Genomic DNA, 57,671 nt, shown 5'->3' on the forward strand with positions numbered 1-57,671 from the left:
AAGTTCGTGTTCCTCAGACCGGAGATTTGCTACTGGCTTCCTTCAGATTCGACCTAGCGGTAGATACCCTTACCTTAAGCTAATCGCTTATTGCTACTACTGCCTTTGCCATTCAGGACTTCAACCCTATAGATAGCGCCCATGCTGGGCGCACATAATAAAAGACCTAGGAGATTGCCTCCAAAGTCATTGAGTTCACTAATTCCTCAATTCATCAAACAATGCTTTTCCACAATGCATAGGCTTTACCCAATTGTCCAATGGAAAATTATACATCTTATAAAATCTTACTCTTTTTTCTTCAAATGCTTTCTTGTTTTTGCTAATACCAATCATTCGCCAAATGTACATATGTCTCCTGATTTTACACATTCATTCCTTTGTTTGGACGATAGCTCTCAATAGCTTTAATCAGGTCGATTATGCCGATGGAGATCAGATCCTCCATGTCTTCTCCGATATTATCGAATTTTTTGAGGTTGCGGACATGATATGATGTCAAAAAAATAAACCAATTACAGCTTTACTATTATCAATAACAATTAATGATCAATCAACTCTAAGTGAGATATCAGATTATTCACACTTGTTAAATTGCGTCTAACAATATCCTCGGTTTCAATATGATAGCCACCGTTTTTCACACGTAGAGCAATACATTCAATATTTAGCCGAACATCTGCTAGCCCCACATAAAACACAATAATTTCAAAGCCTTATTCCTTTGCATCCCTCATCTGCCTTATAACGTTACCACCCGCTAAAGTGGTTTCCACAATGAAATCCCACTTATTCCAGATATACTACCTGGCTATTCTTATGGCTTCTTTCCCAGCAGATACTTTACTCTTTTCAGGATGCCCATTATTGATCTTGCGGGCTAGTGCATCTGGAATCATCAGTGATTCTGCTTTATGCCATTCTCCCATATAGAAATCTTCCACTTTCATGAAATGAAAAACATAATATTCTCTGTTAATTATTAGCTGTTCCTCTTCTTTTTGAACTCGTGAAATTCAAGGTTTTTGATGATGCAGCCGGATGATAATACTCAATATCCTACAACCCCTCAAAATCTATCATATAACGTTATCTATTTAACATTTTAGTTAACATATACATTACACATAATAATTAAAAAAGCCTTTTTTTCCTTTTTTTAAACTCAAAATATATTAAATCCATAATATTCATTGACTGAAACAAATACTAGTGTTATATTTCCTAACATTAAATAATAAAATACATAAAGGAAAAGGAGATTACGCACATGAATAAGTTCAAACGTCTACGTGAAACTAAAAGAGATCATTCTGGTTCCACCCGATCTGAATATTCACCAGCAAAAAAAAATTGGAGTAAAAAGCAATTTATAGCTACTTCAATTGTGTTATCTGTTATTGCTACGACTGTAATTCCGTTCCAAACAGCTGACGCTTTAACTAGAGTTACTTCAGAAAGTGGCACAGTATGGGAGATTCACGATGTTTTTGCTCCTAGCTTAGACACAGGAAGTTTACGTACAATTGGTGCTACACAAGTACAAGGTTTCGGCAATATCTTTGTTAAAGTGTCCTCGCCTTCAGCTCCACTGATGAATGGTCAAATGATGCGTGGGTTTGACTTGAAATACGATGGCGTTAATAAGTTTACTTCGGCTCAATCTGTAAATCTAGGAAATGTAACTGTAACACGTGAGGTGTATGTGGATACTATTCATAATCGAACGAGATTCTTTGATACATTCACTAATAAAAATGATGTCGCTATAAAAGTTGATGTATCATTCGGTGGCTCTTTAGGATATGGTACAACAACAAATGCTTCAGTAGTTAAGGCAACCTACTCAGGCGATCTTAAGGTAACTACAGATGATTCATGGATTGTTGTAGATAGCAGTGCCAGAAACAATAAGCCGCTAGGCGTTGCAGTGGGATCTCCAAAACCGTTTGATAATGGATTAACAGGTCTAGGGAATCAGCAACAGGATCCATTCACAGTACCCTTAGCTGAGTATGGAAATGAAGCGAATTTCTATGGGTTCATTAATTCACTAAATATTGGGCCGGGCGAATCGAAGTCCCTAGTAAATTATGTACAAGTTGGAGAAGCTGGTGAAGAAGGGTTGAAAAATCTGGTTGCTATGCTAGATGGACTTAATAGTCTGCTGGATGTAACAGGATTAACAAACGCACAAATTCGTTCAATTAGCAACTGGGATATATCTGCTATAGAGGGACTTGATACTGGAGATCATCTGGATATTCCAAATGCTCCTGCGGCCAAAGAATTAATAACTTCATCTCCGTATGATGTTAAGAATAAATCAATTGCAGAAATACAGAAGGATATGATTAATGGTAAAACTACTTCTGTACAAATTACTCAAGCCTATTTAGATAGAATTAAGGTATACGATGAGGGACAATTGGGATTCCATGCATTCCTGCATGTATCTGAAACTGCGCTTAACCAAGCAAAAGCTGCTGACGATGCCCGTGCACAAGGTGTAAAAGGTGATTTATTGGGTATTCCAATTGCGATAAAAGATATTTATGACACAAAGGATATGCCTACTACAGGTGGCAGTAAAGCTCTTGAAGGCTGGCAGCCTGATTCCGATGCCTTCCAAGTGAAAAAGCTGCGGGAAGCTGGAGCTGTAATTATTGGTAAAGTAAATACCTCTGAGTTTGCTAACAGCGGAAGCTTTAGTGAGAGCGGCTGGCAGCAAACATGGAATGCACTCTATCCATCAAAAACATCTTTTGGCTCAAGCGGCGGGTCTGCAGTATCTGTTGCAGCTGATTTTGCAGCAGCAGCAATGGGATCGCAAACAGGGGTATCTCTCTATGCACCAACTACAGGCGCTAGCTTAAAAAGCTTCCGGGGTACAGACGGTATGGCAAGTACTACAGGAGTACTTCCACTCACTTGGGGACAAGATTATGCAGGTCCCATTGCTAAAACAGTAACTGACCTAGCCATTATATTGAATACTACAACGGGTACGGACCCACAGGATATTTTCACAGTCACTGCTGATGCAGATCATAAGCGTCCAGTGGATTGGAAGGAATCTCTGGATGCTAATGCATTGAAAGGAAAGAAAATTGGATATATTCCTGCATCCTTTGTATCTGCATATGCTGATGATGATACTGGACGGGCAGTGATGGATAAGTTCTCAGAGCTTCAAGCAGCGGGGGCGACAATGGTTGAAATGTCAGCTGTACCATCAGGCCCTAGTCGTCCTTCAGGTATTAATGGATCTACTGAAGGTTGGGCACGTTATATTGAGCTTCATAAGGACTTCCCTTATATTGATGGAGCAAGTGTACTAGCTTCAGATAAGGTGCTTATCTATAATCAAAGAGGATATAGTACTCCAACTCGTATGACTGAACAAGCTGTGCAAGATTACATTAAGTATAGAAGCGACTATAAGGAAGTTATAAAAAACTGGATGGACGCGAATGGCGTTGATGCTGTTGTTTATGCAGGTTTTATTAGTGACGTATATAACAATGACGCATCAGCTTCTCAATTAAGTTCTGACCGTAACACGGGCGTATTAACCTCTAATGTGGGTCTCCCTACGGTAGTTGTTCCTGTAGGAACGAATGACAGCGGATATTCTATTTCTATGCAACTGGTTGGTAGAGCATGGGACGATGCAAAAATTTTAGGCATGGGCTACGCTCTTGAGCAACAAAGTCAAGCTAGACTACTTACAACATTTGCTCCAGCACTTCAATATGTTTCAAACTCTACTAATCCTAATCCAAACACAGATAATGGACCAACCAATCCAAATACTGGAGGAGGTACACCTCCAGCAGTAACAACGCCTATAGAAACAACGGCACCTGCAGAAACAATAACACCAGCAGATAAGCCGAAAGTTGTTAGTTTTGTAGATACAATGAATCATTGGGCAAAAGCAAGCATTGACGCACTAATTGCTAAGAGATTATTGACGGGTTATTCCGATGGAACATTCCGTCCAAATTCAGGTTTGACTCGTGCCGAAGCAATTAAAGTAATTGCAACTTACATGGGACTTGAAGGACAAGAAAGTAACTTTATAGATGTATCTCCAACTCATTGGGCGAATAAGTTTATTGGTGCAGCTGCTGGATCAGGTTTGATGAACGGATATAGTGACGGAAGATTCCGTCCAGATGAGAAGATTAGTCGTGGTGAATTAGCGGCACTAATCACTCGAGCCTTTAAGCTAACAGGTACTGGAAACACATCATTCAAAGATGTCACAAGAAATGCATGGTATTATGATTCCATTGATGCACTCGCATCCAATAATATTATTACAGGATACGCAGACAGTACATTTAAGCCTGAGAAAGATATTACTAGAGCAGAGTTTGCAGCAATTGTTTCCAGATTACTAGGAACTACTAATTAAAAGAAATTCAATTAAACATGACAGAGTACTCGAGTAACCACGTTTACAGGAAGGGCCATCCCGAAAGGGATGGCCTTATAACTTGCCGTTACAGATAGTGCGATGAAATGAACCGTATCATAAGTAGGGCGAACCCTATCCACACAAAAAACGACTCATCCGTAGACAAGTCGCTTTTCAAGTTTTATTATTAATGGATTATTACTGTGTAATTGTCATCAGTCCTACCGCTTCACCTTATAAAACTCATGATAAAGCTTCATGAGCGCCCTTTTCTCTATCCGAGAAACATAACTCCGCGAGATCCCCAACTCCTTGGCAATCTCCCGTTGCGTCCTCTCTTCCCCACCTGTATCCAATCCAAATCGCCCAACGACAACCTCTTTTTCCCGGTCATCCAGAATATCAAGATTACGATAAATCTTGCTCTTCTCGATCTTCAAATCAACTTCTTTAATGACATCATCAGCTTCGGAGCCAAGGATATCGATAAGTGTAATTTCATTACCTTCTTTGTCCGTCCCAATTGGATCATGCAGGGATACATCTTTACGAGTCTTCTTCAAGGATCTTAGGTGCATCAGAATTTCGTTTTCAATACAACGGGCAGCAAAAGTGGCCAGCTTTGTGCCTTTGTTCGGACGGTAGCTCTCGATGGCTTTTATCAAGCCGATGGTGCCGATGGAGATTAGATCCTCCATGTCTTCCCCAGTATTATCGAATTTTTTTACTATATGGGCGACAAGTCTCAAATTGTGCTCTATAAGCAAATTTCGGGCTTTTGCATCCCCTTCAGCCATCATGCCTAAGTATTTGCTTTCCTCCTGCTCCGAGAGCGGCTGTGGAAATGCGTTGTTCCTTACGTAGGATACCAGCAACGTCAGTTCTTTGATTAGCAACGCGATCGTACTTAAGAATCCAGGCAACTTGGCGACACCTCCCGCACTTGTACAATGAAACCGATCTGTTAGCCTTACGGGTTCATGGTCATCTTATTGTATGTGGGTAAATGCCTAGAAGTGCATGTACGGGGGAAATTGTACAAACACGAAAATTTATATTTTCTGTTTTTTAAATCAAGTAGCAACAGACCTCCGGAAGATGAACCTCCCGCAGGTCTTTGTTTACCACCCTTATCCATCTACATCCGTTAGATCATTTTTTGTAGGTATTATAGATTATCACCGCTGCTTCAGCTCGGCTCGCTGTCCCACCCGGGTTCAAATTCATTCCGTCACCTTTAACGAACCCTGCCTTAACCAGTGACGCAATGCTGCTTACCGCATAGCTTGATACCTTAGAAGCATCTCTGAATCCTTTCAGGTCAGCCATTGAACCTTCTTCGGGAAGATTCCCTGCTGCTTTCAGTACCCTAGCGATCAGCACTATCATATCCTGCCTGCTGATTTCGGCATTCGGATTGAAGTTTCCGTCCGCATCACCCTTAGCAATCCCGAGAGCTTTGGCGATGGACAACGCCTCCGCATAATAAACGCTCGGATTGACGTCAACGAACTGATCTGTTTTATCCGAACTGAGCTTGAAGGCTCGGACTACCATCACAATAAAGTCCGCCCGCTTGATCTTTGCTCCCGGTGAGAACATACCATCGCCAGTACCTTTAATAATGCCATCCGCCGCAAGCTTGTCGATAGCCTGCCTTGCCCAGTCATATCGGCTAGAGATATCCCGGAAAGTTAGTGCTGACTGTCCTGATGTTCCCGGTTGTGTATTTCCAGAGGTTGGTATCTCCGATGCTGATGCACTGCTAGTAGGCGTTGGTGTTGGTGTTGCAGGAGTGCCCGGATTCGTCGTCCCGCTGTCGCTGCCACCACTGCTACCGTTTGTCGGTGTAACCGATATGTCCGATTTAACCCCTTCACCTAATAGATTATTTGCTGATATGGCGAACGTGTAGGATTGGCCATTGTCCAAATTCATAATTACCACACCAAGACCGTTATCCTTCCAAGTAATATGCTCGGTAACTGGTGTGTAAACTTCCCCTTCCTTAATGTACACACTATAGCTTTCAGCATTGGTGGTAGCTGGCCAGCTTATTGTAGCTTTCTGGTTCCCAGCCAGTGCTGTCGGAACAACACTACCAGGTGCGACGCCGCTCAAATGGATGCTATCCACTCGGATATCCGGATTTTTAAAGACTAGATATAAATCATGCGTACCGGAGAGTGTCGTCAACAACTCCCCCGTTACATCGGTATAATCCAACTCGGTCACTTTAAAGGTGCTGCCTGGCACCTCACGAACTGCTGGCGCAGTCGCGTCAAATGTAACGACCGCCAAACGGGTTCCCGTTGGAGAATCTGCTCTAACCTCAACTACTGAGCTTGCATTCGTGGAAGCCCCACGTAAGGTAATACCAGTTACACCGGATAAACGAACTTGATTAAGTGCTACCCAGGAGTTGCTGTTCTTAGACATGACGGCATAATATCCGTTCTCGGCTTCTTTTGCCTTAAGCCCTTCTGCTGTACGAAGCTTGGAGACCTCTCGATAAACTACATCTTTAGATGCAAAGGCATGATCAAAAATGTTAACAGGCGCATTGACCGCATCAAGCTTCGCAATACTCTCATTATTGTAAGAGAGCGCTGCGGATATAGGAAGGTCACTAGACGATTTGCCTACCATCAGAGTGTAGCTTCCTGTTTCATTCACATACTCATTACGGTTGACATCCCACACGGCGAAATCAGATGGGTTCACTGTAAGCTGAACAGTCTTTGTCTCTCCGGCCGGAATGTACACTTTTTCATAGGAAACCAGCTGTTTCTTAGGTGTATGATCACCGTACTTGGAGGTATTGTTTTTGATGTACAGCTGAACTACCTCAGAAGTATTAACGGCTCCCGCATTCTCCACATCTAGGTTGATGGCAAAAGGTTCCTTACCGCTAACATTAGACGGCACGCTTAAGTTCGAAAATTCGAAGCTGCTGTATCCCAACCCGTAACCGAATGGATACGTTACTTGGGCATCCGTATACATATAGGTTAGCTTACTATCAAGCGGATCACCGTTTGTCATGTCCACTGTAAACCGCGGGTCGAGTTCCCCCAAAGTCACCGGAGCTGCTACCCCTTCGGGCAATGAATAATGATCAAGAACCGGCAAAGCTTCCATGCTGGCATACCATGTCGAAGACAATCGACCAGTAGGTGCATAATCACCGAACAGTACATCCGCAAGTGCCTTGCTGTCGTATTGACCGGCATATGGCTGATACATAATGGCAGCTACATTCTCATTGTTTTGGATGGCTTCCATATTCACCGGCGCATTCGATTTAACAATAACAACTGTCTTTTTCGGAAAAGCCTGCGCCACTTGAGACACAATCTTATACTGATCTTCCCCCAGGTTAAGATCCGATCTGTCGGCGCCTTCGCCTGCGCTATGTCTGGCCGGTGCACCGACGACAACTACGGCGTAATCGTTGCCGGAGGCCCAAGCGCTTGCATCTGCACCCGCTTCCTTCAAGACAATCTCTTGAAACTTCTGATTGTCAGTTCGTGCCGCGGCGCCTGCTTGATTGGTCAGCGTCGTCGACGATAGATCAAGACCATCCGATTCATTTACGGTAACCAAACGGCCAGCAGTATAGTAGGCGGTTTCAAACCCGCCTCCGAAGCTCTCCGAATAAGTGCCCGAGAGTAAGGAAACGGTCCCGTCGCTATTGGCTTCATGACGGAAGCGACCCGGAAGCGTACTGGCGTCTGTTACATTAGAGAATGGATTTTCCACAAGATTAAGCTTGGTGGCATCGCTGTTTTGGACTGTACGACTGCTGCCGCTCGTTACATCCTTCAGCCATTTTCCATTTGCAAGTGACAAGTAACTGTAACCGCCTTGGCCCCATGCGTAAGCCTCAAAGGCTTGGGATGCCGTATAGGCTTTTCCCGCGGCGTTATAGGGATAGACACTATCTGTTACGGTTGTCATATCTGGCGCGATGTAATTCGCAGAAAGCTGAGCTCCGTTCGTATAGGTGGAAGCCGTAACCGTTTGATGATTTGAGACAGAATCGAATGCTATTACGGGAGCTCCTGTACCAAAGGTGACTTGGTCACTACCAATCGTTTCTCGAATAGCTCCAAGCGGGGACAGCCCAGCCCCAGGCAATACCGGTGTTTTTGATACGGAGTAAGTTGCTTTAAACCGGGTATCTGCTAAAAGCCCTGTAACAGCTACATTGCTGGATTTGGACAACGGCAGCAATTTGTTGTCATTCTTCAGCAGAACGATGCCTTCCCGCGAAGCGTCAAGCGCAACATTCTGGCTTTCGCTCAACGAATAGTTTTGCGGATTGCGATCGCTGGCTAAATCCGAGAAAGGATAACTTTTTGGAGAACCATCCGGTTTTTTCTCATTAAAGTATCCGGTACGCACCCACATCTCGATTTGACCACGGACACTGTTCTCCAGCTCCACACGCGTCACACCGAAAGTCCCATTGTTTACAGCACTCAGAATGTTCGTGCGGGTGGAGCTTGTCGTGTTCGCATGATTCCCGCTAAGCAGCAAAAGTGCTGCCGCACCATCAGCATCCGTATAGTTCTGATAACCATTGTTGAAACCTGCGGTCATCGCGCGATCGGCGGCTATAAAATCACCTACCGGCAGCATACTATACGGATTTGAATTTGACGCACGGATAATATTCGGTGAGATATGGTTAGGAACTCCATTGGTTCGACCGTAAGTAGTCATAATACTTTGGACCACACCGGCTTGTAATGGATATAGGAAGCTTTTCATTTGGTATTCATTAAGCGCCCGAGCACTTGCATAAAATTGACCGCTCGCTCTGAACCATTGCGCGAGATAGTTTGTATAATGCTTCGTCCCCAACTGAGCTTTTAACCAGAAGCCATCCTCATTGCCAGCCTCCCCGTAACCGGTAATCCCCTTAGCCATATAATTGATCATCGTACCAGCAAGGACAGGGTCCTCTGCGTAACCCTCTTCAAATCTGCCGCTAAGTGGGTTCGTCCGTAAATCAGATACCGCAGAGAACATTAAGGTGTTGGGATTGGCCAGAGTGACTTCTCCCCGCCGCTCGTTCCCCATGACCGTTCCCACTTGGCTGACTAGATCCTTATTCCAGCTTTGCCCCAAAGCAAGCATGGACGGCATATCTGTGCTTACACCCATAACACGATCCACTCCACCGGCTGCCGTTCCCGGCAATGTATAACCTGCCGCGATTGTACGGGCTGTGCCGGCACTCTTTTGATCCGCGTAATACGCCAAATCCTCAATGCTCATCTCTGCTAAAATTATATCCACAAATGCGTCCAGATGACTCGGCACCCCGTCAAAGATCGGCATGTTGGAAGCGCTTCTAGCAAACTCAATCGGTTCATGATCAGCCGCACTCGCTTGGTTCGGTGATACCGTTGATATCATGGAGGCGATAAGCGCCAAAATCAGGCTGACCACTGCTATTTTTTTGAGAGAAATCATTTTCATTCCACTGCTCATGTGATTGCTCCTTTTTATTTTTTTGGACAAGTCTCTCGCATGTAACTGATGACAGTCTAGCTGCTGATGTCCTCTTCAGAGATTTAAAGAGTCGTCGATGAGATATCACATGATGCAGTTTCTGAAGATTAGCCTTTCACGGAACCCACCGTAAGTCCGCCTACGAAATACTTCTGCAGAAACGAAAAGGCAATCAGTAGCGGAAGCGCACACAGCATACAAGCTGCGAATAGGACGTTCCACTGGGTTGGATTCTGCTGGTCACCCATAAAGCCAAGCATGGCTAGCGGCAGGGGTGACTGCGAGGACTTGGAAATAAACGTCATATTGAAAAAATAGTCATTCCAAATCCAGATGCCCTGCGTGATGATGACCGAAACCGTAACTGGAATCAGCAGCGGAAACACCACTGTCCAGAATCGACGTAAAAGTCCCGCACCATCAATATGTGCCGCTTCTTCTACTTCCTCCGGGACGCCGCTACGAATAAATCCGGTGTATAGAAACGTTGAAAATGGCAGGCTGCAGGTAACGAACATCAAGATCGGCGTATACTGCGTGCTTGGAATACCCAAACTGTTGATCATTTGCACGATTGGAATCAGAACCATCTGTCCGGGTACGACTAGTCCGGCAAGGAAGAACAGATACAGAAACTGACTCCATTTGCTTCTGATTCGTGCCATCGGATAGGAAGCCATAGCCGCGAAGATCACAACTAGAAGAACAGATATCGCTGTCAGCACGACACTATTTAGTAGGGCGGAACCAAAATGCATCCGTTCGAAGGCTGTCCGGTAGCTCGTAAATGATATCTCATTGAACAAATCAAGCGGGTTTGTGTTGTTGTCTGGTGATCTCAGTGAGGTGGACAGCACAATCACAAGGGGAATCAGATTCAGTACCATAATTACGATAACGATGAGCTGAACAAGTATTTTTTTGAGAATTAACCCGGTTGTAACAGGCTTCCGCACGTTCCGGATAGGCTTATGCTGCTGCTGGAGGTTGCCTGCAGCTGTTCCATTGCTCATGCTGACACCTCTTTTCTATTCATCATCAGGACGGAAATCGCTGTAATAGCGATAATCAGCATAAACGAAATAATCCCGAGCGCCGAGGCCTTGCCGAACATTTGCTCCGTAAACGCCATTTTGTAAATTGAATAAATCAGGGTGTTAGTAGAAGTTCCAGGACCTCCATTGGTCATAATAAACGGGAAATCGAAGGCTTTCAGGCCATTAATTAAACTTAGCGTTGTATTAATCGTAATGGATGTGGCGAGCAGTGGGAGCTTCACAAATCGTAATAGCTTCCAGGCGCTACAGCCATCAATTCTACCAGCCTCGAGCAATTCACTCGGAACAGTCTGAAGACCTGCAAGAAAGATAATCATCGTTGTTCCGACGTTCTTCCAGATTTCTACGAAAATAATAGAATACAGCGCCGTAGAATAGCTGCCGAGAAAATTCAAATTATCATTCGCAATCCCGAGCTTGGTCAAGAACGTTGCAATCATCCCGCTGTCCGGCATATAAACATAACTCCAGATGAAGCCGACCACAATCGCACTGAATAGAGTCGGAATGTAGGAGATGGAGCGGTAAAAGCCCTTGCCTCGAATCTTCATGTTCAGCAGCAGCGCCAGTCCAAGCCCGATTAGATTGCCCCCCACTACGCTGACAACCGTATAAATGAGAGTATTCTTGATCGAATTGCCCAGTGTACCTCCGCTAAACAAGTCTTTGTAGTTATCAAAGCCGATATAATTAAAGGTTTGGGCGTACCCGTTAAAGTCAGTGATGCTGTATTGAAACAGCTTAGTGATCGGAAAGATCCAGAATGTTAAATAAAAGATTAGCGCCGGCAACGCGAAAAAATACATCGTTTTTTTCATTACAGTCGATTTCATCTCTGTCTTATCCTCCTATCCAAAACCGTACCGCCAGCTCAGCTATTTTGATGCAGGACTGGCGGGACGATCTTCAATGATTCCGGTTTAATTTTTCCACAATTCCTTGAACTTGGCGTCCATAGCCTCTGTAACTTGCTCCGGCGTAGTCTTTCGTCCGCCGATAATTTCTGCGAACTTAGCTTCCATCTCTTCAGCTACACCCGTTGGCCACATTTGATTCGGGAAGTATACGGACTTTCCATTATTCAGATATGAATCATTAACTTCTTTGAACAGGTCATGATTCAACGGAACACCTTTATACACGCTGATCGAACTGTTGGCTTCGGTCCAAGCCTTGAACAGATCTGACTGACCATCAAACAGGTAATTCATAACTTCCTTGGCAATGTCCAGATTCTCCGATTTGGCGTTCAGCGCGAAACCAGCAGCAGTGGCAGCAGAGACATAAGTGGGCTGGCCTGAATCGTTAGCAGGCAGAGAGAAGAATCCACGGGTAAAGTCGGCTGCACCTTTGGCTGTCAGTGTTGCATAATCCCAAGTTCCGTCAAACACCATAGCTGCTTTACCATCTACGAACAGTTGAGCCGCTTGAGCACTTCCAAGTCCAAGTGAGTTCTTGACTACATAACCTTTGTTATATAATTCCTTCATTTTGGAGATCGTGGCTACCCACTTTGGATCTGTTAACGATTTTTCTCCCGCTTGAAGCTTGGTATCGAAATCCATTTCATCCGGATAAACCTCATTCGCTGCGATTTGATACATCCCGAACTGGAGGAACCAAGGATCCTTGTCCGCGAGTGAGATTGGAGTAATGCCCGCATCCTTCAGCTTCTGGCAAGCTTCCAGGAATGAGGTCCAATCCTTCGGCATTTCTGTGACACCCGCCTGCTTGAACAAATCCTGATTGTAATACACCCCTAGATAATCAAGACCTCCAGCGATTCCATAAGGTTTACCCTCATAAGACATATCATCTTTCGCCCCTTGGCTGATGTTATCCCAAAAGGTTAAATCCGATAGATCAGCCGCATAGCCGGCCTTTGCCATGTCCAGGACACCGAGGGATGCATTTCTTGGGAATACCCAGTAAATATCAGGCCCTTTACCTGAAGCGAGCTTTGTACGAATCGAAGTGAAATACTGCTCATCCGGAAGCTTGGAAGTTTCGAGCGTAACGTTAGGGAACTTTTCCTTAACGAGCTTAGGCATAATATCCAGTGCAAAATCCTGTCCGTCCGGGGCTTTAGTGCCAGATACCATCATGGTCAGCGTCACCTTTTTCGCACTGTCTGTTGTTGCTGCCGGAGCATTTGTAGCGCTTTCACTATTTTCAGCGTTACTAGTGTTGCTGTTGTTACCTGAGCCGCAGCCTGCTAGTACAGCAAGTAACAGCGCTAGCATTAAAGCTCCTGTCCGTTTTTTAGTACGTAATTTCATAGAATAACCTCCCTGTTTTCATATCACTTCTATTTCCCGGCATCCATTTTTTGTTGGTTGCTGTATTGTTATTTTAATCTTGTAAGCGGTATAATTACTTTTGCATTTAGGGTGCACTATTTTACGAACGGCTTAAATCGGAGGAGAGCGAATGAAATTTTCCAGTATCAAAACGAAACTCTTTCTAGCACTCGTTCTTGTATCTGTCATTCCGATTGTGATCGTCACGTATAACTCCTACCGGAGCTATACCAATCTGGTCAACCAGCAAACCTCTCTCGTTGCCTCCAACACCATCCATAATACCGTTAAAGGCATTGAGGATATTTTCGGCAATATTGAACGCATTTCACTTACCATTCAGCAGCAAACCTCCAGTGCGACCGCATACACTACCGTTAGCGACGAGCTAAAAAAACTGGCCAGCACCAGCGATTCCTATGATATTTTCATTATACAAAACAAGCTGAAGCTGATCTTCGAGAATTTGCTGCTGAGCTATGATTATGTAAATGGAATCTACCTTTTTTCTCCTGACGGCAAAAATATCAGCTATGGAAGTACGGCGGAACTGAAGGTGGGTTATGTCCCACTCCAGGATGCGTGGTATCAGAAGACCATCGCCAACAAAGGTCAGCTTTATATTGGCGAGCCCGGTGTAAAGCCTTATATCATTAATTCTGAGCCGTCCCTGGTATTCTCCCGCGCGCTCTACGATATGAAGACTCAGCAGTTCCTTGGTGTATTTATGCTTGACTGTAGCTTAGATATTTTCAAAGGCCTGAATCAAGACGCTGTGCCTAATATGAGCTATTTTGTGCTAGCCAACGACGATGGCAACATTATCTACGATAGTACCGGTCAGAACACGGACTCACGGCTGCCGGAGGATTTAACCCGTAAGACCGAGGCGATGCAGGGCGATGAGCTGGAATTTTACAATGAAAATAATCTGACGGTTATTCAACGGCTTCCTGTGTACCACTGGACGGTTATCGCCAATATTTCTTTGAGTGAGTTGTATGAGAAATACGGAATTTCCAACAAACTGATCCTTTATATTTCCCTTACTTGTGCGGTCATTTTCATTCTGCTGTCCATCCTATTGTCCAATTGGATTACTAAGCCGATCACTCAGCTCGCCAAAATCATGCGCAAAAATAAATCACAAAAATTCGTTACAACCGAGATCAAACCTAAGCGGGTTGACGAGATCGGCTTTCTGTATACGGAATACAACAAGATGATGCAGGACATCGACATCTTTGTCAGAGAAAGCTATCAGAATAAAATCCTGACCATGGATTCACAAATGAAAGCGCTTGAAGCCCAGATTAATTCGCATTTTCTGTATAATACACTCGAATCTATCAACAGCATAGCTGAAATTGAAGAGGTTGAAAGCATTGCTGTAATGACCAAAGCATTGGGAGATATGTTCCGCTACAGCATCAAGACTGACAGTGAGCTAGTATTTGCCCGTGACGAGATTCAGCATGTCGATAACTATATGGCTATCCAGCAGATCCGCTACGGCAGCAAAATCTGTTTTGTTAAAGAGATGGAGGACTCCGTTCTGGAAGCGAAGATTCTCAAGCTCATCCTTCAGCCCTTAGTGGAAAATGCCGTCTACCACGGCTTGGAGAATAAAAGAGGGAATGGCATGCTCTTACTGAAGGGCTTTCTGGAGCCTGACACTAAGCGGATTATCTTTGAAATCCGAGATGATGGGATTGGTATCCCAGAAGCACGGCTTAAGGAAATTCAAGCATTGCTAGATCAGCCACCGGAATTCATGGGGCTTGGCCACCGGAGCAGACAGAGCATCGGTATTAAGAATGTACACTCTCGAATTGCCCTGTATTACGGCTCAGATTTCGGACTGACCATAACCAGTGAACCAGCGCTGGGAACAACGATCACCCTAACACTCCCCTCTAAATAAAGATAAAAGGAGACTGGATCATGTACAAATTCATAATCGTCGACGATGAGCCTTTGATCCGCCAGGGTCTACTAAAAAAAATCAAGGCAGTGACTAATGAACTGATCTTCAGTGGAGAAGCCGACAATGGTGAGGATGCCTTGGACCTTATCCAAGCGACGGACCCACATCTAATCTTCACCGATATGCGGATGCCCGTGATGGATGGAAAATCCCTGCTTCGTCAGCTGCAAAATGATTATTCCGATAAAAAAATCATCGTCATCAGCGGATTTTCCGATTTTGAATATATGCAAGAAGCGATCTCAGCCAGAGTTGTCCACTATTTACTGAAGCCGTTCAGCAAAGACGAGATCCACCAAGCGATCTCCAAAGCGATAACCGCCATAGAGAGTGAGCAGTCCGCTAAGGCGGAAACTCTGAATATAACCAAAGAAGCGGAGCAGCTAAGCCTACAGGGAGATTTGCAGGCCCTGCTTCAATACATTGCCGGCTTCTACCCGGCTGAGAAGCCGCCAAGCTTCCGATCAGCCCCATTGCTCAATCTGATGACATCCCGAAGAATGATCCTATTGACGCTCTATGATCCAGAAGATCTAGTTGCCCAAGAACCCTATCTGGAGAGGACTAGTATCTTTCTCCCTCATCCTCAGAGCAGGAAACTCGCCTTTTCACTCCTGCTATGTGATGCTTCACTGAGTGATTCTAAGGTGCTGGAACTGGCTTCTTATGAAGCCAAACAGTTGATCGAAGAAACTGGACCACAAGCCTGCATCGGCATAAGTGGCAGAAAAACCGATCTGAAGGAACTCCCGCAGGCACGGCTAGAATCGATGTCCGCATTGAACTGTCGGGCCATCGCCGACCAGGGACAGTTTTTCCACTACCGCCCGGGTAGCTACCAAGCAGGACCGGAAATGTGGGAAGGCAGTCGGGACCTCATCTTTTTCATCGAATCTGGAAACATCGATAAAGTGAAAGAAAGGGTTCATGACTATTTCGACTATTATCAAGGGCAGCCTGCAGCGACAATCCATCAGTTGAAAGAGAATTGCCGAGCCATCATCACAGAGGTCAAAACCTTGGTCTCCGTCTATTTTCCTGTGGAGAACGGACAACATACCTCATCCAGCCTTGAAGGCGTACTAAGTATTTCATTTGATGCAGAAGAAATCCGGGGATATTTCCTGACCGTGTTGACCTCCATAGCGGAATTACTGAAGGAACAATCGGTCTATTCCTCTCCCAACGTCATTGACAATGTGAAGGTATATATCCGCAAAAACATTTGCTCACCTCTCACACTAGAGCATTTATCGAATCTGTTCTACATCAGTCCGAGCTATCTCAGTCACCTGTTTAAAGAAAAGACGGGAGAAAATCTGATTGATTATGTTAACAAAGAACGTATCGAACGTGCTAAGCTGCTGCTTCGCACCAGTGATGAGAAAATTTATAAGATCGCCAAGAGCCTTGGGATCGATAATACCAAATATTTTTTCCGGCTGTTCAAGAAAATGACCGGATACACACCGGAGGAATACCGAAAATTAAGAGATGCTGAAAAGAGGGGGCAGGCTAATGGATCATAAGGAACTAGATCATTACCTGCGCCGCCTTGATGTAATTGAAGCCAAACAGCAGTACACCCGCCGCAACATTAATGAATTTGGCGGCACAGAATTGATCCTGCCTCACGGAGAACGGGTTCCTCGTCTGCCGGTACATCATTTTTTTAGTCAGGGCGATTATCATATCAGCAAGCACCACCGGTTCGCCGATATGCCGGAGCATACGCATACATTTATTGAACTCAATTATATGTATTCAGGACGTTGCCGGCAGACCATTGGTGGGTCCGTCGTAGAACTGATTCAAGGCCAGATTTGCTTGCTGGACACGGATGTGCCCCATTCGATTTCTACACTTGATGAAGACGATATCCTAATCAATATATTAATGCGAAAGGAAACACTGAATGCGGCATTTCTGACCCGGCTGGGATCTGACGGAAGATTAAGCGATTTTCTGATCAACGCCCAATCTCCCGCCGCAGCCCATGACCGTTACCTAGTCTTCCGATCAGATAGCTGTCATAACCTTCACCATATCCTCGCTAGCATGATGTGCGAGTACTTTGATCCCCATGATTTTTCCACGGACATGATCAACGGTTATATGATCCTCGTATTTACAGAGCTCATGCGGGTTTTAAACCAGGACAGCGTATCCAGCGGGTTACCTACCACTAAACGGAGCGATCTACTGGAAATTCTACAGTATTTGGAACGCCATTTTAATGACTGCTCCCTGAAGGATTTGGCCGCACGCTTTAATTTCAATCCTAATTACCTGAGCAATCTACTTAAAAAAAGTACGGGCAAAACGTTCGGTGAACTGGTACAAGAGCATCGCATGGCTTATGCCGCTCTCCTACTCGCTAACAGTGATCGACCGATTGGAGATATAGCGGGGGAATGCGGATATGAGAGTCTCAGCTTCTTCTACAAAAAATTCTCAGAACGATACGAAGTTACTCCGCTATTGTACCGCAAACAGAATCAAACAACCTGAGAGACCATTTACTACGGTGCTCAGGTTGTTCTGGCCGCTAACGATTATGCATCTGTTTATAATTGATATTTGCGGATCAGATACGATGGTGTGCAGCTCCAGGCATGACAATAGCTGTTAATCAAATGACTGCCATAGGGTGAAAAGCTCTTATCACTTGGATTATACAGCTCCCAGAACGTATCAGCCCCGTCTTTAATCATCTGCCCCCAATACTTCTTGATCTCCGAAATGGCGTTGTCTCTTTCACCTACCTGGATCAGTGCCTCAATGAAATGGTGAACCATATAAGGTGTGGTCATCGGAATGGGAGACAAATCCTGCTGAAGCCTGAGCAATATTTCCTTCCCACACTCTTCTTCTACAATTCCAGCAAGCACCATCCAAATCTGAGAAGCCCACGAAACCTGCCGAATGTCCCCGCTCACGAAATAGCTTAATTCAGAATCCCATAAATGTTCCAAAGTGGCTTGCGTAAGCTCTTCAATCGTCTGCCGTAAACGATCCTGTCTTTCATCTCCGAGAAGAGCAGCCAGCTCCACAGCGCATTTCAAGTTATAGATTAAAATGGCCTGCGCCGGAGCCTGTTTGTTCAGATCCGGATGCCAGTCAATAAAGGCCCACCAAGTCTCATTGTCGGTCACAATGCCACGCTCATCTAATCGCTCTAAGGCTATTTCTATCTGCCGATAAGCAGACGGCCACAGCTCTTCCAGCGTATTCCGGTCATCAGTAGCCAAGAAATAATCACACAGAGTAGATACAAAAAAAAGTGAATAATCATAGAGATACGTATCGTCAGGGATCACATGGGGTTTCATGAACAAGTTGGCTGTGATCTGTCCTCGCTCATCAGGATAAGCTGCAAACAAGTACAGGCATCGCTTAACCAAATCGTTGCCTGAGAACGTTTCGTAATTGGCCAGCGCCTGCAGCCGCAGATCCCCAAGCCACAGTCTGCGGTCCCGCTTAGGCCCGTCTTCAAAGACCTCCTGCATACATTCTTCGAGCGTCTTCACACTGACCTCATCAATGGCCTGCAGTTCCGCATCCAGGTGGTCCAGCGGAGCTAGAAAAGAGCGGTCAGCCGAGGTTTCTGCTATACAGCTGATTTCGGCAAAGGATATTTTATATTTGAGTGACGTATCAAGAACCCTAAGCTTTACATATCGGAAGCTGTATCTACGTTCCATATTTAGTAATGCAGGAAGCACATCCAGATGAACCCGCTCTTCCTGCAGCCATGAGCTGCTAAGCCAGCCGTCATAATCCGAGAAAGGTTCAGCCATCTCCACCGGCATTTCTCCGAGGGTGATCTGCAGATGTAGCGGAGCATCCGGGGGGCTGCCTATAGGAATGATCTGTATGGCCAACCGTCCAACCAAATGTTCTCCGAAATCCAGAATAACCTCCTCCCCCTTCCCAAAAACAATGGAAGAAAGAGGCTCCGCATTTTGAAACGTTTCAGCCTGCCAACCATGCACCGCTAGTTCTCTCTTTACAACCCGGATGATCTGCTTCGGTGAACATTTCCGGTAAATAAGCTGGGGCAGAAGCTGCTCTGCGGTTAAAGCAAACGCCTCATTTTTATGGATAGTTACTGCTTGCTGGCGCTGCATCGCTTGAGTCATAATCAATATCCTCCTTCGTTTGTCTTATTCCCCCTCTAGTAAACCTCAATTCCACTTGCCTGAACATGCAGTGAATACAGGTAATCTTACTCTTATTACAGTTCTGATCGACGGAGCGAAGCTAGTTTGTCATGATAAAAAAAGATGCAGCATGAAAAACAGTACAGCTGCCTTAATAAACTGCAATAACCTGCGAATCTCCGCGATTTCAATACTTTAATAGAACGTTTACTAGACTAATTCCCAACAAATAAGGGCTCTTTCCATGTTGACTTTTCAACATATAGTGATTAAAATAAACAACGCACACTAAATATAGTATGGATATGATTTTCCAGTATTTACAGCTTATCTATTCAATCTTTACAGTATTTAATGTAGGTTTAATATATACAGGGGGAGAGACTCCATGCTAGTCGCATACGATTCGAAAACAGGAAACGTCAAACGCTTCATTGGTAAGCTTAAGCTGCCAGCTGTGCAGATTGAAGAGCATATGACCATTGATGAGCCTTATGTGCTTATTACATATACCACCGGCTTTGGACAAATTCCAGAGAAGGTGTCTACTTTCTTAAAGAACAATTATTCCAATTTGAAGGGCATCGCCGCCAGCGGCAACAAGAACTGGGGCGAGCTGTTCGCGAATAGTGCAGACTTGATTGCAGATCGGTACAACGTGCCAGTTATTGGGAAATTTGAACTATCAGGCACATTTGGTGATGTAGAACGAATTAAACAGGAGGTGAGCCGAGTTGCGGCATATTGAATTAAACAACATGTTGATGAAGAGAGACGAAAGTGGCTTCTTTCAATTGGATAAAGACCTTGAGGCAGTAGCCGAATTTATGCGGGATGTAGAACGGCGTAGCCTGGTTTTTGCGAATACAAAGGCCAAGGTTGATTATATGATTGAACAGGATTTCTATGAAAATTTTTACGAGCAGTACAGCGTGGCTGAAATTGAGGAAGTTTATCAAATTACCCATGCCTACAACTTCAGTTTTCCATCTTATATGGCAGCTTCGAAGTTCTATACGGATTACGCTGTAAAAACCAATGACCGTAAGCAATATCTGGAGCATTACCCGGACCGTGTGGCGGCAGTTGCCCTTCACCTAGGACGCGGGAACGCCGACACTGCCAGCATGCTTGCCCGTTCAATGATGGAGCAGCGCCTACAGCCGGCGACTCCGACCTTCTTGAATGCCGGCAAGAGCCGTCGCGGTGAGCTAGTGTCCTGCTTTCTTATTGAAATGGATGACTCGCTTAATTCGATCAACTATGTACTAAATACTTGCATGCAGCTGTCGAAGATCGGCGGTGGCGTGGCTGTCAACCTGTCCAAGCTTCGCTCCCGCGGGGAGACCATTAAAGGGGTTGAAGATGCAGCCAAAGGCATTATACCTGTGCTCAAGCTGATGGAGGACGGCTTCTCCTATGCTGACCAGATGGGTCAACGTAAAGGCTCTGGAGCCGCTTACTACAACATTTTTGGCTGGGATGTTCTTGAATTTCTCGACAGTAAGAAGATCAATGCCGATGAAAAAACAAGACTCAAAACCCTGTCCATCGGCCTAATCATTCCGAATCGCTTCTATAAGCTGGCGAAGGACAATGAACCGCTCCATGTATTTGCCCCTTACAGTGTGTACAAAGCTTACGGCACGCATCTTGATGACATGGATTTGGATGAAATGTACGATAAGCTGCTAGCCGATCCACGTGTCAAAAAGAAAAAGGCCATGAGCGCACGGGATATGCTGACCAAAATCGCCATGATCCAACTGGAATCTGGCTATCCATATATTATGAACAAGAGCAACGCCAATGAAGCTCATGCCCTGAAAAACGTAGGACAGATCAAAATGTCCAACCTCTGCACGGAAATCTTCCAGCTGCAGGAGACCTCTGAGATTGCCGACTACGGGCAGGAGAATACTATCCGCCGTGATGTTAGCTGCAATCTGGCTTCCTTGAACATTGTCAACGTGATGGAGCATGGCAAAATCCGTGAATCGGTACATGAGGGCATGATCGCCCTGACCGCTGTCAGCGATATGACCAGCATCTCCAATGCCCCAGGCGTAGCCAAAGCAAACAAAGAGATGCACTCGGTTGGTCTCGGTGTTATGAATTTACACGGCTATCTGGCCAAGAACAAGATCGCCTATGAAAGCGAACAGGCTCGCGATTTTGCCCGGACCTTTTTCATGACCATGAACTACCATTCACTGGAGAAAAGCATGGAGATCGCTGCTGCAACTGGCCGGTCTTTCCAGGGATTCGAGGCTTCTGATTATGCGACAGGAGCTTATTTTGAGCGTTACCTGACTACAGATTACCGCCCTGTAACGCCAAGAATACAAGAGCTGTTCGGTGATATTTTCATACCATCCCCTGCGGACTGGGAACAACTACGCGATGCAGTAAAAGCAAAGGGTCTTTATCATGCTTACCGTTTGGCGATTGCGCCAACTGCCAGCATTTCCTATATTCAAAATGCCACTTCAAGTGTTATGCCTATTGTAGAGCAGATTGAGACACGGACTTATGCCAATTCAACGACTTACTATCCAATGCCGTACCTGCGGCCGGATAATGTATTTTTCTATAAATCGGCTTACCAAATGGATCAGTTCAAGGTAATCGATCTGATCGCGGAAATCCAGCCCCATATCGACCAGGGCATCTCGACCGTTCTGCATGTGAACAGCGATGTCTCCACCAGAGAACTGGCCCGATCCTATCTGTACGCGGCGCATAAAGGTTTGAAGTCGCTGTATTACACCCGGACCAAAAAGCTGTCCGTTGAGGAATGCCTCACCTGCTCTATCTAACTGGAAGGCTATAGCCGCAGAAAAGGAGATTGCCATATTATGACCGCTATCCAAGCCGTTAACTGGAACCGTCCTGACGACGATTTCTCATTGATGTTCTGGAATCAGAACATTATGCAATTCTGGACGGACGATGAAATCCCATTATCCGATGATAAAATGTCCTGGCTCACACTCAGCGAGACAGAAAAGGATTCCTATATGAAGGTACTCGGCGGACTCACGCTGCTGGATACGATTCAAGGCGGAGTAGGTATGCCGCAGATTATGGAGCATGTCGAAGGCCTTCAGCGCAAGGCTGTGCTTGGCTTTATGGGCATGATGGAACAGATTCACGCCAAATCGTACAGCAGCATCTTCACCACTTTGTCCTCCACGGAGGAGATTGACAGTGTATTCCGCTGGGTTGAAGAGAATCCTTATCTGCAGTTCAAGGCAGAGACCATATCACAATATTACAAAAAAATAGATTCACCCAAAGATCTGTACCTTGCCATGGCAGCCTCAGTACTGCTCGAGAGCTACTTGTTCTACAGTGGCTTCTTCTACCCCCTATATCTGGCCGGTCAAGGCAAAATGACTTGCAGCGGTGAGATTATCGACCTTATTCTACGGGATGAGAGCATTCATGGGGTATATGTCGGTGTACTGGCGCAGGAGATCTTTGACGGGCTTCCAGAGGACGAGCAACGCGAGCTACACCAGAAGCTGGTAGACCTCCTTAGACTGCTCCATGAGAATGAAGAACGTTATACAGAGCAGATCTATGCTCCCATCGGACTGGTGGACGAGGTTAAGACTTTCCTTAGATACAATGCCAATAAAGCCATGATGAATCTGGGCCATGATCCGCTATTCGACGAGGAAGAGATCAACCCGATTGTTCAGAATGGTATCAGTACCCACACCAAGCAGCATGATTTCTTCTCGAAAAAAGGGAACGGATACGTGCGGGCGCTTAACGTGGAGCCGCTAAAAGATGAAGACTTTCAATTTTAAATATAGATAAAGCAAAAAAGTGCAGAGAACATTCTCCGCACTTTTTTGCTAACTGTAATATTAGATTATTGCAAACTTTTTAGGTATGTTCTGGCTTCTTCGTAGGTATCGTAAGCATCTGCAAAATCTCTACCAAAAATACGTTTCAATTGCATTCTCCAAATTGGATTTTTAGTTACATAAGCCCATCCTGCTTGACCAGCTTCACTCGCCATCGCACCTGTAGGGGCTAGCATAGCTGCAACCTCAGGAGTAAGTACACTTTTAGATTCTGTTACATCAGTTGTTCCTGTAAATTTAGGTTTAACAAGCTTCATGATATTTTCAAAGTCTTTAAGGTATCCTGGAACATCTTCAGCTGAAAAATCAATAGATACTACATCGATATGGTTCTCATTTTGGTTATACTTAATTGTGTATGGCATAATTTTTTTCCTCCAAGTTTTAAAGTTATTTTTTTAATGATAGAGATGAAAATATATGTAACTTCACAGACAAAAAATACCTGCCCCAGGCTTTTTCAGGGCGAAGACATCTACTTCCTGCATCGTTTTTATAACAACACCCTTTCTAGAATATTAACTAATACATATTACCTATATTATTATCGACAAATTTCTTTTTTTATTTATATTAAAATACAATTTTCTACAAATTCCAACATATCCATGGTCATATTTCCCTTAATTCATTCATTTTTGTGTATCAGCTGTCCCTTACAAGCATGCAATTTGCCAACATACGAAGAATCTGTTTTTAGACAACTAAAAAAGACTCTGCGTGCGACTTCCAATTTTAATCCAGTCACCCTACAGGTTTTTGGAACCAGAATACGCCGCAAAGCCTTTAATATTATATATTAGTTGTTATATAAGTAAATTAATCCTTAATTACTTTGTTGCGGAATAGCCCCCGTCAATCACATGTGCTGTACCTGTAATAAAGGAAGCCTCATCACTTAGTAGGAAGCATGCAAATGCAGCTACTTCCTCAGGCGTACCGTATCTGCCCAGAGCCGTTCCAGAAGCGATAAGAGATTGAAGCATCTCTACATCATCAGACAACAGCTTTTCATATCTGTTCATGGTTGGTGTTGGGATAGGACCAGGGCAAATAGCATTTACTCTGATGTTCCGGTGACCCACTTCTTTGGCAACGGATTTAGTCATGCCTACAATGGCATGTTTACTTGCTGAATAGGCTGCATCATTGGCCATCCCAATGAAAATACCATGCAAAGAGGAACAATTTAGAACGGAAGCTCCGGATTTCATATGTGGTAATGCATAATGCAACATGTAGAATTGGCCATTAAGATTTGTCTGAATCACCTTTTGAAACAATATCGGATCATATTCTGTAACATCCGCATTATCTCCTGTAATTGCTGAGTTGTTGTAAAGGCAATCAATTTTTCCGTAGGCTGCCAATGTTTGATCTACAATATTTTTGCAGTCTGCTTCAAGAGAAACGTCTGCCCGAACAAACAACGCCTGCCCGCCTAAAGCTTTGATTTCTTCAACTGTGTTAGCTCCAGCATCTGATCGATTGGCAACTACTACAGTACCACCCTCACTTGCTACTCTTAAGGCTGTAGCTTTTCCGATTCCTGTACCTGCACCTGTAATAATAACTACTTTGTTCTCAAATCTGTTGCTACTCATTATGTGCACCACTTTCTTCTGTCTTTTTCAGGAGGAGGATTCGAACCTCATAGACCCTAAAGTCACCTGATGCAATGCGAATTGGAACATTTTTGCAGAAAAATCGACAAAATTATCCTCTATATGACAACTTTATTGTATTTAATTGTATATAGCAATCAATATTTTGATCGACATAAAAAATACACCCCTTAGAATTTCATCAGAAAAACCAGAAGTTTTATCCAATGTATATTCTAAGGGGTTTGGTAGTTTGCAAATCCGTCGTTGTTAATGAAACCATATTCCAAACAAATTATTTATTGGCTTATAGATAAGGATAATTAGAAACAGCGGACTGGGGATGTTCAACTTTAACAACGCGCATAAGGTCGCGCCAAGCCCCAAAATCCAAAATATAAAATATACGCTAAGATCACGTACTCGGCGCTTTCGTATTAATTTAGGCAAATCAAGTGCCATACAACCAACAGCAATCACCAAAAAAAACAGTATTATCATTTGGCTTCACTCCTTGATTTTTTCAAGAAAAGAATTATCTGTTAGACCCACGCGGTTAATAACTACTGAGGCACTATAATGGACGGGTAATGATTTAAGATAGTCATCGCCTTTTGTTTGCTGTAGCTTTGCCCAAGCTTTAGGGCTGGCATGGTAGATCGATTGTCCAAATCCCATAATATCAACATTGAAGCGATTATTTACTTGCTCCACAGTGTTTTGCATCCGCTCAATAATCCGTTCCTCTGTTTCCTTCTCCAACCGTCTTATAGTGCTTACCAGTTCCAAATTCTCCACACTTTGCACTTCTTCAATATTGCAAAGCGTCTTCACATTAAGGTAAATATGCGGCTCCCCATCAATAATTTTTACTTTGCGTTTGGTTGAAGCCTGGATCGCTTCGATAACAATAGGTTTTCCGTCTTCCCCTGCTACCGGACCAGAATGTGAGGTTACCTTATCATTGATATAATTGTAACCGATCGTTTCACCCTCGTTTAGCCAACCGATCAGTTTGTCTTTTCTGAACACAGCAACAGTATGGTATTCCAATCTCGCCTTAGGCATTGTTCGCTCTACATTGCTTTTATCTCCACCCTCTTTGGGATCTCCCATAACTTCCACTCCGGTAAGTACAGGGTTTTCACCTTGGGACATTAAAGTTTCAATAAAATCATCCAGCGTGACAGCGACTGTTTTTGCTGAATCTTTATAAGAATTATCTAGGGAACTAAATAATTTGTTCGCTGGTAATTTATCCATAGGTGTAAGGACATTCAAGACATCGCTAGCGGTTGTATTTCTGGCAACCATAACGTAGAAATCCATTCGAGGTTCCCGACTTCTTTTAAATACGTCCAGTATCTCGCCCACTCCGGAGCGGGCAAGTTCCTCCCCAATCACTAACACCCGGATATGACCAAGATAACTTGTTCTAGAACTATCCAGATTCAACATACGTTGTGCATCATAAAATGTAGGTACCGTAAATTTATAAACAACCACCGGGACTCCAGTACCTCCCCCTCCTCCATTCGATTGTGAGGAAATTGCAGATGGAATAACGACCTGCATCGAAACTGTATAACCAGTTTCAGCCTTGTCGATCCCTATCCCCAGGACAAAGGCTACCTCATTTAGCTCCTTTCTTTCCCAACAGCCACTTAGCACTAAAGTAAATTGGAGAGCTATCATCAATCGGAGAGCGCCTCTAACTAATTTTTTATTCATTGTGTTGATTCCTCATCACTGGATGTGCTTTGACGAAATAGGTTCTGTGTCTTGTTCTCAGCAGGTCTTGTCTTTAAAAAAGGCCACGGAAAGCGAAAAATTGAGTCTTTTAAGTCTTTTGAGTTATAAGGTCCGAGCGGACTCATGTAAGGCATTCCGAAAGAACGCAAGCTCGACAAATGCAGTACGATGATAAAAATCCCGAATAGAATGCCATATAATCCGATAAATCCTGCCAAAGCTATAAGCACAAAACGGATCATCCGTGCAGCTATAGACATTCCTGTCTCCGGAATAACAAAACTGGAAATGGCTGTAAGCGATACAATGATGACCATTGCAGAGGAAATAAAACCCGCCGCAACCGCTGCTTGCCCAATCACCAACGTTCCGACAATGGAAATTGCCTGTCCAATATTTTTAGGTATCCGCACCCCCGCCTCCCGCAAAATCTCATAAGTCATTTCCATGATCAGCGCCTCGACAAAAGCAGGAAAAGGAACACTCTCCCGCTGGGCAGCTAAACTAATTACAAGATTGGTCGGTATCATCTCCTGATGATACGTAGTAATCGCAACATACAATGAAGGTGCAAGCAAAGTAATAAAAAACGAAATAAAACGAACTAATCTCAGCAATGTTCCAATATCTGCTCTTTGGTAATAATCCTCAGCAGACTGAAAAAATGCTACAAAAAATGTGGGTACCAATAGTACAAAAGGGGTACCATCAACAAGAATGGCTACTTTTCCTTCCAAAATACCTGCTGCAATCGTATCCGGACGATCACTGTTGTATACAGTAGGAAAAGGTGTAACTGCCGTCTCTTGAATAAACTCTTCAATATATCCACTCTCGAGAATACTGTCCGTATCAATTTTATTCAGACGGTGTTTTACTTCTTGCACCAAATCCTTATTCGCTATGTTACTTAGATACATAATGGATACGCTAGTTTGAGTCACCCTTCCGATCTGAACGGTTTCCAGCCATAAATGGCTATCTTTTATTTTCCGCCGAACCAGTGCTGTATTCGTCCGCAAATTCTCCGTGAATCCTTCCATTGGACCTCGTACAACCGATTGCGAACTGGGTTCTCCTACATTGCGATCTTCCCAGCCAGGTAAACCGATCCGGAGAGCGGTGGATGTCCCATCGAGCAGCAGCATTACACTACCGGACAATAATTCGTGTACAAATTGGTTGAAATCAACGATGACGGTTAGATCACCGGCTATTAATATTTGTTTCTTAATAATCTCAATCTTCTGCTCGGGTTCAAGCTTCCCCAGCTGTTCATAAGGAATATGTTCCTGCAAAGAATACAAAATTGAATTGTGCAGCACCTGAGTATCTACAAGACCATCTATGTAAATCAAAGAAATATGAGTATTTTCTTCTATCTGCAACTCTTTTATCACTACATCAGAACTTCCGCCCAGCAACCCGTACAACTGATCAATATTGGTTTTCAATCGGTTTGATAGTCTAACAGTCTCCGAGCTCTTCATGATGTAGCCTCCACTTCACTTAGATTAATGAGTATAGTTTGATGTTAATTTTGATAATTATTCCTTTCTGATTAAAATTCGGAATGGCATAATTCTGGTAACTACAACCATACTAAAACTAGTCCAATAAATTTGAGGGGGTATATGCATTTGGAGAAAGATCGAATTAGTACCAATCAAATGATTATACTCGGGCTATTCACATTTATTGGGGATATGGCGCTTGTGTATCCAGCGTTAATGATATCAGGAGCGCAACAAGATGCATGGATTGCTGCTTTGATTAGTATTCCCTTGGGCCTGACAACCATAAAACTGTTGCTCTGCTTAGCAGACATTGAACCCGACAAGAATATTATCGAGCTTAGCCTACAAATTCTAGGAAAATGGGCCGGAACAGCTGTAGCCTTGTTCTATCTAGTGTTCTTCCTGATTGCAGCTTCCACCTACATAAGAGAAATTGAAGATTTCATGTGTACACAGATTTACGAGAAAACACCCGGTGGGGTTATCCGTTTTATGGCCATTTTCCTGCTGGTATATGGCGTACGATTGGGTCTGGAGACATTGGGACGGGCAGCTCAGCTTTTTTTCCCTTTGTTTGCAGTTTTTTTGATTGGTCTGCTGCTTCTGCTAACACCCGATGTCAAAATGGAACGTTTATACCCCATCATGAACACACCAGTACCGGACATGCTCCATACTTTGATGTATGGTGTTTTTTATCCTTTTGGTGAATTGTGCGTGTTTCTTATGGTATATCCTTATGCTCAGAAGAATAGCAAAACTAGCCGGGATATTTTCATAGCCTTGATCATCGGAGCTCTGGGACTTAACCTCATCTTATTTTTTTCCATTACCGTTCTTGGTGTTTACGCTTCTGAACATCAATTTTATGCCGCATATATTCTTGCTCAAAAAATTAATATTGCTAATTCTCTGCAACGTATTGAAGCGCTTATGGCTACAGCATGGATTATCAGTACATACTTCAAAACAGCCATTTATTACTATGCTTTAACATTAGGTACAGCCCAATTATTTAAACTTAAAAGCCATCGCCCACTGATCATACCCACTGGATTTTTGTTATTTGGTATGTCACAACTGATTGCCAAAGACATCATTTTCTATGTAAAGGAAATCCCTGCCTACTGGGTAGATTGGGATTTCACTCTTGCATTTGTTCTGCCGCTTATGTTGCTAATTGTGTATTATTTTAAAAAACGTCTTGCAACCAAAGGCTAAACGACCTCACTTCCGAAATTAAAAAAAGGACAGCTATTGAGCTGTCCTTTTTTTAATGAATTACTTGCCTGTTGTAGATTTATTCCTTCTTATCCAAAGGTATCGACGATGGTGTTACGTCACGAATAGGTTCATTTGACACTTCAAAGGTTGATCCACAACTCGGACAAAAGCGAGCCTCGATGGCCACATTTCCACCGCATGCTTTACAGTGCTTCACATCAGACAACCCAGCGATTTGCTGCAGATTGACCTCAATCTCCGACTTCAGTTCAAGAATACGGGAAATATTCTTCTCGATCTGCTCACTCGGCAGTGGTCCTGCTCCTTGTGTTACAGCTTCAAACAACAGTTTACCCATTACTTGATACTGCTGGTCAATGTCATTCTGCTTGCTGTTGTTCTGTAATTTCAAACGATTGATCTCCACCACTGTCTTTGCCTTATTCCCAGCCTCGCTTACGCCTGCCTTTACCTTGTTAAAAAAGCTCATGTTCAGCCCCCAATTCCGTAGTAGTCATATATAAGCATATTTCGACACCGCCACAAGTATTCCTCTCTTTATTGTACCTAACTTCAACCGCGATTTGTAGTTCATCCACAATCATGAACTTATTTCCCCCGCCTTCCTGCGGGAACGAACCTCGACTCAGGTCTGGTATTTAAAACCGCCTTCAGGCCGTTTTGCCACATTCGAAAAGGCTATACAATAAGTACATAAGCAAGCGGGTTGCAAGATTTAATAATACTCACCCCCATCAGAGAGGATGACAATAATAAATGAAAAAATTATATCGTTCCAGAAGTGACCAGAAAATTAGTGGTGTATGCGGAGGTCTTGCCAGTTGGTCAGGCATCGATGCCACAATTCTCCGTCTCGTAACGGTTGCGGCAGCACTTTTCAGCTTCGGTACCGTTCTTATCTTTTACTTTATCGCCAGCATCATCGTCCCTAAAGAACCTTTTGGCAGCTTTTCGGATGGACATGATTTCTATTAACAGATCGTCCTTTAATACCAATCAAACATACTAAGGAGAGATATAACATGAGTTTATTCAAAAGAATTTCCACCCTTACTAAAGCTGCCCTACACGAAGGTCTGAACAAATTAGAAAATCCAGTGCTACTGACAGGTCAGTATCTGCGCGATCTTGAGAACGAAATAGCTGCGGCAGAACGCAATGAGCGTGATTTAAAAGTTACAGCGAGTGTATTGGAACGCCGTAAGCAAGAATATACTCAGTTGATAGAGCAAAGCGAAGCTGAAGCCGTTCAGGCGGTTGAGCAAGGAAATGAAGAAAGAGCGCGCCTTACACTCATGGCCAAGCTGCGGTATACAGAACAGCTGGATGAGAGTATCAATAGTCAGGTGCAAACGCAGCAATCCCTGGCAGAGCTGGAGATCAATATCGCTAGAGCTAAAGAAGAGCGCGAACAGCTTAAAGCGAAAAGAACTGAACTTATCGCTCGTGCTCAGCAAGCTACAGAAACACTAAGCTCCGCTCCTCATAGCAACAGTGTAAAAGGACCTAATGTGGGTACCGCTTCACGTGGCTTCGAACGAATGGAAGAGAAGATTTTCGAGTGGGAAGCTCTGGCGGAAAACGCCAAGTATAAATCCAACTCAGGAGCAGGCGCAGCTTCGTCCATTGATCCTAACCTTCGTAGTGCTGTTGATGATGAAATTGAACGTATCCGCAACCGGAAAATCAATACCGACAAAAAATAAATATAATAACAGGCCCCTTATTTCTCAGCTACTGAGCTATATAAGGGGCTTGTTTTTTCTATTCCTCTTCATCCCGCGAATCATTTTTTTCGATTCCGGATCTACACGGTAAGACTCTGTGATTTTCTGCAAAGCCTTGTTATAGGTGAAATCATCTAAAGTATTAGTTCTCAAATAACCTATCGTAGCCGCAGGCAGCTTCACATAACACATCGATAACGCCCAAGAAACTGCCATTTTTACATAATACCCCTCATGTCTGACCTTATCGAGTAGTTGTAAAATCCGGTTGATGTACGCTTCTTCAATAAAGAAATTAAGCATCATTACTACCGCAAATCGAATCTCGTATTCTTCGTCAGATGATAGATACGGAACTATAAAATCCCACATCTGTTCTTTATTCTTCAAGGTAAACTTCAGTCCTGTACAAAAGCTATCACATACCGACCAGTTATCGATTTTGGGGATAAAATCTGCGATATATCGCAGGATGTCTTCAAGCTCTGCTTTCACGTAACCAAGCACCATACCCTGCAGCATTACTTCTTCAAAATAATCTGACTCGGCGTGCTCCAAATAGGCTCTCCAGTCACCCTTTGCAATGGTTTTGGCGAGTTTACGCAGCTCCGGTAGCCTGACTCCTATCACATTATCAATCGTCGGAAGTAAAGCCGCAGAAAACTTCTGGTAGTCCGCATCTGCCAACTCCACTAGCTGTTCCTTTATTGATTTCTCCACTATAATGCTCCCTACGTATTAATTATTGAAATGAAATCTCCCATAAATATATGGAGGCTACCGAACCGAAGGGTGAGTACCTGAGACGGTATTGTTCGAATTGCTCTTTGGTAAGCGTATCAAGCCCATACAACTTCATCATGCCACGACGAATGGCGATATCTCCCCAACTAACTACATCTGGGCGCTCCATACAATTGATTAGCATCATCTCTGCTGTCCACTTACCGATGCCTTTTAACTTCATGAGTCTTTGAATAACCTCTTGATCGGATAACCCAAGTAGTTCCTCCAGCTTAAACGCCCCATCAGCAATCAGCTTGGAAATGTCATGAATACAAACTGCCTTTTTCATCGTCATACCGCAACCCTGAATCTCATCCGCCGTGTGTAAAGCTAGCTGCAGCGGAGTGATTTCTCCGAATTGAGCCTGCATTCTTGTCCAGATGGTCCGAACTGCTTTGACTGAGATTAGCTGACCTACTATGGCATAAATAAGCGCAGTGAAAAGATCTGGAATAATCACACGTTCCACTTTCCCCATTCGCGCCATCGTCGCACCTAGCACTGGGTCCACACTTCCGAGGTAATCGATTTCTGCTTGTCCATATTCAAAAAATTTAGTGATTACAACTCCCAAAGTATGTCCTCCCGTTTTTGAGCTTAACAATAATATACAATATCTATTTTGCAGTGTACGGATTCTTGAATAGGATAGCAAGATAACGAAACTTGAAAAAGCTACAACACTTCTTGTACACCTTATTTTTACTCAACTACTATTTGTAACTTGTACTAGATTGTATTTATCATTTTACTACTTTAATATGAATGTATATATGATAGATGAGGAGCTTTACGAATGGACTTTATAGCAATTGACTTTGAAACGGCGAATTCCAGTCGATCCAGCGCCTGTGCTTTAGGACTTGTGGAAGTTAAAGATGGCGTTATCACTGCAGAACATTCTTGGCTGATCGATCCGCAACAGCGGTTTGACGGCATGAACATTTCGATACATGGCATCACCCCTTCCATGGTAATCGGTCAACCTACTTTTCACGAATTATGGCCCGCCGTTGAACCTTTGCTGCATGGACGAATCGTTGTAGCACACAATGCCGCTTTTGATATGAGTGTACTGCGGTATTGCCTCGATGGGATGTCCATAAGCTATCCGAGCTTTCAATACTTATGTACTTATTTATTAGGGAAAAAAATGCTGCCCGAGCTTCCCTCTCATAAACTTAATGTAGTATCCGAGCATTTCGGCATTGAGCTGAAGCACCATGACGCTCTCGATGACGCACGCGCAGCGGCTTTAGTTCTATTAATGCTTATGGAGCGAGAATCACACCTTGACCCGCTTTTGCTCTCTAGCAGCCAAGGATATACTAGCGGAACAATGTTTGCTGGTGGATACACTCCTTTTTCTGCTCGTAAGAGTAAGCCTGCTAAGAAACCTGTGAACAATCAAAGAACGAAAAACTTCTATTTATAAGAAAATATTAAGTTGTTTAGCAAAAAACACCCAATCGGCTTATAACAGCTGGTTGGGTGTTTTGCATTCGAAATGATATAGCATACATGCCGATTCATTCACTATGAAGAAATCTAACCTTGCTGGTCATTATAGGGAAGAATTCCGTATATTCTATCAGCGATCAGTGAACATCCCATCGGTTCTTCCAGATCACCAACCAAGATCAACACAACATACTAAATCTTCATCCGATATACTGCTTTATTCTCCAATCCTCTGATGAATGGCGTCCATTCTTCGGTTTCTGGTGTGGTATCCAGCGCATCCTCGACCATCTGCAGCTTCGCATCCATCGCGTCAATATGATGCAGCGCTACGGCCTCAGCCGTTTGCGGCTGAACAGGACTGCCCCATTCACCCAGGTTATGGTGTGACAATACGAGATGCTGTAACGCTAGAACCTTCTCTGAATTCAAATCAATGTCTAAACGGATGGCCGCTTCCGTAATCCAGTTAGATGCCATCGAAATATGACCAATCAGCTTACCCTGAACACTATATTCTGAGACAATCCCGAGCTGAGAGACCATCTCCTCCGGCTTCGCGATATCATGCAGAATAATTCCAGCTTTCATTAAATCTGGATTCAGGAATGGACGCTGCTTGCACAGAAAATCCCCAATCTCCAGCATACGGACCATATGATAAGCAAGTCCGGCAAAATAAGCATGGTGATGCGTTTTGGCAGCCGGATAATGCATCAATTTCTCTTCCACTTTGCTTACACAAAAGGAGACAATCGAAGCAATCTCCGGATCTGTAATGCTTGCCATAACCCCTTTAATCGTATGAATAAGGTCTACTGGACGAATAGGAGCGGAGCGAATGAAATCCGTTAACGCTACGCCATCCTCATCGTTCACCAATCTGATTTTGGTTACTTTGATTTGCAATTTCTCACGATAAGTGTGCGCAATCCCGCGAACCTTCACCAGTGCCATAGGAAAAAAAGTTTCTTTATCTGTTGTGCTGACGTCCCAATATTTCGCGGACAATTGTCCACTGGAATCTCCCAAGACCAGGTCGAAATAATCCTTTGGAGGAGTACCGTTCGTTTGTTTGATCGCTAGCTCTCTTAAGAGATAAAAGCCAACAAATTCATCCTGTGGAGCGAGCTGTTTAATTTGTGTCATGTTGAAGCCTCCTATTAATAACAGGCTTTGTACCTGCTCTCTATATTAAACTTTAGACACTCACGTCCAAAATCCCTTTAAATCACTATACGATCTATTTTCACTTTTATGTACAGGTAGATAAAGGAGGTTACTCCACGGGCCATAATATGGCTCTAGAATAACCCCCTGTATAGATTAAGTATTGATTGATAATTGCTTATTTACCAGCGGATTCAAGGGCTGATTTAATAGCTTCTACCACTTTTGCAGAAACTTCTTTCTCAGCATCATTATTTCCGAAGGCTGCTGCGCGATATCCATACTTGTGTAAGCTATAACCTGTGGAAGTCGACTCAATCTCGCTCTTCACAGCCAGCTCAGCGTCAGTCAATTGGTTAACCGTTCTTGTGCTTCCATTCTTATCCAGATAGTAAACAAGCATTTTAACAGGAACGCCATGTTCTACATATGTCATAACATTCACAAGCTTATCAGCACTTACACCAATGAAGATTCCATCAAAGTAAGCCGCTTTATTAGCTTCTACAATTTCAGCTTTCCCGTATGCTCTATCCACCGCAGTCTTGAGAGCTACACTACTACTAGTTGCACCTGAAACAGCGTCTACAGCTTGCACAGCTTCTCTAGTACCTGCTGCAAGGAAGCTAGAAGTCAATTGTGGAATTGCTTTTACCACCTCTGGGTAAGCAGCTTTGCCTCTATCCACAAGATTCATTCCTACACGATACAAAGCAATATTTACGATCTTACCGTTACGTAGTGTAACGTCTGCTCTATTTGTTCCTTTATCATAAGCATCACCAAATGCAGTAAACGTTCCGTCTTTATAGGTCCCTTGAACTTTGGATGCGTTAGTCAAAGTATCCGTCAGTGCAGCTTTGGCAGCTGCGGATAGCTCCTCTTGACCTGTGATATCGGACATTTGCACACCTTTTTCAAGTAATCCTGAAGTAAGTGTACCCACCAGTGATTTTTGTTCTGCACTTAGCTTGTCATCAGCGATCAGCTTGCCGTCAGCACTGAACAAGCTTACTTTAATGTTTGTAACTGCATCTGAAGCCATATCAACAAGCAGTAATACTTTAGATTGGTTATCTACACCTGCGAATTTTCCGTCAAAATATCTAACTTCACCAGGAACTTTTAGTGCTTTTTCAAAAGCTCTTTCTACGGCTTGGTTCCAACCGTGACTGCTTTCTGTAGCGCCAGAAATTCCATCAACCTTCTCATCATAGTTAGTGAAGTAAGATCCATTAGCAAGCAACTTAGCTGTCATCGGAGCATTAGCTTTTACAACTTCCGCATAAGCTGTTGCACCTCTGTCAATTAGGTTGTTCCCAAGTCTGAACAGCTTCACATCCACTAGCTTACCGTTGCGGATCACGATGTCAGCTCTTTCAACACCCACACTTCTTGCAGTTCCATAAGAGGAATAGAATCCGTCTACATAAGCAGAAGCATTGTCAATCTTTGCATTCTGCTCAGCATCCCAGAAGGCATTAATCGCAGCCTTAAAGTCGGCTTCGAGTCCTGCAACAGGCTCTGCAGCTGTTCCTTTAGCCAGCAATGCTGGTGTTATAGCTGCAACTGCTGCGGATTGCTCAGCTGTGTAGGCCTTCTCATCCACGAAATCACCGGCACTGTTCAGCGGGTACACCTTAACAGCTGTGAGCTTATTGGATTCGTAGGTTGCAAATACTGCATATTTACCTGTAGGATCTATGCCCATATGAACACCATCAAAGTAAATTGCATCTGTATCTTTCACTGTTAGAGCTCTTTCAAACGCCCTGTCTACAGACAATTTCCATCCATTACTAGAGCGTGTTGCTCCCGAAACAGCGTCTACTGCAGCTGCTCCATCTCTTGTCTTGCCAATCAATTTATTCTCCATCAATCCATAAGCTTGCCATAAAGCGCTATAATTGTTACGAGCATCTCTGTCGATCAGCTTAGGGCTGGTTCTCAGGAGATCGATGCTAGTAATTTTTCCATCTTTAATTTCGATCTTAGCGCCTTCGGTACCTTTGGAGTAAGCATCGCCATACGCTACGTAAACTCCATCTTGATATACATTTTCCTTAACTGTAACCGGAATTGCTGTAGGCACAGGCTTAACAGTCGCTGCTGGAACTACTGTAGCCGCTGGAGCAGCGGTTGCTTTTGGCGTTGTAGCTGGTTTTGTCGTTGCTGCTGGTGCCGCTGTTGCCTTTGGGGTTGCTACTGGTTTTACCGTTGCTTTCGGTGTTTCTACTGGTTTTGCTGTTGGCTTTGGTGTTGCTACTGGTTTTGCTGTTGCTTTTGGTGTTGCTACTGGCTTTGCTGTTGCTGCTGGTTTTGCTGTTGGTTTGACTGCTGGTGCATCCGCTTCTTCAGAAGCTGCGGATACTGCATCCACCTTCAAGTTCAAAGCAGGCACATTAAGTGTGTAAGCAAATGGCGCTAACAATATTGCCGCGCTAACCGTTAAAGAAATTAGTTTTTTCAATAAAATTCTCCTTTACCAAGTCCCCAGTGATATATAGCTTTTCTTAACCAAACTTACCCTTCACAGCGCCCCTTCTCTTCTTATGAAGCATTACATCTCTCTTCATAAGAACCCATCCCCCCTCTCATGCCAATGCGCGACCCATCACTTTCCAAAAAAGAATGCCTTAAATCTATTCATTCCTTCCTTTTAACAATAAACCGCATAAAAGGTGAAATAATTCACATAAGATGATAGAAAAATAATGAATGCGTTTTTTCATCAATTTCTGGTTTGATACTACCAAAGTTTTCCGCCATTCCTCTGTATCTAAAATCACACACCCTATAAGAAATATCACTATTTGCTCAAGATTGTGATTTTTAATAATCTTTTCCAGAAAATATCCCCTCTTCCTCTTCCTTATGTAAATAACGTGATCTCGATTATTGTGTTTTCAAGAATAGATATGCTATTTTAAAACGATCTCTAACATGGGAAGGAGTCAAATCCATTGCACAAACAGCCACCTATTGGAGTTATTCTCGCCCAAATTGGCACACCTACTGCACCTACTGCAAAGGCGGTACGTCCTTATCTGAAACGTTTTTTATCCGACCGCCGAATTATAGATTATTCACCACTGCTCTGGCAGCCTTTGCTGCGAGGCGTTATTCTGCGCTTTCGTCCACGCCGCTCGGCTGAGCTGTACAGACAAATCTGGACAACAGAAGGATCACCTTTACTCTCCCATTCATTAACTCAGCAGTCTGGTTTGCAAGCATTTCTAGGTCCGCATTATCAAGTAGAGCTGGGCTTAGCGTATAGCGAACCCAGTATGGAGCAAGCAATGGACAAATTGGAAGCTGCCGGAGTCACACGGATCATCATTGTGCCGCTATTCCCGCAATATTCGTCCACTACGACGGCATCTGTCTTCGATCAAGCAAGTTTTGCTGCATTAGGACGCCAAAGCTCCACTGGACCGGTTACGAAGCGACTGATTCCAGCGCTCAGATTTATAGATACTTATTACAATGAACCCGGTTATATTTTCGCTATGAAGTCGCATTTACTTCAGCAAATGAAACTTCTCAACTCTGATCCTGATTATTTCGTCCTAACCTTCCACGGCATTCCCAAGCGTTATGCAGATACAGGTGATCCCTATCCAGAGCAATGTATGGAAACTGCGCGTCTTCTCGCTTCAGCTATGAATTGGGAGCCCGAACGCTGGCAGCTTACTTTTCAATCACGCTTCGGACGCGAAGAATGGGTAGGTCCCTCTACAGCTGATGTTTTGGGAAAGCTAGCGGAACGCGGAATTCATAAACCTTTGATATTCTCACCGGGACTTGTAACGGATTGTCTGGAAACGCTGCACGAGCTAGCAATAGAAGGGCGCGAACAATTCGAGGCTGGAGGAGGACATGCTGAAGACTTCACAGCGATCCCCTGCTTGAATAATCATGAGGACTGGCTTCAATTTCTGGCTCAGCATGTTGCACAAAACGCCATAGGCTGGTAACATAAAAAACCGTCTTGTCCGCAAATATTCTTTGCTGCAGACAAAACGGTTTGCTATGCCAGTTCATAAGATCTAAGAATTAAAAAGATCCTTAAGCTGTAAGCTGCTTATATTTAGTAGTCAGTTCATGGAACCATTGCTTGTCCTGTAAGGTCAATGCAAAGTCGATCAGCTCGGCGATCTCACTCGGCTCTAAATCAGCAGAGTCATTAAACGAGACTTCAGCCATTGCCGTAGCTTCTCCGTTCCCATCCTCTGCATAATTATAAGAGAAGCAAATCTTAATATCACTTTCCAGAAATTCATTACGCAGGAAATATAACACCTCACACATTAGCACAGGTCTAACATGATCCTCAAAGACACATTCCATAACCTTTGCCCAATACTGCTGGTTGCTGAGGTGTAGCTTATCATTGGTTAAGAGATATTTCTCACCCTGAAAATCGGTGACAAATCTCAGCTCAAGCGGCTTCATTTTAAAAATACTAGCCATTTGCTTCATGCTAATATTTTGAATGTCTTGCGTTTCTAGTCTGATCATCTCTCATGCACCTCGTCCCTCTTAGTTGGGCTATCTGAAATCTAATGATATCTTTAATTTCGTTATATGCCAATCATGTAAAATTAACTCTATCCATTCACTTTAATTTTTATCTAATTTAACATTATTATCGTCAACTGACTACGCTTTGTTAATATTTTTTCATTAATTCCACAAAAAAATGTTTCAATCTTTGTCCATCTGTTTAATATGTATACTAAAAAAACTTAAATCTCATTATTTTCATAACAAAAAAACTGTTCAGATTGGTCATAAACGACCTCTAAACAGTCTTTTGCCTACTTGTTATTTAGTTAACTCTGCTTAAACAAACAGCGGCACTAGCTGTATTCCGTCTTCCGGTGAAATCCGAACCAGTCCTTTATCTGTAATTCGCAATGTCGGGATAACCGCCAATGCAAGCAGCGATAAAGTCATAAATGCGTAGTTCAAAGTACAGCCAGCATCATATAGCGCTTTGCTGATCGCAGCTGATTTTGCAGCAGCAATTTCGAAGGGTTCCGTGGACATTAGACCTGCAATAGCCAGAGGAAATAATGTCTCTCCACTGGATGTGATCATGCAAACACCACCCTGGGCATCCGCCACCGCATTTGCAGCTTTAGCCATTAACTCATCATCATTGCCGATGACGAGTACATTATGACTATCATGAGCAACCGTCATCGCAATGGCAGCCGGCTCTTTAAATCCAATGCCCTCTACAACGGCCACTGATTTATTGCCTGTACCTTTATGACGTTCAAGCACTGCGATTTTGCACAAACCTTCTATAGCATTTACATCCAGTTGCCCCTCCACTACAGGTATCGAAACCATGCGCTCAATAGTCTCCACATGATTTTCTCTTACCTTAATAACTCTTGTAGTAAGTTCACCTGTTTGAATTGGAGCAGCAATGATGAAATCTTCTGAAGTAGGACGCTGTGGCAAATGAACCGAAGCCAACACTTCCTCCGGATAGGTGAATTCAGCAAGCTCTGCCGTCATTACTCCGTTCTCAGCAACTACTGCACCTGCGGCAATCGTCAGCACTACATTAACATCTGCCAAATTCCCGTCCAGAAGAATGATATCTGCAAAAGAACCCGGAGTAATAGAACCGATATCCCGCGCTAAACCAAAGCGTTCAGCAGTATTAATGGTAGCCATTTGGATAGCTGTTATGGGCTTAACACCTTGAGCAATAGCATCACGCAGAACGAAATTCATATGCCCCTCATCTCGTAAGGATTCAGAACTACGATCATCCGTTACCAGCATCATTCGGCGTGTATCAATGCCGTGTTCTGTATGGGCTGTAATTGTTTTAGCCACATCATGCCAAGCGGAGCCACGGCGCATTTTGGCATACATCCCCAGTCGAACGCGCTCAATCACATCGTCTGCCGTCACACACTCATGATCGCCAGTCACACCTGCCGCCGCATACACGGGCAGTCTCCAGTCGCTGGAAGGCCATGTGAAATGACCGTCTACAAATCTGCCTGCCCGCAGCGTAGCTTGAATTTCTCCAAGCATTTTCTCATCGCCATAAACAACGCCAGGAAAATTCATCACTTCACCCAGCGCAATCACGTCAGGTCCCCAAGTAAAGGCTTCTGCCACTTCTTCTGGTCCAATAGAAGCTCCCGTTGTCTCGAATTCCGCACCTGCCGCAGGCACACAAGAAGCTACCTGCATGTAAGCCGCTAACGGTGTTCCCCGCATCTCATCGAGCATTAATTGAATCCCTTTCAGCCCGAATACATTAGCAATCTCATGAGCATCAAAGAAACCGCCTGTTGTGCCCAGCGGCAGAACCGCGCGTGAGAATTCTGTAACGGTAAGCTGGGTGCTCTCAATATGACAATGGCCATCGAGTAGTCCCGGAGCTATATACTTACCATTCGCCTCAATGACCTGAGTTCCTTCACCAATCATATGTGTCACATCTTTACCAACATAAGCGATACGTCCACCTTGCACACCAACAGACATTCCTTCTAAAATTTCACCAGAGCATACATTGACCAGCTTCCCACCTGTAATTACTAGTGTTGCCGGTTTATCTCCTCTGGCCGTAGCCACAAGCTCAGGTACACAATCTGCTAAAGGCTTTCTTGTAAAAGCTGTCATTTTCATCTCTCCCCCGTTAGTATCCATGTGCGTTCTTGATGTAGTGAATAGATTCATAATAATAGAGGATTGCTTAAGCATCGGCTGTGTTGTTATCATAGTTGGCAAATCTGATATTGTACGAAAAAACGGCTCCGTCATCCCTGTAGATGATAGCCGTTTTCTTAATCCAAAGATTGTCCAACAATCCGGACATGCCCCTGGTATGAACTCACCCGCCAGCATCTATTCCAACGATTATCTTACGTTTTCCTCATATACGTCAAGTGCCGCCTGAACACCAAGACCGCAAGCCACTCCAAATCCATGTCGCAGCAACGCTGCTTCCAAAGCTCCCAGCAAACGCAGCACATTATTTGTACGGCAGCTAAAGCCCATCGTGCCAATGCGCCAGATTTTTCCTTTCAGAGGTCCAAAGGAGCTGGCAATTTCAATGCCGAACCGCTCCAGCAGCAGCGTGCGTACAGATTCCCCCTCTATGCCCTCAGGAATCAGCACACAGGTTACAACGGTAAGTTTGCAAGAAGGCTCCCCGTAAAGTTCAAGCCCTATCGCTGCTAAACCAGCTATAAGTGCTTTTTCATGGAGCTGATGTCTGGCGAATCTGGCATCCAATCCTTCTTCTAGCGCAAGTCGCAAGCCTTCCCGTAGTGCATAGAGCATAGAGGTCATCTCTGTATGATGATTAAGACGTTGCGGGCTCCAATAATCCTGAAGCATGCCTAGATCGAAATAGTTGCTGCGGACAAAAGACCGCTCACCAGCCTGGACATCACTGGTTCTAATCCCACGTTCTACTCGCTTCCGGGTGATGAGCTTAGCTTCAGCGCGGTCATTATACGTTATCGGTGCCATTCCAGAGGGGACGGACAGGCACTTCTGTGTGCCGCCCACGACCGCATCAAGCATCCAAGCATCCGTTTCAACAGGAATGCCCCCAAGAGTTGCAACTGCATCCACTATGAATAGAGCATCCATTCGGCGGCAGGCTCTGCCAATCTCCGCGAGTGGCTGCACCCGTCCTGTAGAGGTCTCACCATGCACCATCGCCACCACATTCGGCTTAAAGGTCTCCATAGCCGCTATCACTTCATCTGGTTCAAACACACTTCCCCATGGTTTTTCCAAAACGAATACCTCAGCTGCACAACGTTCAGCAATCTCATGCAACAAATGTCCAAAACGTCCAAAGATCGGAATCAGCACACGTTCCCCCGGCAGAATCAAACTGACCATCACCGCTTCAATACCAGCGCGAGAGGTCCCATCTATCGGGTAAGCCCATGTATTTCGGGTAGCGAACAGCTCCCGCAGCATCTCCATCGTTTCATTCATCATATGGGTGAACTCGGGATCAAACTGCCCCAGCACGGGAAAAGACATCGCCCGCAGCACACGTGGATCCACCTCCACCGGACCCGGAGTCATAATGCAGCGCAGGGACGGCGACAAATCTTCGTAACGCTTCATGATGATCTCTCCCTTCAAGCATCAACGCCTTCGGCGAACTCTTTTTAATAAGCTAACTCGTATAACATGGCAGTCAGCACCTCAAGCCCAGCAGCGAGCTGTTCAGGAGAGGTATACTCTTCCGGTGAATGGCTGATCCCAGCACGGCTTGGTACAAAAATCATCGCAGTGGGGCAACGCGGCGCAAAGAGCTGGGCATCATGTCCTGCTCCACTGACCATCCTGCGGTAGGTTTTGCCCTGTTCCAGGCAGATATTCTCCAGCGCTGTAGAGAGCTTAGTATCCATAGGTGTAGGGAGTGTATGAAGCACAGGCGTAACCTCCAAGGTTACTCCACGTTTTGCGACGATTTCATGATATTGCGAAAAAAGCCACTCACAGAAACACTCTAGTTCATCCTCTTCACTGTGGCGGATATCTAAGTTAAAAAGAACCTCACCCGGAATCACATTTGGCGTATTCGGATACACCTCAAGCTTGCCTGAGGTTGCTACGAGCGGATCACCTGCCGCTATAGCAGCACCTTCTAGTACATACAGCATTTCTACCGCACTAGTCAGTGCATCGTGCCGCATCAACATCGGCGTTGTTCCCGCATGATTAGCCACACCACTAACCTTAACCGTGTAACGTCTCTGTCCAACAATCCCCAGAACTACGCCTATCAGCGTATCTGTTTTCTCCAGAATAATTCCCTGCTCAATGTGCAGCTCTACAAAAGCGCCAATATTATTTCTGGCTCCAGTCTCATCTGTTACACCTTGCAAAAAGCTAGATTCCGCCATTGCTGCCTGTAACGTTACTCCATCTGCATCCATACAGGTCTCTGCCTCGCTTCCGTCATATCTTTCCGTGACATGACCTGATCCCCAATAAGCAAGGGGAAATCGGCTACCCTCTTCTTCACAAAAAGATACGACCTCAAGCGTACGCTTCGGCTGACCATAATTCATCTGCAAATCTTGAAGCGCAAGCATGGCTGCGGCGATCCCATAAGCTCCATCATATTTGCCGCCATTGACCACGGTATCGATATGTGATCCGGTTAATATGACCTTTTGCTCCGGACTGCGTCCACACAGGCGCCCATAAACATTGCCCACCTTATCGGTGGTAACCTTTAAACCACACTCAGCCATTTTTTGCTGCAAAAAGATCTGCGCCCGCCCCCATTCCTCCGTGTATAGCAATCTAGTAACTCCCGGCCCAGGTGCGGTATATGCCGCCAGCTCCTCCAGGAGCTTGAGCAGCTTCTCGGGCGATGCTTGCACTCTGGAATCATTCATAGGCTGTACTGCTCCTTCCTAATCTGCAGCCACTGTCCACCTTCCTCAGCAAGTACGCCTTCTTCAGAGGTATAGACCACCCGGCCACGGCTTATCGTAGCAGCTACCTTGCAGGATAGAGTTCTTCCGATGTAAGGACTATGCTTGTGACGGTATAACAAATCTTCAGCAGCCAGCGTATAGGTTGTGTTTGGATTCAGCAGTACGAAGTCGGCATCCAGTCCTAGCGCGATAGTGCCTTTAAGATGCTCCATCCCAAAGCGTTTTGCGGGATGCCCGGCGAGCAGGCGAGAGATTAATGTAATTGGCAATCCCCGGACATTTACACCTTCATGGAACATAAGCTCTAAGCTGCTTTGGGCACCTGAGATTCCACCCCAAGCCTCAAAAAAAGACAACTCCGGGTTCATCTTCAAGTCCGTCGGACAGGGTGAATGATCTGAAGCGATTAAGTCGATTTTGCCCTGGGCGAGCATTTCCCATAACTTCTCCTGCTCCAGTACACTTCGCAATGGAGGGGCACATTTCGCCACAGGTCCTAGCTCCTCCATATCCCTTTCTGTGAGCACCAAATAATGTGGACAGGTTTCAGCCGAAACGTCCAGTCCTCGAACCTTGGCTTCATAGATTTTCTCTATGGCGGCTGCAGTGCTGATATGGACAAAATGCACCCGACATCCAGTACGTTCACTGTACAACAGTGCCCTGGACACTGACTCCAGCTCCGCTTCAGCAGGGCGGCAAGCCGCAAAATCACGCGCACTGCTTCTCCCATTTCGCACGGCATCAGCGGTCAGCACTGCCGTGATCGCCTCGCTCTCGGCATGAAGGGCAAGAATCCCGCCCAAAGCAGCAATTCGCTGCATTCCTTGATAGAGCGTATCCTCATCCACTTCACGGAATCTGCCTTCACCCTCCCCTCCGGGATTAGAGAGAAAAGCTTTGAAGCCAGTGACCCCGGCAGCTGCCAATGCTTCCAAATCATCCAGATTTCCCGGAACGAGACCACCCCACAGCACATAATCAACCGCGGAATTACCCGCCGCCGCCTTCACTTTTTGATGGAGTGCCATCTCGTTCACCGTAGGTGGATTGCCGTTAAGCGGCATATCTGCATAGGTTGTGCAGCCGCCAGCTGCCAAAGCGGCAGAACCGCTGCCAAAGCCTTCCCAATGTCCCAGCGCAGGCTCATTAAAGTGCACATGCATATCAATCATACCGGGGAGGACATAGAGCCTATCTGCGTCGATGACATGGGTCAGCGGTCCAGTCGAAAGCTCCTCACCTAATGCGACGATCCGTCCCTCTGATACAGCAATATCCAGCTTAAGCACCTGATCGGGCAGCACTACATTCCCGTTCTTAATCACAAGTTCGTAGGATTCCTTCATGAGCTGCCAACCTCCACTGGTCGTTAAATTTCTCCTAACTTCCCCGATACGTACTGTATCCACCAGGAGCTACTAACAAAGGTACATGGTAGTGCTGCATGGAGCTCTCTATATGAAATCGAATAGGTATCTGTTCTAGAAAAAAAGACATCTCACGTTGAGTGTCTACTGAGCTTTCTGTTACTTCTATGCCAGCTGCTGACACTTTGGCATTGGCTCTACGATAGTAATCGCCGACCATAAACAGCAGCTCGTAACAACCAGCCTCCATCTCGGTTCCCTCCAGCAGCGGAGCATCCAGCCTCCCGTCACTGTTCGTGACTTTTTCACACAGAAGCTTGCTCATCCCATCCGTAAGCTTCCAGAGCTGAAGCGTCAGTCCTGCAGCAGGAATGCCCCGCGACAGATCCAGCACATGGGTGGTAAGCCGCCCGCTCATTACGCTGTCTCTCCGGCCAGATCTGCACGGCTGACAGAAAAGCCCTGAAAACCATAGGGTGGACGAGGTTCGGTGAAGACCCCACCTTTAGTTTCTTCAGGCTCAACAATGGTTTCCCAAGTCCGGTTATTGGACTCAAATGAAACGGTAGCCAGCTGTGGAAAACGGGACAACACGCGCAGTCCAATTTGATAAATCAACGATTGGATTGATGGACTGTTGAGCTCATGAAAAGCACTATGGGCGATATCACGAATCTGCTCCGCAGCCACATATTGACCCTGATCTCCATCCAAAGCGTGCTCCACATTAATGTAGGTCCAGTTAATATTCAGAAAAATATAAAGCGGACGGTCAAAGCTTTCTGGCAATGTCGTATATTCATCTCGGACAAATCCATAAAACGAGCTTCCGCTCACTTTTATCAGCTGTAGATCCTTCAACTGGCATTCATGAGCAACAACCTCAGTCCCACTTTCCCCACGCTTTACTGTCAGCGAAGCCGAATAGGATTCATTATTGGAGTGCCTCAGCACTAAATGACTCTGCCTAAGCCCCTCACCCCCGGGCACCATTACCTGTTCAAAAGGTAACCGGTCTGCGGAAACCGAAACCGCGGTGACATGACTGTATCTATCGATAAAACGGCTGCTCAGAAGCTGCAGTAATCCTTCCGTTGTGCTGCCCGTGTAGTCAGCGGTATTGCGGAGAATGAAATTTCTCATAGAATCAGTAGCTACGACCATTGAATTATCCCCCTCTGAAAATGAAGGAAGAAAGGCTTCACCCGTAACGGCAAATGTAATATTATGCGCGAATATAATGTTGTCGCAGCCCGTAAAGGAAGATTCGGGAACAGGGGTAACGGCCAGCGGTTTGGCATAGGTACGATAGGTTAGAACATCGCTTTTTCCATAAAACATAGTACGTCCGTTCATTGGTTCCAGCATGGCTGACGCCCTCCCCGATTATGATGAATGAATGATTAAATCACTTAGGCGGAATTTCGTAATAAGGCCGATCTCAGAAAAAGCCTGCACCCATTCCTCCTGTGGTGAACGTTCTACCCGTGCTTCCATGGCATTAATGATGGCATCTTTGTTCTTACCACGTACAGCTAGAATAAAAGGGAACTGAAATTTTTCTGTATATTTTCTATTCAGATCATTCAAAAGATCAAACTCTTCCCTTGTTAGCCGATCTAGTCCGGCTCCCTGCTGCTCTGATGCTGACAAAGGTGTAACCTGAAGCCTAGTCGCCAAATCTGGGTGAGCTTTTAATAGTCCCTCCATTCGGCTACGATCAGCACTCAGAACGGTTTGCATCATGGTACTATGCAAATGCTCTATAGAATGGAACGGGATCTGCTTATAAACCTCCTCTGCTACCCACGGTGAATGTTCAAAAATGCCGCCCAGATGCTTCACAAAATCCGTTATCCTCATGGCATTTATCTCTTCCAGCGTATACCTGTATTCAGAAACGACCATCCACTCCACCTCCTATAGCTTTATTGACAGCTCGCAAAATGCCTCCGTATCCTGTACAGCGACAAATGTTACCCGATAAAGCTTCCTCTACTTCAGCCTGAGTAGGATGCGGATTCTCATCCAGCAGGGCAACCACCGAGATGACCATCCCTGGCGTACAATAACCGCATTGGAACCCGCCTTCTTCTAAAAAAGCACGCTGAACGGGATGCAGCCCCGCCTCACTAAGACCCTCAATTGTTGTAATTTCGGCACCTGAGCATTGATAGGCCATCATCAGACATGAATTCACCGGATGTCCATCGACCAGCACCATACAGGCTCCGCAACGGCCAATCTCGCAAGAGCGCTTCGTTCCGGTCAGCTCCAAATCTTCACGTATAACATTTAAGAGCCTACGGGAAGGAGGAATCACGGTGGATATTGCTTTGCCATTGAGGCTGCATTTGAAGGTGAACCTCTCTTCTGTAAAAGCTTCCTCAGACGATGCGGGGTTAGGGTCCTCTTCATTTAGATTTGAAATGGGATTATAGCTCGGCATGGATATTCACCGCCTTTTGTGGAATAAACGGCGTAGATTGCAGCCATTCGGGATCAATGGGCAGCTTAGTTACCCGTTTCCCTACTGCCTGAAATATGGCTGATGCGACTGCCGGAGCTAAATTGACGGAACCCACCTCTCCAATGCCGCGAGGACCATACGTATCATGATCTGGCAAATCCTCTATCGGCTGCACCTGAATGCTTCCGTTCATGTCGGCAATGGTCGGCACCAAATAAGTGTCTAGATTTTTGGTGACATAGCTACCGCCTGACATTACAGCATCCTCTGACAAGGTGAAGCCCACCGCCATACTACTGCCACCTTCGATCTGCCCGAGATACCCTTGCGGATTAGCCACCGGCCCCGCAGCTACCGCATGATATTGGTCCAACACACGGACACGTCCTGTAAGCAGATTAACTTCCACGCGCACTGCGATAGCCGAATAGGTGTATAGGAAATGTGCTCCCACTCTTTTAAAAGTTGTGGTTGGATAAGTAAACTTTGTATTACAGACAATGGGTTCTGAAATTCGCTGTGCCAGGTCCTTGTAAGTCAGAAGCAGACCGCCGTCTTTTAGCCAAATGCCGCCAGGACCGAGCTTCATTTCATAGTCATCCAGCCCCGGCTTTATCGTAGCAGCTGTCTGCAACACTCGAGCCGTGAAGTCTGGACGTAGCCGTTTTAGGGCCATCCACATCATGCTTGTCGAACGTGAAGCTGTACTTGATCCGCTATCGGGCACGACGTCCGTATCGCCAATGACGATACTTAGATCCTCTGCTGCGAAGCCAAACTGTTCAATCAGCATTTGTTCCATGGTCGCGATTAAGCCCTGGCCAAACTCCTCGTAACCAAACACCGCCTCAATCTTGCCCTCTAGCGTCAGAGACAGCCGGCCACCCGCGGGATCCGGAATGCCATAACCAAGTCCTGCACCATGCATAGCGATTGCAGCACCCGTTCCGGTGACGATCCATGGTTCCACAAAGCCTAAGCTGCTGTCTGTAGAAGATACCTTAGTCATTAGAGGCGAGTCCGCCAATGCTTTCCACACCTGAAAGGCTCCATCGGTCTGAGCAACTTCCTGACCCAGGGGCCCCAGATCTCCATATTTACGCAAATTGCGGTGGCGCATTTCCCACGGATCGATCTGCAATCGCTCAGCCAAACGATCGATTTGTCCTTCCAACGCGAAAATCGCCTGATTGCCGCCAAATCCTCGAAATTCACCGGACACACCGTTATTGGTATATACAGCGAAACCTTCCACCTCTATATGATCGATGATGTAAGGGCCCATTACATGTTCTGTCGCGAAGTTGAGCACCTCCGCACCGAGCGTTGCGTAAGCCCCCGTATCCGAAATAATTCTGACCTGATGCGCCTTGATGATTCCTTCGTGATCGCAGCCAGTTTTCATGGTGATTTTCATAGGGTGACGTTTAAGTCCTGCACGGACCGATTCAGCTCTCGAATTATGCAGTCTTACCGGACGGAGTGTCCGCAAGGCGAGCAGCGCACCATACGGTTGTACATTCAGCTCGTCTTTTCCTCCAAAGGACCCGCCGATCGGACTCGAGATGACTCGAATATCTTCTTGAGGAATAGCCAGAATTCTGGATAGCTGCATGCGATCCATTAACCCATGTTGTGTAGCTGAATACACGGTAAGCCGTCCGTTATCTTCGGGGATAAACAATCCGCCCTCAGTCTCCATATAGGTGTGCATTTGGCGAGGTGTGTAGTAGGTCTCCTCCACTACGTGGCAGCAATCCTTAAATACCGCTCCCGGTTCGCCCTTGCAGTATTCCGTATGATGAAGCACGTTTCCCTCGGGATGCAGAAGAACAGCAGCTTTCTTCATGGCTTCTTCCGGATCTTCCAACAGTGGTAGAAGCACATAATCCACTTCGATAAGAGATAAGGCGTATTCCGCAATTCCGTCCGTCTCAGCCGCGACTGCCGCAATCGCATCGCCAGTGTAACGCACACGATCGCTGCAAAATACTGGTTGATGCGGCAAAGCTATGCCAAAGCCGTTAAGTCCGGGCACATCCTCATGAGTAATTACAGCGTGTACACCAGGGACTTCAATGGCCTTCTCAATGCGTATGGACAAAATACGAGCATGTGCCTGCTCACTGCGGAGCACGCGGCCAATCAACATACCTTCCGCCCTCATGTCGGTCAAATACTGCAGCTTGCCGGATACCTTGCCCTCTCCGTCGGGCCGTGTACGCCAGCGGCTCCCGCTGGATTCCTTATTCAGCAGCATTTTCCCTCTCTCCTTTCGTGGGTTATTCACCTCTTAACTCCGTATATTCATAGCCTTCCACAGCTCAGATACAACCAAATTCCCAGCACTCTTTTTCTTGTAAAGTTCTGTTGCAAAGGGATCACTATACGTCTCAAAGCTGTTCTCAACCACTTCATATAGAGAAGCCAACAGCTCCTCTGTATACCCCGCGCCTTCAAGCATAACTTCAGCTCTGGTTAACCGCTGCGGCCGCCCAGAGCCCCCACCTGCTGCGATACGAACCTCGCGGAAACGATGTTCCTCATCGATCGAAGCTGAGATTGCTACCGTTACAAGTGAAGGAGTGAAAGCTTCCCTGCGGCCAACCTTGCGAAAAATTTCAAGTCTATCTGTTAATGGATTCTCTCGGCGAGCAGGTGATATGCGAAGCTCAGCTACTAGATCTGCCGCAGGTTTCATCCCACTCCAGTGATTGTTTAGCCACTCTGTCAAAGGTAGTGTCGTCATAAATTTACCGTCTAAGGAGATCAACTCAGCGTCATATACCAGTAACGCGGGTAGAATATCACCGAAGCCAGAAGCGATATTGCCACCAAGCGTGGCTAGATAACGCACTGATGGAGCCGCTATGCAACGTGCGGCCTCTTGCAGCGCTGGAGCCACTGCCTGCACAAGCTCATTGCTTCGGCACTGTGAAAGCGGGACAAGAGCGCCAAGAGATAAGTGGAACTCCGTCAAAGTGATATCCGCGAGATCTGGGATTTGCCTGAGATCAATCAACTGCTTCGGCATAAGCGCCGTTCCGCTTTCCCACCCTGTTCTCAGCAGTGTCCCTCCTGCGACATATTGGGCACTTTCTCCAAGTGCTGTCTTTCTCTCCCAAGCTTCGTGCAGGCTGCGGGGTTGAATTACATCAGGTAACCTTCCTTCCTCTTCCCGTAAGACCCCCATACACTCCGCCTCCTTTTTGAGTACCAGATTGCTGATGCCTCCTCATGCAGCTTGCCTTAAAACCTTTGTTCCCGAATATAAGGCACTCCGAGCGCCTCCGGTGTGCCGGATGGTTTGTTGCGGTTGCGGTACCCCAGGTACATCAGGACTAGAATGGTCAAAAGGTACGGAATCATTTTGAGAAAATAGGGCGGGACTGCACTGCCCAGCAATTGAATACGGAAGCCAAGCGAATCCAATGCCCCAAAAAAGTAAGCGCAGAACAAGGCACGCAGCGGATTCCATCTGGCAAAAATCACTAGCCCTATCGCAATCCAGCCTCGGCCGGCCGTCAGTCCTTCATTCCAGGTTGGCGCGTAAGCTAATACCATATCCGCTCCGGCCAGACCGATGAGGGCAGCGCCGCTGATCACATAACTGTAGCGGATAAGCTGCACACGGATCCCCATCACATCTGCGGTAGCCGGACTGTCTCCGACTGCCCGCAAATGCAGGCCCCATGAAGTGCGGTGAATTAGTAGATGCAAAACAAGCACTAGCAGCAGGCTGAACCAGGTTAGGTAATCCATATTGCCGAATATTTTTCCAAGGAACGGTACATTTTCCAGCCAAGCCAGATGCAGCTTAGGGGAGGTTCCCGGCAAAGGAATGCCGCTGATCGGTTTGCCTAGATAAGCGCTCAACCCACTGCCGAACAGGGTCATCGCAAGACCGGACATGGTTTGATTCGCCCGCAGAGTCACACAGAGAAAAGAATGCAGCAATCCAAGCACAGCCGTTACAGCTACGGTAGCCAGCAGAGCCAGCAGCAGGTTTCCGGAGCGAATATACACGATACAAGTGGTGACTGCTCCCATCAGCATTAATCCTTCAGCTCCAAGCTGGATAATGCCGGCTCGTTCATTTAGAATGCCTCCCAGCGTAGCCAGCAGCAGTGGGGTCCCTGCGGATATTGCGGCGATTAATAGCTGTGTCGTAAAGTCCATCGGCTACCGTCCTCCTTTCATCTGAACCCCGCTACGGCGAATGCGGAAACGATAGATCATATCACCAGCAATCAGGAAAAACAGGATAGAGCCCTGCAGCATTTCTGATATCGATGAGGGCAGCCCGATAGTTTGAACACTATATCCGCCAACAATTAGGCCACCGAATAGAATAGAAGTAACAATTAGACCGAGTGGATTCAATTTAGCCAACCAAACCACAATAATAGCGGTATACCCATATCCCGGAGAGATGCCCTGCATCAGCTTATGTGTAACACCTGAGACCTCAGCCATTCCAGCGATACCCGCGAGCCCCCCACTAATCAGCATGACGATAATAATATGGCGCTTGATAGGAATCCCGGCGTATCTGGCTGCAACAGGATTGGCCCCAATCAGACGGAGCTCGTAGCCCCACTTGGTAAAACGAATCATGAAGTAATAAATCACAACGGCGATAAGTGCAAATAACAATCCAATATGCAATCTTGTACTTCCGAGAACGGGCAGCGACTGAGCCGCAGTAAACATAGGTGATCCCGGGAAATTAAATCCTTTAGGATCTTTCCAGGGTCCGAATACCACGTAATCGAGCGCCAATAGGGCAACATAATTCAGCATTAATGAAGTGATTAGCTCATTCACTCCAAAATGCGTCCGCGGAATAGCAGTCAGCAGTCCCCAAAGCGCACCCGCGGCAATCCCGAACAGCAGCATTAAGCTCAGGGACCAGAATGTAGGTAAGCCAGGAAAATAAATCGTGACCGCTGTGGCCGCCATAGCCCCAATAGTTAGCTGACCTTCCGCTCCAATATTCCATACGGAAATGCGGTAAGCTACCGCAATCCCAAGCCCACACAGGAGTAAGGGAATCGCCTTAACCATCGTTTCTGTAAGGCCATACGTAGTGCCAAATGCACCACGGAACATTTTCTCGTAGACCAGTACCGGATTCACCCCATTTGCTGCGATAAATAAGGCACACAGCAATAACGCTAGAATAATAGATACAATAGGAGTCCACCAAGGAGAACGGATGCGGCTGGCATCGTATTCCAAACGTAAAGAGAATCGTTTTCCAGAGTGTGAGGGGAGGGGTTCCAATACTGCTGCTGCGGTATTTCTTCCATTCTCCAGGCTCATACGGCGCTCTCCTCTCTATTATGAATACCAGCCATTAGTAGTCCGATGCTCTCTCGATTCGCTTCCTCATGTGTACTCTCACCAATAATTGAGCCGTTATAGATCACTAGAATCCGGTCAGACAACTGAAGCAATTCATCTAAATCCTCCGAAATTAACAGCACGCCACTACCTGAACCACGCAGCTCCATAAGAAGGTCGTGAACACCAGCCGTGGCACCTACATCCAGCCCTTGTGTCGGATGAACAGCGACCATCAGCTTCGGCCGATGGCTGATCTCACGTGCAAACAGCAGCTTCTGCTGATTACCACCTGACAATTGCTGAACTGGTGTATCCAGCTCAGGTGTTTTGACGTTAAAGCGCTGGACCAGCTCCTCTGACCACGAACGGTTCTTCGCAGACTTCAGGAAACCGAATTTGGAGTGCTCCTCTGAGCGGTAAGACTTAAACAAAAGATTATCCACCGATCCGAGGCGTCCAGCTAAACCGCTCTTCATCCGATTCTCCGGCACGTGGGAGATTCCTGAATCAATTGCCCCTCTAACCGAAGCCGATTTCACCGTCTTTCCATCAAACGTGATTTCACCACTTTTCCAGCTCCTAAGACCTGTTAACACTTCGGCCAGTTCCTTTTGCCCATTGCCAGCTACCCCAGCTACGCCTACAATCTCTCCTTTGCATACGTTCAGTGAGAAGTGATCCAATGCTTTTCGCCCGTGATCGGCAAATACGTCCACATCTTTCACTTTTAATAAAGAATCCCCTTCAAAGGCTTCCCGCTCTTGACGGGTGATGGTTATTTCCTTGCCCACCATCAGACGAGCCAGCTCTAACTCATCTGTATCTGCCGTAGTCAGCGTGGTGATCATTTTTCCTTTGCGCATGACGGAAATCCGATCGGAGGACGCCATAACCTCTTTCATTTTATGAGTCGTCATAATGACCGTCTTTCCTGCCTGCTTCATGACCCGCAGTGTTTCAAATAGCTGTTCCACCTCTCCCGGGGTCAGTACAGAGGTTGGTTCATCCAGAATAATAATGTCAGCCCCGCGATACAGCGTCTTAACGATTTCAACACGCTGCTGCTCACCCACGGACAACTGCCAGATCGGGCGATCCACCGGGAAATTCAGTCCAAACCTTTTCGCTAATGCCTCAATCTCCTTGTGTTTGTTCTTCATCCACTTACGGCCGCGCCAGAAAGACGACTTTTCGCCAAGCACGATATTTTCTGCTGCTGTGAGGCTTTGCACCAGCCTAAAGTTCTGAAACACCATACCTACACCTAGCTGCGCAGCATCTTTAGGAGAACGGATCTGAGCACCTTTCCCATGAATGAAGATTTCTCCTTCGTCTGCTCTATACACCCCTGACAGCATGCTCATCACCGTACTTTTACCTGCCCCATTCTCACCAAGCAGCGCATGAATCTCACCCGCATTTGCCGAAAAGTCGACTTGATCACTGGCGGTTACCGAGCCAAATTTTTTCACAATCCCCCGCATTTCAACTGAAGTTCCCCGCATGGCCTGTGCCCCTCCTTCCTTCAAGTTGTAGTACGGGTGGGGAAGTTTCCGCTTAACGGAACCCGCCCCACCCATAAATTGTGCACATTTTATTCAATATTTTTTATTATTATTGTGGGATGGTTCCTTCCACACCTTTTACCAGCCAGTTCATGCCCAGCACTTCCTCCAAGGTCAGCTTCTGACCCTCCTGAACCTTCACATTCCCTTGATTATCTGAGATCGGACCTGTGAAAACCTCAAGCTCACCGCTGATAATTTTGGCTTTGGCGTCTTCGACAAGCTTTTTCACATCCTCTGGAATCTTGTTCCCGAAAGGAGCCAACTCCACCATACCGTCAGCCATATCACCGGAATATTGCTCGCTCTTCCATGTTCCATCTATAACTGCCTGCACAGCTTTTACGTAATAAGGACCCCAGTTCCATACTGGATTCGTTAAATAATTATCCGGGGCGTATTTGCTCATATCCGAGTCATTTCCTCCGGCAAAAGCGCCCCGTTCAGCAGCAGCCTGCAGTGTAGCAGGGGAATCCTGATAAGCCAAAAGCACATCCGCCCCTTTATCCAGCAAACTGATTGCCGCTTGGCGTTCAGTCGTCGGGTCATACCATGTATTCGTCCAAACCACATTCACTTTCACATCCGGATTGACACTTTGTGCGCCAAGGGTATATGCATTCAAGTTATAAATTACTTCACTGATCGGAAAAGCACCGACATAACCCAGCTGATTGTTTTTGGTCATTTTTCCAGCCGCAATACCGCTCAAATAACTGGCTTGATAATTCTTCCCGAAGTAGGTCCCCATGTTCTCTGCGGTTTTATAACCAGAAGCATGCATGAACTTCACATTGGGAAATTTGCCTGCTACATTCAAAGTAAAATCCATATATCCGAAGCTCGTTGTAAACACGATGTCGTGTGATTGCGCAAGCTCTGTAATGATTCGTTCCGCATCGGCACTTTCAGGAACATTTTCTACAAAGTCAGCTTTAATTCCAAGCTCCTTCTCCAGATACAGCCGCCCTTGATCATGTTGATACGTATAGCCGCCATCCCCTGGAGGACCAATATACACAAAAGCAACCGCCGGTTTCTTTGCAGCCGGTTCTGTTGTTGCAGTTGCATCTGTTGCCGCTGTAGTTGTCGCTGGTGCCTCCGTTACATTTGTAGAAGTATTATTGCTGCCACACCCCACCAAAGCCACCGTCATCAGAACTATTAATGCAAGACAAGATGTTATGAACTGACCCCTTTTTATCATAATTCTCCTCCTCCAAATCATCTCTCATCATGGCTGCAACCATTAATGTACTTCTACTATACTTAGAGGTGGTCTTTGCGTAAATTTATATAACATACGTTTGTGTTAGATAATAAGAATTAGAGCTTTTTTTGTGTAGTATGCACTAAATGGTTTTTTAAAGGTGAGATCCGTGTCATATTATATGACTAAAGGCGAAAAAAGAACACTTACTCAGATCACTTTTTCAGATCACTTTTCGATTACATTTCTATTTTTCGTTCCTCAGCATCCATTGCTCCTGAATCTCACCAAAATCCTCTTCTGTATCTGCATCCATGAAATAGTGGGTGGATTCAGACTCCAGAACGATCCCCTTATAATCAGGCGAACGCAAAATCGCTGCCGCTCCGCGATCCCCATCCAATCCCTGTAGTACTGGAAACAACGTCTTCGAAAATAAAGCCGGTGGCATAGCTGACCCATTGCTGACACTAGCCACATAATCCATGTCCGGTGATTGTTCAAACGTTTGTATTAAACGATTCACTAATGCCGTAGTAATAAATGGCTGATCCGCAAGCGCCACAACTACTGCATCGGGCTGCAAAGGCAATACCGCATTAAGACCGCAGCGCAGTGAAAAAGACAATCCTAGATGTGCGGTTAAGCAAGTTTCGGTACGCCTGGATCCTTGCGGTTCAATCGCGGGTGGCAGCCATTCCAAGCTGTCATCCGCACGCACTACCACGATTAGCGGTTCTAGATTGCAACGATCCAATTCACTAAGCGCGACGCTCCCGAGTGAGACCTCCTGCGACAATTTCAGTGAAACCTTGGACACGCCCATCCGCCTGCTCTGCCCCGCTGCCAAATATATTCCTGCTACCTTCAATATCGTCCACTCCTTTGGGCAGTTCTCGTGAGCCCGCCCTTCTAATTTGAATAATTTCAGCTATAATACTGACCGCAATTTCCTCCGGACCTTCTCCACCAATGGGCAACCCTACAGGCGCATGCAAAGATGCAGGAGCCTCAAGCTCTTCCAGTAAAAGAGATATCCGCACCTTCGACCCGATAATCCCTATATATAAAGGAGCAAGCGGAATCACACTCTCCAGGAACTGTCTATCCCTCCCAAGCTGATGACTGCAAATCAATACATAATCCTCCTGAGCTACGCCCAATCGCTGAACAACCTCCATAGGGGAACAAATTACCTGTTCAGCTCGAGGAAACTTATTGTGCAAGCTTCCTTCGCGCCAATCCGCAACCGCAACCCGAAAGCCAACGTTGTCGGCAAGCTCCGCAATCGGAACCACATCACGCCCCCCGCCAAAAATCACAAGCCGCGGTTTGGGCACGAAAGACGTATGGAATGCTGTCAATTCTGCTGGAGCGGCCATAAAGTGACCTGTCGCTAGGTTTTCTTTTGCCGAGGGGGATAATTTTGGACGGTTCTTGTTCTGCGATAGCGAAGTATCCGGCTCCAGCTTATAGGCAAAACCTTTCTCCACTGCTTCGCGGAACAGAACTAGATTCTCTCCCCTAGCCAATCTGTCACTCGCCTGCACTAAAAGCTTGTAGAGCTGACCCTGCACGGGTTCAAGCACCACTTTAATTTTGCCCCCACACCCGACAGTTTCACCCCAGGACAAATCATCCGGAGACAACAT

45 protein-coding genes and 1 pseudogene (1 of these 46 running past the window's edge) are annotated in these 57,671 nt (G+C 45.5%); 12 read left to right on the forward strand and 34 right to left on the reverse strand.

All coding sequences use genetic code 11. The annotated features are described in order from the left end of the window. Positions 1-376: 376 nt before the first annotated feature. Together CA600_RS30935 and CA600_RS31850 are read right to left on the reverse strand one after the other, a co-directional pair. Positions 377-508, reverse strand: a pseudogene (locus CA600_RS30935) (sigma factor); the annotation flags it as partial. A gap of 295 nt (positions 509-803) precedes the next feature. Next, positions 804-929, reverse strand: a complete 126-nt coding sequence (locus tag CA600_RS31850) for a hypothetical protein (RefSeq protein ID WP_256989870.1) — start codon at positions 927-929, stop codon at positions 804-806. 341 nt (positions 930-1,270) lie between these two features. Between CA600_RS31850 and CA600_RS15490 the strand changes: the two genes are divergently transcribed. Next, positions 1,271-4,423 (forward strand): amidase family protein, encoded by a 3,153-nt coding sequence (locus CA600_RS15490; protein ID WP_094871183.1) that lies wholly within the window; start codon positions 1,271-1,273, stop codon positions 4,421-4,423. Between the two features lie 224 nt (positions 4,424-4,647). On the opposite strand, the gene sigK is transcribed toward CA600_RS15490, so the two are convergent. The 5 genes from sigK to CA600_RS15515 all read right to left on the reverse strand — a co-directional run bounded on the left by sigK (position 4,648) and on the right by CA600_RS15515 (position 13,286). Continuing rightward, positions 4,648-5,349, reverse strand: a complete 702-nt coding sequence (gene sigK, locus CA600_RS15495) for an RNA polymerase sporulation sigma factor SigK (protein WP_094871184.1) — start codon at positions 5,347-5,349, stop codon at positions 4,648-4,650. A 229-nt stretch (positions 5,350-5,578) separates the two neighbouring features. Next, positions 5,579-9,928 carry a glycoside hydrolase family 3 C-terminal domain-containing protein gene (locus CA600_RS15500; protein WP_094871187.1) on the reverse strand — a complete coding sequence of 1,450 codons (4,350 nt, stop codon included), beginning with the start codon at positions 9,926-9,928 and terminating at the stop codon, positions 5,579-5,581. A 128-nt stretch (positions 9,929-10,056) separates the two neighbouring features. Then, positions 10,057-10,962 carry a carbohydrate ABC transporter permease gene (locus CA600_RS15505; RefSeq protein WP_094871188.1) on the reverse strand — a complete coding sequence of 302 codons (906 nt, stop codon included), beginning with the start codon at positions 10,960-10,962 and terminating at the stop codon, positions 10,057-10,059. After that, positions 10,959-11,840, reverse strand: a complete 882-nt coding sequence (locus CA600_RS15510) for a carbohydrate ABC transporter permease (protein WP_094871190.1) — start codon at positions 11,838-11,840, stop codon at positions 10,959-10,961. The genes CA600_RS15505 and CA600_RS15510 overlap by 4 nt, the downstream gene beginning before the upstream one ends. A gap of 87 nt (positions 11,841-11,927) precedes the next feature. Then, on the reverse strand, positions 11,928-13,286 hold the full coding sequence (locus CA600_RS15515) for an ABC transporter substrate-binding protein (protein WP_094871192.1): 1,359 nt from the start codon (positions 13,284-13,286) through the stop codon (positions 11,928-11,930). A 151-nt stretch (positions 13,287-13,437) separates the two neighbouring features. On the opposite strand from CA600_RS15515, the gene CA600_RS15520 reads away from it, so the two are divergent. The 3 genes from CA600_RS15520 to CA600_RS15530 are packed head-to-tail and all read left to right on the forward strand — an operon-like array spanning position 13,438 to position 17,805. Continuing rightward, a complete protein-coding gene (locus CA600_RS15520; protein ID WP_094871194.1) occupies positions 13,438-15,231 on the forward strand; it encodes a sensor histidine kinase in 1,794 nt (597 codons plus the stop codon). A 20-nt stretch (positions 15,232-15,251) separates the two neighbouring features. Then, the gene (locus CA600_RS15525) at positions 15,252-16,823 is read left to right on the forward strand and encodes a response regulator (protein WP_094871196.1); all 1,572 of its coding nucleotides are present in this window, start codon (positions 15,252-15,254) and stop codon (positions 16,821-16,823) included. Beyond that, entirely contained in the window at positions 16,813-17,805 is a 993-nt protein-coding gene (locus CA600_RS15530) for an AraC family transcriptional regulator (RefSeq protein WP_179281635.1), read from the forward strand. The genes CA600_RS15525 and CA600_RS15530 overlap by 11 nt, the downstream gene beginning before the upstream one ends. 56 nt (positions 17,806-17,861) lie before the next feature. Here the strand turns inward: CA600_RS15530 and CA600_RS15535 are convergent, their stop codons facing one another. Next, complete coding sequence (locus CA600_RS15535) at positions 17,862-19,436, reverse strand: alpha-L-rhamnosidase-related protein (RefSeq protein WP_094871200.1); 1,575 nt, start codon at positions 19,434-19,436, stop codon at positions 17,862-17,864. A gap of 409 nt (positions 19,437-19,845) precedes the next feature. Between CA600_RS15535 and nrdI the strand changes: the two genes are divergently transcribed. Genes nrdI through nrdF form a run of 3 tightly spaced genes read left to right on the forward strand, consistent with a single transcriptional unit; the run spans position 19,846 to position 23,275 of the window. Beyond that, on the forward strand, positions 19,846-20,205 hold the full coding sequence (gene nrdI / locus CA600_RS15540) for a class Ib ribonucleoside-diphosphate reductase assembly flavoprotein NrdI (RefSeq protein WP_094871201.1): 360 nt from the start codon (positions 19,846-19,848) through the stop codon (positions 20,203-20,205). Beyond that, positions 20,192-22,276, forward strand: coding sequence for a class 1b ribonucleoside-diphosphate reductase subunit alpha (nrdE, locus tag CA600_RS15545; RefSeq protein WP_094871203.1), 2,085 nt, complete (start codon positions 20,192-20,194; stop codon positions 22,274-22,276). The genes nrdI and nrdE overlap by 14 nt, the downstream gene beginning before the upstream one ends. Positions 22,277-22,315: 39 nt before the next feature. Then, positions 22,316-23,275: a class 1b ribonucleoside-diphosphate reductase subunit beta gene (gene nrdF / locus CA600_RS15550; protein WP_094871205.1), complete on the forward strand. Its 960-nt coding sequence runs from the start codon at positions 22,316-22,318 to the stop codon at positions 23,273-23,275. A 65-nt stretch (positions 23,276-23,340) separates the two neighbouring features. Here the strand turns inward: nrdF and CA600_RS15555 are convergent, their stop codons facing one another. The 4 genes from CA600_RS15555 to CA600_RS15575 form a co-directional block, all read right to left on the reverse strand. After that, positions 23,341-23,700 (reverse strand): hypothetical protein, encoded by a 360-nt coding sequence (locus tag CA600_RS15555; protein WP_094871207.1) that lies wholly within the window; start codon positions 23,698-23,700, stop codon positions 23,341-23,343. 465 nt (positions 23,701-24,165) lie between these two features. After that, complete coding sequence (locus tag CA600_RS15560) at positions 24,166-24,939, reverse strand: SDR family NAD(P)-dependent oxidoreductase (protein WP_094871209.1); 774 nt, start codon at positions 24,937-24,939, stop codon at positions 24,166-24,168. A gap of 507 nt (positions 24,940-25,446) precedes the next feature. Continuing rightward, positions 25,447-26,670: a Ger(x)C family spore germination protein gene (locus tag CA600_RS15570; protein WP_094871213.1), complete on the reverse strand. Its 1,224-nt coding sequence runs from the start codon at positions 26,668-26,670 to the stop codon at positions 25,447-25,449. Continuing rightward, on the reverse strand, positions 26,667-28,181 hold the full coding sequence (locus tag CA600_RS15575) for a spore germination protein (RefSeq protein WP_094871215.1): 1,515 nt from the start codon (positions 28,179-28,181) through the stop codon (positions 26,667-26,669). Before CA600_RS15575 ends, CA600_RS15570 begins: the two co-directional genes overlap by 4 nt. A 144-nt stretch (positions 28,182-28,325) precedes the next feature. Between CA600_RS15575 and CA600_RS15580 the strand changes: the two genes are divergently transcribed. Beyond that, complete coding sequence (locus CA600_RS15580; RefSeq protein WP_094871217.1) at positions 28,326-29,429, forward strand: GerAB/ArcD/ProY family transporter; 1,104 nt, start codon at positions 28,326-28,328, stop codon at positions 29,427-29,429. A gap of 79 nt (positions 29,430-29,508) precedes the next feature. Here the strand turns inward: CA600_RS15580 and CA600_RS15585 are convergent, their stop codons facing one another. Then, a complete protein-coding gene (locus tag CA600_RS15585; RefSeq protein WP_094871221.1) occupies positions 29,509-29,922 on the reverse strand; it encodes a zinc ribbon domain-containing protein in 414 nt (137 codons plus the stop codon). Positions 29,923-30,209: 287 nt separating this feature from the next. On the opposite strand from CA600_RS15585, the gene CA600_RS15590 reads away from it, so the two are divergent. Continuing rightward, positions 30,210-30,428, forward strand: a complete 219-nt coding sequence (locus CA600_RS15590; RefSeq protein WP_042185808.1) for a PspC domain-containing protein — start codon at positions 30,210-30,212, stop codon at positions 30,426-30,428. Positions 30,429-30,475: 47 nt separating this feature from the next. Then, on the forward strand, positions 30,476-31,159 hold the full coding sequence (locus tag CA600_RS15595) for a PspA/IM30 family protein (protein ID WP_094871223.1): 684 nt from the start codon (positions 30,476-30,478) through the stop codon (positions 31,157-31,159). Positions 31,160-31,195: 36 nt separating this feature from the next. On the opposite strand, the gene CA600_RS15600 is transcribed toward CA600_RS15595, so the two are convergent. Further along, on the reverse strand, positions 31,196-31,900 hold the full coding sequence (locus tag CA600_RS15600) for a DNA alkylation repair protein (protein WP_094871224.1): 705 nt from the start codon (positions 31,898-31,900) through the stop codon (positions 31,196-31,198). A gap of 22 nt (positions 31,901-31,922) precedes the next feature. Continuing rightward, positions 31,923-32,540 (reverse strand): DNA-3-methyladenine glycosylase family protein, encoded by a 618-nt coding sequence (locus tag CA600_RS15605; protein ID WP_094871226.1) that lies wholly within the window; start codon positions 32,538-32,540, stop codon positions 31,923-31,925. 222 nt (positions 32,541-32,762) lie between these two features. Here CA600_RS15605 and CA600_RS15610 point away from each other — a divergent pair, with 222 nt between their 5' ends. Next, entirely contained in the window at positions 32,763-33,401 is a 639-nt protein-coding gene (locus CA600_RS15610) for a 3'-5' exonuclease (protein WP_094871228.1), read from the forward strand. A 218-nt stretch (positions 33,402-33,619) separates the two neighbouring features. Here the strand turns inward: CA600_RS15610 and CA600_RS15615 are convergent, their stop codons facing one another. Both CA600_RS15615 and CA600_RS15620 read right to left on the reverse strand, forming a co-directional pair. Beyond that, positions 33,620-34,576, reverse strand: coding sequence for a 3'-5' exoribonuclease YhaM family protein (locus CA600_RS15615; RefSeq protein WP_094871230.1), 957 nt, complete (start codon positions 34,574-34,576; stop codon positions 33,620-33,622). A gap of 199 nt (positions 34,577-34,775) precedes the next feature. Beyond that, on the reverse strand, positions 34,776-37,067 hold the full coding sequence (locus tag CA600_RS15620) for an FMN-binding protein (protein WP_094871232.1): 2,292 nt from the start codon (positions 37,065-37,067) through the stop codon (positions 34,776-34,778). 493 nt (positions 37,068-37,560) lie between these two features. Between CA600_RS15620 and hemH the strand changes: the two genes are divergently transcribed. Then, positions 37,561-38,574 carry a ferrochelatase gene (hemH, locus tag CA600_RS15625; RefSeq protein WP_094871234.1) on the forward strand — a complete coding sequence of 338 codons (1,014 nt, stop codon included), beginning with the start codon at positions 37,561-37,563 and terminating at the stop codon, positions 38,572-38,574. 91 nt (positions 38,575-38,665) lie between these two features. Here hemH and CA600_RS15630 read toward each other — a convergent pair whose 3' ends face one another. The 17 genes from CA600_RS15630 to CA600_RS15710 form a co-directional block, all read right to left on the reverse strand. Continuing rightward, complete coding sequence (locus tag CA600_RS15630) at positions 38,666-39,118, reverse strand: IDEAL domain-containing protein (protein WP_094871236.1); 453 nt, start codon at positions 39,116-39,118, stop codon at positions 38,666-38,668. 324 nt (positions 39,119-39,442) lie between these two features. After that, a complete protein-coding gene (locus CA600_RS15635; RefSeq protein WP_373455886.1) occupies positions 39,443-41,257 on the reverse strand; it encodes an adenine deaminase in 1,815 nt (604 codons plus the stop codon). Between the two features lie 237 nt (positions 41,258-41,494). Further along, positions 41,495-42,727: a pyridoxal-phosphate-dependent aminotransferase family protein gene (locus CA600_RS15640; protein ID WP_094871238.1), complete on the reverse strand. Its 1,233-nt coding sequence runs from the start codon at positions 42,725-42,727 to the stop codon at positions 41,495-41,497. 44 nt (positions 42,728-42,771) lie between these two features. Beyond that, the gene (locus CA600_RS15645) at positions 42,772-44,013 is read right to left on the reverse strand and encodes a Zn-dependent hydrolase (RefSeq protein ID WP_094871240.1); all 1,242 of its coding nucleotides are present in this window, start codon (positions 44,011-44,013) and stop codon (positions 42,772-42,774) included. Next, entirely contained in the window at positions 44,010-45,404 is a 1,395-nt protein-coding gene (locus CA600_RS15650) for an allantoinase (RefSeq protein WP_094871242.1), read from the reverse strand. Before CA600_RS15650 ends, CA600_RS15645 begins: the two co-directional genes overlap by 4 nt. 34 nt (positions 45,405-45,438) lie before the next feature. Beyond that, positions 45,439-45,843 (reverse strand): hydroxyisourate hydrolase, encoded by a 405-nt coding sequence (gene uraH, locus CA600_RS15655; protein WP_094871244.1) that lies wholly within the window; start codon positions 45,841-45,843, stop codon positions 45,439-45,441. Further along, positions 45,843-46,793, reverse strand: a complete 951-nt coding sequence (gene pucL, locus CA600_RS15660) for a factor-independent urate hydroxylase (RefSeq protein ID WP_094871246.1) — start codon at positions 46,791-46,793, stop codon at positions 45,843-45,845. Before pucL ends, uraH begins: the two co-directional genes overlap by 1 nt. Before the next feature lie 18 nt (positions 46,794-46,811). Then, on the reverse strand, positions 46,812-47,333 hold the full coding sequence (gene uraD, locus CA600_RS15665; protein ID WP_094871248.1) for a 2-oxo-4-hydroxy-4-carboxy-5-ureidoimidazoline decarboxylase: 522 nt from the start codon (positions 47,331-47,333) through the stop codon (positions 46,812-46,814). Next, positions 47,320-47,874 carry a (2Fe-2S)-binding protein gene (locus CA600_RS15670; protein ID WP_094871249.1) on the reverse strand — a complete coding sequence of 185 codons (555 nt, stop codon included), beginning with the start codon at positions 47,872-47,874 and terminating at the stop codon, positions 47,320-47,322. Before CA600_RS15670 ends, uraD begins: the two co-directional genes overlap by 14 nt. Beyond that, positions 47,861-50,155: a xanthine dehydrogenase subunit D gene (gene pucD / locus CA600_RS15675; RefSeq protein WP_094871251.1), complete on the reverse strand. Its 2,295-nt coding sequence runs from the start codon at positions 50,153-50,155 to the stop codon at positions 47,861-47,863. Before pucD ends, CA600_RS15670 begins: the two co-directional genes overlap by 14 nt. A 33-nt stretch (positions 50,156-50,188) precedes the next feature. Next, positions 50,189-51,088 (reverse strand): FAD binding domain-containing protein, encoded by a 900-nt coding sequence (locus CA600_RS15680; RefSeq protein ID WP_094871253.1) that lies wholly within the window; start codon positions 51,086-51,088, stop codon positions 50,189-50,191. Positions 51,089-51,144: 56 nt separating this feature from the next. Next, positions 51,145-52,074, reverse strand: coding sequence for an ABC transporter permease (locus tag CA600_RS15685; RefSeq protein WP_094871255.1), 930 nt, complete (start codon positions 52,072-52,074; stop codon positions 51,145-51,147). Between the two features lie 3 nt (positions 52,075-52,077). Next, entirely contained in the window at positions 52,078-53,220 is a 1,143-nt protein-coding gene (locus CA600_RS15690; RefSeq protein WP_094871257.1) for an ABC transporter permease, read from the reverse strand. Next, positions 53,217-54,749 carry an ABC transporter ATP-binding protein gene (locus tag CA600_RS15695; RefSeq protein WP_094871259.1) on the reverse strand — a complete coding sequence of 511 codons (1,533 nt, stop codon included), beginning with the start codon at positions 54,747-54,749 and terminating at the stop codon, positions 53,217-53,219. The genes CA600_RS15690 and CA600_RS15695 overlap by 4 nt, the downstream gene beginning before the upstream one ends. 109 nt (positions 54,750-54,858) lie before the next feature. Next, entirely contained in the window at positions 54,859-56,016 is a 1,158-nt protein-coding gene (locus tag CA600_RS15700; protein WP_094871261.1) for a BMP family ABC transporter substrate-binding protein, read from the reverse strand. 250 nt (positions 56,017-56,266) lie between these two features. Beyond that, a complete protein-coding gene (locus CA600_RS15705) occupies positions 56,267-56,839 on the reverse strand; it encodes an NTP transferase domain-containing protein (protein WP_179281636.1) in 573 nt (190 codons plus the stop codon). Beyond that, positions 56,781-57,671, reverse strand: the 3' portion of a protein-coding gene (locus CA600_RS15710) for an XdhC family protein (protein ID WP_094871265.1). 228 nt of this gene lie beyond the right edge of the window; 891 of the gene's 1,119 nt are visible here — the last part of the coding sequence; the start codon falls outside the window, past its right edge; it ends in the stop codon at positions 56,781-56,783. Before CA600_RS15710 ends, CA600_RS15705 begins: the two co-directional genes overlap by 59 nt.

The organism is Paenibacillus sp. VTT E-133280 (genome assembly GCF_002264385.1).
Taxonomy (GTDB): Bacteria; Bacillota; Bacilli; order Paenibacillales; family Paenibacillaceae; genus Paenibacillus_AQ; species Paenibacillus_AQ nitricinens.

Coding starts and splice junctions, on each gene's coding strand:
- CA600_RS31850 (WP_256989870.1), bottom strand. CDS start 929: ATGGGAGAATGGCATAAAGCAGAATCACTGATGATTCCAGATGCACTA.
- CA600_RS15490 (WP_094871183.1), top strand. CDS start 1,271: ATGAATAAGTTCAAACGTCTACGTGAAACTAAAAGAGATCATTCTGGT.
- CA600_RS15500 (WP_094871187.1), bottom strand. CDS start 9,928: ATGAGCAGTGGAATGAAAATGATTTCTCTCAAAAAAATAGCAGTGGTC.
- CA600_RS15505 (WP_094871188.1), bottom strand. CDS start 10,962: ATGAGCAATGGAACAGCTGCAGGCAACCTCCAGCAGCAGCATAAGCCT.
- CA600_RS15510 (WP_094871190.1), bottom strand. CDS start 11,840: ATGAAATCGACTGTAATGAAAAAAACGATGTATTTTTTCGCGTTGCCG.
- CA600_RS15515 (WP_094871192.1), bottom strand. CDS start 13,286: ATGAAATTACGTACTAAAAAACGGACAGGAGCTTTAATGCTAGCGCTG.
- CA600_RS15520 (WP_094871194.1), top strand. CDS start 13,438: ATGAAATTTTCCAGTATCAAAACGAAACTCTTTCTAGCACTCGTTCTT.
- CA600_RS15525 (WP_094871196.1), top strand. CDS start 15,252: ATGTACAAATTCATAATCGTCGACGATGAGCCTTTGATCCGCCAGGGT.
- CA600_RS15530 (WP_179281635.1), top strand. CDS start 16,813: ATGGATCATAAGGAACTAGATCATTACCTGCGCCGCCTTGATGTAATT.
- CA600_RS15535 (WP_094871200.1), bottom strand. CDS start 19,436: ATGACTCAAGCGATGCAGCGCCAGCAAGCAGTAACTATCCATAAAAAT.
- nrdI (WP_094871201.1), top strand. CDS start 19,846: ATGCTAGTCGCATACGATTCGAAAACAGGAAACGTCAAACGCTTCATT.
- nrdF (WP_094871205.1), top strand. CDS start 22,316: ATGACCGCTATCCAAGCCGTTAACTGGAACCGTCCTGACGACGATTTC.
- CA600_RS15555 (WP_094871207.1), bottom strand. CDS start 23,700: ATGCCATACACAATTAAGTATAACCAAAATGAGAACCATATCGATGTA.
- CA600_RS15560 (WP_094871209.1), bottom strand. CDS start 24,939: ATGAGTAGCAACAGATTTGAGAACAAAGTAGTTATTATTACAGGTGCA.
- CA600_RS15570 (WP_094871213.1), bottom strand. CDS start 26,670: ATGAATAAAAAATTAGTTAGAGGCGCTCTCCGATTGATGATAGCTCTC.
- CA600_RS15575 (WP_094871215.1), bottom strand. CDS start 28,181: ATGAAGAGCTCGGAGACTGTTAGACTATCAAACCGATTGAAAACCAAT.
- CA600_RS15580 (WP_094871217.1), top strand. CDS start 28,326: ATGCATTTGGAGAAAGATCGAATTAGTACCAATCAAATGATTATACTC.
- CA600_RS15585 (WP_094871221.1), bottom strand. CDS start 29,922: ATGAGCTTTTTTAACAAGGTAAAGGCAGGCGTAAGCGAGGCTGGGAAT.
- CA600_RS15590 (WP_042185808.1), top strand. CDS start 30,210: ATGAAAAAATTATATCGTTCCAGAAGTGACCAGAAAATTAGTGGTGTA.
- CA600_RS15595 (WP_094871223.1), top strand. CDS start 30,476: ATGAGTTTATTCAAAAGAATTTCCACCCTTACTAAAGCTGCCCTACAC.
- CA600_RS15610 (WP_094871228.1), top strand. CDS start 32,763: ATGGACTTTATAGCAATTGACTTTGAAACGGCGAATTCCAGTCGATCC.
- CA600_RS15615 (WP_094871230.1), bottom strand. CDS start 34,576: ATGACACAAATTAAACAGCTCGCTCCACAGGATGAATTTGTTGGCTTT.
- CA600_RS15630 (WP_094871236.1), bottom strand. CDS start 39,118: ATGATCAGACTAGAAACGCAAGACATTCAAAATATTAGCATGAAGCAA.
- CA600_RS15635 (WP_373455886.1), bottom strand. CDS start 41,257: ATGACAGCTTTTACAAGAAAGCCTTTAGCAGATTGTGTACCTGAGCTT.
- CA600_RS15640 (WP_094871238.1), bottom strand. CDS start 42,727: ATGAAGCGTTACGAAGATTTGTCGCCGTCCCTGCGCTGCATTATGACT.
- CA600_RS15645 (WP_094871240.1), bottom strand. CDS start 44,013: ATGAATGATTCCAGAGTGCAAGCATCGCCCGAGAAGCTGCTCAAGCTC.
- CA600_RS15650 (WP_094871242.1), bottom strand. CDS start 45,404: ATGAAGGAATCCTACGAACTTGTGATTAAGAACGGGAATGTAGTGCTG.
- uraH (WP_094871244.1), bottom strand. CDS start 45,843: ATGAGCGGGCGGCTTACCACCCATGTGCTGGATCTGTCGCGGGGCATT.
- pucL (WP_094871246.1), bottom strand. CDS start 46,793: ATGCTGGAACCAATGAACGGACGTACTATGTTTTATGGAAAAAGCGAT.
- uraD (WP_094871248.1), bottom strand. CDS start 47,333: ATGGTCGTTTCTGAATACAGGTATACGCTGGAAGAGATAAATGCCATG.
- CA600_RS15670 (WP_094871249.1), bottom strand. CDS start 47,874: ATGCCGAGCTATAATCCCATTTCAAATCTAAATGAAGAGGACCCTAAC.
- pucD (WP_094871251.1), bottom strand. CDS start 50,155: ATGCTGCTGAATAAGGAATCCAGCGGGAGCCGCTGGCGTACACGGCCC.
- CA600_RS15680 (WP_094871253.1), bottom strand. CDS start 51,088: ATGGGGGTCTTACGGGAAGAGGAAGGAAGGTTACCTGATGTAATTCAA.
- CA600_RS15685 (WP_094871255.1), bottom strand. CDS start 52,074: ATGGACTTTACGACACAGCTATTAATCGCCGCAATATCCGCAGGGACC.
- CA600_RS15690 (WP_094871257.1), bottom strand. CDS start 53,220: ATGAGCCTGGAGAATGGAAGAAATACCGCAGCAGCAGTATTGGAACCC.
- CA600_RS15695 (WP_094871259.1), bottom strand. CDS start 54,749: ATGCGGGGAACTTCAGTTGAAATGCGGGGGATTGTGAAAAAATTTGGC.
- CA600_RS15700 (WP_094871261.1), bottom strand. CDS start 56,016: ATGATAAAAAGGGGTCAGTTCATAACATCTTGTCTTGCATTAATAGTT.